General features: G+C 73.1%; 37 protein-coding genes and 1 pseudogene. 23 read left to right on the plus strand and 15 right to left on the minus strand.

Annotated features, from left to right (window positions below; translation table 11 throughout):
• Window positions 1-305: 305 nt before the first annotated feature.
• From AOJ26_RS16835 to AOJ26_RS16845, 3 genes are all read right to left on the minus strand, one after another.
• Window positions 306-974 (minus strand): YceI family protein, encoded by a 669-nt coding sequence (locus tag AOJ26_RS16835; protein WP_053849117.1) that lies wholly within the window; start codon window positions 972-974, stop codon window positions 306-308.
• Between the two features lie 108 nt (window positions 975-1082).
• Window positions 1083-2675 carry a cation acetate symporter gene (locus AOJ26_RS16840; protein ID WP_053849118.1) on the minus strand — a complete coding sequence of 531 codons (1593 nt, stop codon included), beginning with the start codon at window positions 2673-2675 and terminating at the stop codon, window positions 1083-1085.
• Complete coding sequence (locus tag AOJ26_RS16845; protein ID WP_053849119.1) at window positions 2669-3106, minus strand: DUF485 domain-containing protein; 438 nt, start codon at window positions 3104-3106, stop codon at window positions 2669-2671. The genes AOJ26_RS16840 and AOJ26_RS16845 overlap by 7 nt, the downstream gene beginning before the upstream one ends.
• 511 nt (window positions 3107-3617) lie before the next feature.
• On the opposite strand from AOJ26_RS16845, the pseudogene AOJ26_RS16850 reads away from it, so the two are divergent.
• The 6 genes and pseudogenes from AOJ26_RS16850 (at window position 3618) to AOJ26_RS16875 (ending at window position 13872) form a co-directional block, all read left to right on the plus strand.
• A pseudogene (locus tag AOJ26_RS16850) lies at window positions 3618-5157 on the plus strand (acyl-CoA carboxylase subunit beta).
• Between the two features lie 25 nt (window positions 5158-5182).
• Complete coding sequence (locus AOJ26_RS16855; RefSeq protein WP_053849120.1) at window positions 5183-6895, plus strand: fatty acyl-AMP ligase; 1713 nt, start codon at window positions 5183-5185, stop codon at window positions 6893-6895.
• Between the two features lie 5 nt (window positions 6896-6900).
• Window positions 6901-10854 (plus strand): type I polyketide synthase, encoded by a 3954-nt coding sequence (locus AOJ26_RS16860; RefSeq protein ID WP_234358577.1) that lies wholly within the window; start codon window positions 6901-6903, stop codon window positions 10852-10854.
• Between the two features lie 16 nt (window positions 10855-10870).
• Entirely contained in the window at window positions 10871-11794 is a 924-nt protein-coding gene (locus AOJ26_RS16865) for an alpha/beta hydrolase (RefSeq protein WP_053849122.1), read from the plus strand.
• Window positions 11795-11916: 122 nt separating this feature from the next.
• Entirely contained in the window at window positions 11917-13149 is a 1233-nt protein-coding gene (locus tag AOJ26_RS16870; RefSeq protein ID WP_053849123.1) for a PucR family transcriptional regulator, read from the plus strand.
• Window positions 13150-13230: 81 nt separating this feature from the next.
• Window positions 13231-13872: a cutinase family protein gene (locus AOJ26_RS16875; protein ID WP_053849124.1), complete on the plus strand. Its 642-nt coding sequence runs from the start codon at window positions 13231-13233 to the stop codon at window positions 13870-13872.
• 63 nt (window positions 13873-13935) lie between these two features.
• Here the strand turns inward: AOJ26_RS16875 and AOJ26_RS16880 are convergent, their stop codons facing one another.
• Both AOJ26_RS16880 and AOJ26_RS16885 read right to left on the minus strand, forming a co-directional pair.
• Window positions 13936-15648 carry a hypothetical protein gene (locus AOJ26_RS16880; RefSeq protein ID WP_053849125.1) on the minus strand — a complete coding sequence of 571 codons (1713 nt, stop codon included), beginning with the start codon at window positions 15646-15648 and terminating at the stop codon, window positions 13936-13938.
• Window positions 15649-15743: 95 nt separating this feature from the next.
• Window positions 15744-16703: a helix-turn-helix transcriptional regulator gene (locus tag AOJ26_RS16885; protein ID WP_053849126.1), complete on the minus strand. Its 960-nt coding sequence runs from the start codon at window positions 16701-16703 to the stop codon at window positions 15744-15746.
• Window positions 16704-16909: 206 nt separating this feature from the next.
• Between AOJ26_RS16885 and AOJ26_RS16890 the strand changes: the two genes are divergently transcribed.
• Entirely contained in the window at window positions 16910-17281 is a 372-nt protein-coding gene (locus AOJ26_RS16890) for an ANTAR domain-containing protein (RefSeq protein ID WP_053849127.1), read from the plus strand.
• A gap of 207 nt (window positions 17282-17488) precedes the next feature.
• On the plus strand, window positions 17489-18658 hold the full coding sequence (locus tag AOJ26_RS16895; protein WP_053849128.1) for an alanine--tRNA ligase-related protein: 1170 nt from the start codon (window positions 17489-17491) through the stop codon (window positions 18656-18658).
• Between the two features lie 3 nt (window positions 18659-18661).
• Here the strand turns inward: AOJ26_RS16895 and AOJ26_RS16900 are convergent, their stop codons facing one another.
• Both AOJ26_RS16900 and AOJ26_RS16905 read right to left on the minus strand, forming a co-directional pair.
• Window positions 18662-21028: an ABC transporter permease gene (locus AOJ26_RS16900; RefSeq protein WP_053849129.1), complete on the minus strand. Its 2367-nt coding sequence runs from the start codon at window positions 21026-21028 to the stop codon at window positions 18662-18664.
• Window positions 21025-21717, minus strand: coding sequence for an ABC transporter ATP-binding protein (locus AOJ26_RS16905; protein ID WP_053849130.1), 693 nt, complete (start codon window positions 21715-21717; stop codon window positions 21025-21027). The genes AOJ26_RS16900 and AOJ26_RS16905 overlap by 4 nt, the downstream gene beginning before the upstream one ends.
• Window positions 21718-21935: 218 nt before the next feature.
• On the opposite strand from AOJ26_RS16905, the gene AOJ26_RS16910 reads away from it, so the two are divergent.
• Together AOJ26_RS16910 and AOJ26_RS16915 are read left to right on the plus strand one after the other, a co-directional pair.
• Window positions 21936-23234, plus strand: a complete 1299-nt coding sequence (locus tag AOJ26_RS16910; RefSeq protein ID WP_053849131.1) for a sensor histidine kinase — start codon at window positions 21936-21938, stop codon at window positions 23232-23234.
• Complete coding sequence (locus tag AOJ26_RS16915) at window positions 23219-23935, plus strand: response regulator (RefSeq protein WP_053849132.1); 717 nt, start codon at window positions 23219-23221, stop codon at window positions 23933-23935. The genes AOJ26_RS16910 and AOJ26_RS16915 overlap by 16 nt, the downstream gene beginning before the upstream one ends.
• On the opposite strand, the gene AOJ26_RS16920 is transcribed toward AOJ26_RS16915, so the two are convergent.
• Window positions 23932-24384 (minus strand): flavodoxin family protein, encoded by a 453-nt coding sequence (locus tag AOJ26_RS16920; RefSeq protein WP_053849133.1) that lies wholly within the window; start codon window positions 24382-24384, stop codon window positions 23932-23934. The two genes, AOJ26_RS16915 and AOJ26_RS16920, sit on opposite strands and share 4 nt — an antisense overlap.
• A gap of 99 nt (window positions 24385-24483) precedes the next feature.
• On the opposite strand from AOJ26_RS16920, the gene AOJ26_RS16925 reads away from it, so the two are divergent.
• Complete coding sequence (locus AOJ26_RS16925) at window positions 24484-25125, plus strand: class I SAM-dependent methyltransferase (protein ID WP_053849134.1); 642 nt, start codon at window positions 24484-24486, stop codon at window positions 25123-25125.
• Window positions 25126-25177: 52 nt separating this feature from the next.
• On the opposite strand, the gene AOJ26_RS16930 is transcribed toward AOJ26_RS16925, so the two are convergent.
• Complete coding sequence (locus tag AOJ26_RS16930) at window positions 25178-28165, minus strand: glycosyl hydrolase (RefSeq protein ID WP_053849135.1); 2988 nt, start codon at window positions 28163-28165, stop codon at window positions 25178-25180.
• A 90-nt stretch (window positions 28166-28255) separates the two neighbouring features.
• Window positions 28256-30235 carry an AfsR/SARP family transcriptional regulator gene (locus AOJ26_RS16935; protein ID WP_053849136.1) on the minus strand — a complete coding sequence of 660 codons (1980 nt, stop codon included), beginning with the start codon at window positions 30233-30235 and terminating at the stop codon, window positions 28256-28258.
• 123 nt (window positions 30236-30358) lie between these two features.
• Here AOJ26_RS16935 and AOJ26_RS16940 point away from each other — a divergent pair, with 123 nt between their 5' ends.
• Window positions 30359-31243: an alpha/beta fold hydrolase gene (locus AOJ26_RS16940; RefSeq protein ID WP_053849137.1), complete on the plus strand. Its 885-nt coding sequence runs from the start codon at window positions 30359-30361 to the stop codon at window positions 31241-31243.
• A 153-nt stretch (window positions 31244-31396) separates the two neighbouring features.
• Here AOJ26_RS16940 and AOJ26_RS16945 read toward each other — a convergent pair whose 3' ends face one another.
• Complete coding sequence (locus AOJ26_RS16945) at window positions 31397-32014, minus strand: histidine phosphatase family protein (RefSeq protein ID WP_234358578.1); 618 nt, start codon at window positions 32012-32014, stop codon at window positions 31397-31399.
• A gap of 215 nt (window positions 32015-32229) precedes the next feature.
• On the opposite strand from AOJ26_RS16945, the gene AOJ26_RS16950 reads away from it, so the two are divergent.
• Together AOJ26_RS16950 and AOJ26_RS16955 are read left to right on the plus strand one after the other, a co-directional pair.
• Complete coding sequence (locus tag AOJ26_RS16950) at window positions 32230-32448, plus strand: CbtB domain-containing protein (RefSeq protein WP_053849139.1); 219 nt, start codon at window positions 32230-32232, stop codon at window positions 32446-32448.
• A gap of 16 nt (window positions 32449-32464) precedes the next feature.
• Window positions 32465-33208 (plus strand): CbtA family protein, encoded by a 744-nt coding sequence (locus AOJ26_RS16955; RefSeq protein WP_053849140.1) that lies wholly within the window; start codon window positions 32465-32467, stop codon window positions 33206-33208.
• A 196-nt stretch (window positions 33209-33404) separates the two neighbouring features.
• Here the strand turns inward: AOJ26_RS16955 and AOJ26_RS16960 are convergent, their stop codons facing one another.
• The 3 genes from AOJ26_RS16960 to AOJ26_RS16970 form a co-directional block, all read right to left on the minus strand.
• The gene (locus tag AOJ26_RS16960) at window positions 33405-34370 is read right to left on the minus strand and encodes a phosphotransferase family protein (RefSeq protein ID WP_053849141.1); all 966 of its coding nucleotides are present in this window, start codon (window positions 34368-34370) and stop codon (window positions 33405-33407) included.
• Window positions 34371-34469: 99 nt separating this feature from the next.
• On the minus strand, window positions 34470-34706 hold the full coding sequence (locus tag AOJ26_RS16965) for a hypothetical protein (protein WP_053849142.1): 237 nt from the start codon (window positions 34704-34706) through the stop codon (window positions 34470-34472).
• A 250-nt stretch (window positions 34707-34956) separates the two neighbouring features.
• On the minus strand, window positions 34957-36540 hold the full coding sequence (locus AOJ26_RS16970) for a helix-turn-helix domain-containing protein (RefSeq protein ID WP_053849143.1): 1584 nt from the start codon (window positions 36538-36540) through the stop codon (window positions 34957-34959).
• An 890-nt stretch (window positions 36541-37430) separates the two neighbouring features.
• Between AOJ26_RS16970 and AOJ26_RS16975 the strand changes: the two genes are divergently transcribed.
• The 4 genes from AOJ26_RS16975 (at window position 37431) to AOJ26_RS16990 (ending at window position 41502) form a co-directional block, all read left to right on the plus strand.
• Window positions 37431-38051 carry an L-threonylcarbamoyladenylate synthase gene (locus AOJ26_RS16975; RefSeq protein ID WP_053849144.1) on the plus strand — a complete coding sequence of 207 codons (621 nt, stop codon included), beginning with the start codon at window positions 37431-37433 and terminating at the stop codon, window positions 38049-38051.
• Between the two features lie 125 nt (window positions 38052-38176).
• Entirely contained in the window at window positions 38177-38932 is a 756-nt protein-coding gene (locus AOJ26_RS16980) for a dienelactone hydrolase family protein (protein WP_053849145.1), read from the plus strand.
• Between the two features lie 179 nt (window positions 38933-39111).
• Complete coding sequence (locus AOJ26_RS16985; protein ID WP_053849146.1) at window positions 39112-40509, plus strand: DEAD/DEAH box helicase; 1398 nt, start codon at window positions 39112-39114, stop codon at window positions 40507-40509.
• A gap of 177 nt (window positions 40510-40686) precedes the next feature.
• Window positions 40687-41502 (plus strand): SAM-dependent methyltransferase, encoded by an 816-nt coding sequence (locus tag AOJ26_RS16990; RefSeq protein WP_053849147.1) that lies wholly within the window; start codon window positions 40687-40689, stop codon window positions 41500-41502.
• 71 nt (window positions 41503-41573) lie between these two features.
• Here the strand turns inward: AOJ26_RS16990 and AOJ26_RS16995 are convergent, their stop codons facing one another.
• A complete protein-coding gene (locus AOJ26_RS16995; protein WP_053849148.1) occupies window positions 41574-42437 on the minus strand; it encodes a helix-turn-helix transcriptional regulator in 864 nt (287 codons plus the stop codon).
• A gap of 144 nt (window positions 42438-42581) precedes the next feature.
• Between AOJ26_RS16995 and AOJ26_RS17000 the strand changes: the two genes are divergently transcribed.
• The 5 genes from AOJ26_RS17000 to AOJ26_RS17020 all read left to right on the plus strand — a co-directional run.
• On the plus strand, window positions 42582-42797 hold the full coding sequence (locus AOJ26_RS17000; RefSeq protein ID WP_053849149.1) for a 4-oxalocrotonate tautomerase family protein: 216 nt from the start codon (window positions 42582-42584) through the stop codon (window positions 42795-42797).
• Between the two features lie 264 nt (window positions 42798-43061).
• A complete protein-coding gene (locus tag AOJ26_RS17005) occupies window positions 43062-43754 on the plus strand; it encodes a 2-phosphosulfolactate phosphatase (RefSeq protein ID WP_053849150.1) in 693 nt (230 codons plus the stop codon).
• Between the two features lie 67 nt (window positions 43755-43821).
• Complete coding sequence (locus AOJ26_RS17010) at window positions 43822-44592, plus strand: alpha/beta fold hydrolase (protein ID WP_053849151.1); 771 nt, start codon at window positions 43822-43824, stop codon at window positions 44590-44592.
• Window positions 44593-44861: 269 nt separating this feature from the next.
• The gene (locus AOJ26_RS17015) at window positions 44862-45764 is read left to right on the plus strand and encodes an MHYT domain-containing protein (protein ID WP_053849152.1); all 903 of its coding nucleotides are present in this window, start codon (window positions 44862-44864) and stop codon (window positions 45762-45764) included.
• A gap of 115 nt (window positions 45765-45879) precedes the next feature.
• Window positions 45880-46427, plus strand: a 548-nt coding sequence (locus AOJ26_RS17020; RefSeq protein ID WP_199828850.1) for a metallophosphoesterase, incomplete at its 3' end; no start/stop codon positions are given.

Raw genomic sequence — 46427 nt, forward strand, 5'->3', positions numbered from 1 at the left:
GAGTTGTCGCTGCCGGTCGACCAACTGCCCTGGCGCTCCTCGCCGTTCATGCGCGGTCTGCGGTCGCTCCCGGTGCGGTACACGCTCTCGGGCACGACAGACACAGCCCGTGCCCCCGCTCCCGCCGCTGCCCGCCGCAGCCGGGACCGGTCCGGCCGAGGAGGCCGACGCCGTACGGCCGCGTTCCTCCTTGTGGCGTTATCTGGCCGGGCTGGTGCGCGGACGCTGACACCCGGCGGAACAGTGGAGCGGGCCCCGGACTCGGACGAGTCCGGGGCCCGCTCCTCGTGCGCGGCGGGTGCCGGTCAGCCGACCGGAGGGGTGCGGATCGCGGCGATGTCGAACTGGAGGCGTACCTTCTCGCTGACCATGGCGCCGCCCTCGGCGAGCTTCGTGCTGTAGGTCAGGCCCCACTCGGAGCGGTTGATGGTGGTGGTGCCGTCGAAGCCGGCCCGCTGGTAGCCGAACGGGTCGGTGACATGGCCGATGTAGGTGAGTTCCAGGACCACTGGGCGGGTGGTCGCCTTGATGGTGAGGTCGCCGGTCATCCGGTACACGTCCGGACCGACGGGCTCCACGGCCGTGCTGACGAACCGCATGCGCGGGTAGGTCGAGGCGTCCAGGAAGTCCCGTCCCACCAGGTGGCCGTCGCGCTGCTCCACCCCGGTGTCGACGCTGCCGGTGGAGATGATGATCTCCGCCTTCGAACGGGACGGGTCGCGGCCGTCGAAGTACAGGCGGCTCTGGTACTCCGTGAACGCCCCGCGCACGGTAGTCACCATGGCGTGGCGTACGGAGAAGCCGATCCTGCTGTGTGCGGGGTCGATGGCCCATTCCCCGGTCAGGGCCGCCAGTCGCGGGTCGGAGAGGACGGCTGTGGCAGTGGCCGACGACCCGGTGGGGGGCTGGGAATCGTCGGCGGCTTCCGTGCGGTCCGTGCGACGGAACATGGTGCCACGGTTGAACAAGTTCATACATCACCTAATTACTGCACGGGAGTTGTCGCCGCAAGCCGTGCTCCGCTGTCGACGAAATATCCACGTGTTCGCCACACGGTTCCCGGAAAAGTCGGCGGAAATCGGCTAGTCGGCTCCGACGAGGGTGTGCACTTCGAAGTCCTCGTATGTCTCCTTTGCTTCGGGACGGCTGAGTACCGACCCCAGCCAGCCGAGGAGGAAGCCGGCCGGAATGGAGACGATTCCGGGATTCTGCAAGGGAAACCAGGCGAAATCGGCGTCCGGGTAGAGCGAGGCGGGGACGGAGGAGACGACCGGGGAGAAGACGACCAGGAGCACCGAGGTGAGCAGCCCTCCGCACAGGCTCAGCAGTGCGCCCTGCGCGGTGAAGCGGTGCCAGAAGAGGGTGAAGACGAGGGTCGGCAGGAGGGCGGACGCGGCGATGGCGAAGGCGAGGAAGGCGAGGGTCGCGGAGTTGGCGCCCCAGGAGATCAGCGCGAGCAGCATGCCGAGCACGCCGATGACGGCCGCCGCGAGCCGGGCGACGGCCAGTTCCTCCGTCTGTGTGGCCCTGCCCTTGCGGATCACCTCTCCGTAGAGGTCGTGGGCGAGCGAGGAGGCGGCGGCCAGGGTGAGGCCCGCGGCGACCGCGAGGAGGGTGACGAAGGCGAGGCAGGACAGCAGGGCGGTCAGGACGGCGCCGCCGAGTTCGTGGGCCAGCAGCAGGACGGCCGCGTTCCCGGTGCGGTCGTTCTCCGCGATGGTGTCGCCGGTCAGCACCGCGGTGGCGCCGAGGCCGAGGACGCCGGCCGCCAGGCAGACGAAGCTGACCAGGCCCATGGCCCACACCACCGAGGTGCGCAGCACGTCGGCCGACTTCGGGGCGAGCAGGCGCATCATCACGTGCGGGAGGGCGGCGAGGCCGAGGACGATGGCCAACTGGAGGCTGAAGAAGTCGAGTTTGCTGGTGGTGCTGGCTCCGTAGCGCAGTCCGGGTTCCAGGAACCGCGTGCCCTGTCCGCTGTTGTCCGCGGCCGCGGCGAGCAGGTTCTCGAAGTCCCAGTCGAAGCGGTGGAGCACCATCACGACGGCCACGCTGACACCGCAGATGAGCATGACCGCCTTGACGACCTGGATGAAGGTGGCGCCGGGCATGCCTCCGATGGCGGCGTAGACGATGACGACGGTGCCGATGACGACGACGCACAGGGTGCGGGTGGCGGTGCTGGGCTCGCCGGTGAACTGGGTCAACAGGGCAACACTGCCGACGAGTTGGGCCACCAGATAGAGGGTGGCGATGGCCAGCGTGCACAGGGCCAGGGCGAGTCGGACCGGTCGCTGCATGCGGGACAGGCGGAGCGCCAGGGTGTCGCCGAGGGTGAACCTGCCGGTGTTGCGCAGGGGTTCGGCGATCAGCAGCAGGACCATCATCCAGGCGACCGCGGTGCCGCACAGGTAGAGCAGTCCGTCGTAGCCGGTCAGGGCGACCAGTCCGGTGCTGCCGAGGAGGGTGGCGGCCGACAGGTAGTCGCCGCACATGGCCAGCCCGTTGCGCAGCGGGGACATGGCCCGGTTGCCGAGGTAGAACTCCCCGATCTCGTCGCGCTGGGGTGCGGTCAGCAACGCGGTGAACAGGGTCACGACGACCACGGACAGGAAGAGCACGAGCGTCAGCTGGAGGCTGAGGCGGTCCACGACGGAGGCTCCGGTCGTCACCATGGGCGGAACTCCTCCTCACGGGGGGCCGTGCGCGCCTCGAAGGCCGCGCGTTCGCGTTCCGCGCTCGCCTGGTGGCGGACCAGGCCGCGCAGCCCGCGGACCACGGGGGTGACGCGGGTGCGCATGTGCACGAGGTAGCGCCACACGATCACGCCCATCAGCGCGAACTGGCCGAGGCCCAGCGCCAGTCCGACCGTGAGGTGGCCGCTGGCGGGGGTGTTCATCAGGCCGGGCGCGAAGCTGGACAGCAGGACGTACAGCAGGAAACCGCCGACGGCGACAGCCGTGGCCCGCACGCCGAAGCGCCGGTGGCTGCGGCGCAGCGACTGGTAGGCGGGCTGGCGGGACACCGAGGGCCGGTGGGCCGGTCCTGGGCCCGCTTCGAAGGGGCTCGGCGGCCCGCCGAGCCCCGGGGTGGAGTGCCGTGACACATGCACCTTCTTTACTGCCGCGCCGGTCGTCGCTTCGAAGGCACGCCGGAGTCATGCATTGTGCGGACTGTGGGGGAATGGTGAATCTGGAATTCACGCGCTTCGAATTGCGCGCTTGACGACAAGCCTTGTCAGGCGGTCGGGCCGGGGAGTCGGGGGTGGCGACGAGGCCAGGACCGGGATTGTTGCAGCGGCCCCGTTGAACTATCAACCGGGAGGTCGAACCGAATCGGGAAACTGACTCATTCACGTGGTTCGATTCACGCACACGGCTTCTCACGGCCTGCGAAAAGGCGGACCTGAGGAATAGGTCTGCACCTTCCCGCCGGCCAGGTTGTCTCAAATGCAGCGCACCGTGCGTGCCCTCGTCGTGCACGGACCCTTGTCACCGGCGGAGCAAGGCCGGCCTCCCGGGACTCACCTCGCGCAAACAGAACGGCCCGGGGCTCGGCCCGCGCCGGGGGCGCTGCCATATTCGAAGGCCACTTCGGAGGTGGCTGTGACACTAGAGGTGACGACGACACGCCTGCCCGACCGCACCGCCGACCGCGTCCTCGCGCTCGAAGCCCGCCGGGCGCAGGCCGTGGCCGGGAACAGGCCCAGACGACGCGGCAAGTTCGGCGCCCGGGAGCGGATCGACCTGCTGCTGGATTCCGGCTCGTTCACCGAGACCGGTCTGTTCGTGCGGGCCCGGCCCACCGGGGACGGCGCCGACCGCCCGTACGGGGACGGTGTGATCACCGGCTACGGCACGGTCGACGGGCGGCCCGTCTGCGTCTTCTCGCAGGACTCCACGGTCTTCGGCGGCAGCATGGGCGAGGCCTTCGGCGAGAAGACCGTGGCGCTGATGGACCTCGCCCTCAGGACCGGCTGCCCGGTCATCGGCCTCAACGACGGCGGCGGCGCCCGCATCCAGGAGGGCGTCGTCTCGCTCGCCCTCTACGCCGAGCTGGTGCGCCGCAACGTCCAGGCGTCCGGGGTTGTCCCGCAGATCTCCGTCGTCCTCGGCCCGTGCGCCGGCGGGGCCGCCTACTCCCCCGCCATCACCGACTTCACCGTGATGGTGGACGGCGCCTCGCACATGTTCGTCACCGGGCCCGACGTCATCGAGGCGGTCACCGGGGAGCGCACCAGCGCCGAGGAACTGGGCGGCGCCCGCACCAGCAACTCCCTGAGCGGCAACGCCCACTTCCTCGCGGCCGACGAGATCGAGGCCCTGGACACCGTACGGGAGCTGCTGTCGTACCTGCCCGTCAACAACCTGGAGATGCCGCCGCAGTACGCCCCACTGCCGCCCCCCGCCGACGTACCGCTCGACGAGATCGTGCCGGACCGGCTAGGACAGGCCTACGACATGCGGGACATCCTGCGGGCGGTCGTCGACGACGGTGAACTCCTGGAGGTACAGGAGCTGTTCGCGCCGAACATCATCTGTGCGCTGGCCCTCGTCGAGGGCACGTCCGTCGGTGTCGTCGCCAATCAGCCGCTGCACGCGGCCGGGGTGCTGGACATCGACGCCTCCGAGAAGGCCGCGCGGTTCGTGCGGTTCTGCGACGCGTTCGGCATTCCGCTGCTGACCTTCGCCGATGTGCCGGGCTATCTCTCCGGGGTGCGGCAGGAGCAGGCCGGGATCATCCGGCGCGGCGCCAAACTGCTGTACGCGTACGCCGAGGCGACCGTGCCGAAGGTGACGGTGGTGGTGCGCAAGGCGTACGGCGGCGGATACGCGGTGATGGGTTCCAAGCACCTGGGCGCCGACGTCAACCTCGCCTGGCCCACCGCCCGGATCGCGGTGATGGGCGCCGAGGGCGCGGTGGGCGTCCTGCACCGGCGTGAACTGGCCGCCTCCGACGAGCCCGAGGCGTTGCGGGCCCGTCTCGTGGACGCCTACGAGAACACCCACGGAACGCCCTATCCGGCCGCCGAGCGCGGCTACGTCGACGCCGTCATCGCCCCGCGACACCCGTGCCCACATCTGCCGTGCCCTGCGGGCGCTGCGCGGCAAGCGCGCCCCGATGCCGGAACGCCGGCACGGCAACATCCCGCTCTGACCTGCCCCGCGAGGAGACCTGCCCGATGGACATCCGCCGTCCCCCGCTCGCCCCCGCGTTCCGGAGTCTGCCGGAGTACGTGCACCACTGGGCCCGCACCGCCCCGGACCGCCGGGCGTTCACCTTCGTCGACCACCCCGCCCCGCACTCCCGCGGGGTCCACCGCACCCTGACCTGGCGCCGGCTCGACGTGCGCGTACGGGCGGTGGCCGCCCGGCTCGCCGAGGAGGCCGAGCCGGGGGCACGGGTCGCGGTGCTGTGCCCCCAGGGGCTGGAGTACGTCACCGGGTTCCTCGGAGCGCTCGCGGCCGGAATGGTCGCCGTACCGATGTATCCGCCGGGCCTGCCCGGCCACGGTGACCGGCTGGCGGCCGTCCTGTCCGACGCGAGCCCCGCGGTGGTGCTGACGACAAGTCAGGTACAGCAGGAGGCGCGTGACTTGTGCGAGGGCACGACCGCGCGGGTCATCGCCGTGGACGGGGTGCCGGATGCCGCCGCGCGGGAACTCCCGCTCCCCGAAGGGGAGATCGCCTACCTCCAGTACACCTCCGGATCGACGCGCACCCCGGCCGGGGTGGAGATCGGCCACGCCAACGTCGTCGCCAACGCCTGGCAGGCACTGGGCGCTTACGGGGCCGACGTCCAGCAGGTGACCTTCGTGGGCTGGCTGCCGCTCTACCACGACATGGGGCTCGTCCTCAGTGTGGCCGCCCCGGTCGTGCGCGGGCTGCTGTCGGTGCTCATGGACCCGGTCGCCTTCCTGCACGAACCCGCGCGCTGGCTGCGGCTGCTGTCCGCCCACCCGCGGGCGTTGAGCGCGGCGCCCAACTTCGCCTACGACTACTGCGCCTCGACGGTGACCGAGGAGCAGAAGGCGGACCTGCGGCTGGACGGGGTTCTCGCGCTGATCAACGGCAGCGAACCGGTCCGGCCCACCACGGCCGAGCGGTTCCGGGCCGCGTTCGCCGCCCAGGGGCTCGCGGCCACGACGCACTGCCCGTCGTACGGGCTCGCCGAGGCGACCGTCTTCGTCAGCGCCGCCCGGCCCGGGGAACCGGTGCGCCGGTTCGCCCTCGACCGGGACGCGCTCGCCGAGGGCAAGGCGCTGCCCACGCGGCCCGACGATCCCCGCGCCGTGCTGCTGGCGGGCTGCGGGACCCCGGTGGGCCAGGAGGTCTCCGTCGTCGACCCGGTCTCCGGCGACCGGCTGTCCGAGGGCGAGGTCGGCGAGATCCAGGTGCGGGGCCCCAACGTGGGCCGCGGTTACTGGAACCGGGACGAGCAGACCCGGCGCGTCTTCGGCACGGACGGCACGCTGCGCACCGGTGACCTGGGGACGGTCGTGCAGGGGCAGTTGATCGTCACCGGCCGGCTGAAGGACCTCATCGTCGTCGACGGGCGCAACCACTATCCGCAGGACCTGGAGGCCACCGTCCAGGAGACGCACCCGGCGGTACGGCGCGACCGGCTCGCCGCGTTCGGGGTGGCCGGAGCCTCCGGTGAACGGGTGGTCGTGGTGGCCGAGCACGCGCGGACCACGAGCCTCGCGGAGATCGACGTACCTGCTCTGGTACGGGACGTGCGGGCGGCCGTGTCCGGGCGGCACGGCGTGCGGCTCGCCGAGGTGCTGCTCGTCCCGCCGGGGACGGTGCCGCGGACGTCGAGCGGCAAGGTGTCGCGGGCGCTGACACGTGAGCGGTACCTGGCGGGTGCCTACGCGGCGGGCGGCGCCGCGTGAGGGCCGTGGACGCGAACGTGGTGCGCCGGCTGGTCGCGGAGCGTGTCGCCGGGTGGACCGGCACGGCCGTCGCGGACGTCCCGATGGACCGGCCGCTGGCGGACCTCGGCATGTCCTCGCGGGAGGCGGTCGTGCTGGCCGGGGACCTCTCCCGGCTGACGGGGCGGGAGCTGCCGCCCACGCTGCTGTGGGAGGCGCCCACCGGGGAGGCGCTGGTGGAGCATCTGTGCCGTACACCGTCGGAGATCCGACCGCCCGTCCCCGCCACGGCGGCTCCCGCCGCGGAGCCCGTCGCCGTCGTCGGCCTCGGCTGCCGTCTGCCCGGCGGGGTGCACGGCCCCGCGGACTTCTGGCGGCTGCTGACCGACGGGGTGGACGCGATCAGACGGGTCCCGGAGGACCGCTGGCGCGACTTCACCGCCTTCCCGCCCGAGGACGCGCCCCCGTACGGCGGCTACCTCGACGACATCGCCGGGTTCGACGCGGACTTCTTCCGGATCACCCCGCGCGAGGCCGCCGTCATGGACCCGCAGCAGCGCATCCTGCTGGAGGTCGTCCACGAGGCCCTCGCCCACGCCGCCGTCCCGGCCGCCTCCCTGGCGGGCACCGCGACCGGCGTCTTCGTCGGGGTCTCCGCCCCCGAGTACGGCTGCCTCACCGGCGCCGACCCGGCGGCCGTCGACCCCTGGGCCCCGGCGGGCGGTGCGCTGAGCGTGACCGCGGGACGGCTGGCGTACGTGCTGGACACCCGCGGGCCGAGCATGGCCGTGGACACCGCATGCTCCTCCTCTCTGGTCGCCGTGCACCATGCCTGTGTGAGCCTGCGCACCGGCGAGAGCGACACGGCGATCGCCGCGGGCGTCAACCTGCTGCTGTCCCCCGCCGTCTCCGTGGCGTTCCGGCGGGCGGGCGCCCTCGCCCCGGACGGACGGTGCAAACCGTTCGCGCCGGACGCCGACGGCATCGGACGCGGTGAGGGCTGCGCGGCCGTGCTCCTGAAGCGGCTGTCCGACGCCGAACGGGACGGCGACCGCGTGCTCGCCGTCATCCGCGCCACGGCCGTCAACTCCGACGGCCGCTCCAACGGCCTCCTAGCCCCCAACCCGGCCGCCCAGCAGGCCCTGTTGGCCACCGCGTACGCCCGGGCAGGCCTCGCCCCCGCCCAGGTCGACTACGTGGAGGCGCACGGCACCGGCACCCCCCTCGGCGACCCCATCGAGGCGGGCGCACTCGGCGCCGTGCTCGGCGCGGGCCGCGACCCCGACCAGCCGCTGCTCCTCGGCTCCGTGAAGTCGAACCTGGGACACCTGGAGGCCGCCGCGGGCATCGCCGGGCTGGTCAAGACCGTGCTGGCCCTGCACCACGACGTCGTCCCGCCGTCCCTGCACTGTGCCGAGGGCAGCGCACTGGGCGACGAACGGCTGCGTGTGGTCACCGAGGGCGAGCCCTGGCCGCGCTACGGCGGTACGGCCGTCGCCGGGGTCTCCGGGTTCGGGTTCGGCGGCACCAACGCGCACGCCGTGCTGGAGGAATGGCGGCCCGGCGTCCTGCCGCCGCGCCCGGCCGAGGAACCCGGCGCCCGCCTCCACGTCCTGTCCGACGTGGGCGAGGAACGGCTGCGGGACACCGCGGCCCGGCTCGCCGGCCGGCTGCGGACGTCGGCCGCGCACCCGGCCGACGTGGCCCGCACCCTGGCGGGCCGGGCGGGTCGCGGCGGAGTGCGCGCGGCGGTCGTCGCCCGGGACCGGGACGAACTCGCGGACGGGCTGGACGCGTTGGCGCAGGGCCGCCCGCACGGCCGGGTGGTGACCGGTGAGCGCGATCTCGTGGGGCCCGGCCCGGTGTGGGTCTTCTCCGGGTACGGCAGCCAATGGGCCGGGATGGGACGCCGGTTGCTGGCCGAGGAGCCCGCCTTCGCCGCCGCCGTGGAGAAGCTCGACGCGGAGTGCGGACTGTCCCTGTCCGACCGTCTCGCGTCCGGGAGCGGGCTGGACCGGTTGGAGGTGGCCCAGCCGGTGCTGTTCGGACTCCAGGTGGCGCTCGCCGAGCTGTGGCGCTCCTACGGCGTCGAACCCGCCGCCGTCATCGGCCACTCGCTGGGCGAGGTGGCCGCGGCGGTCTGCGCGGGCGCCCTGGACGCCGCGGAGGGCGCCCGGATCGTCTCCGTCAGGGCAGCGCTGCTCGGCCGGCTGAAGGGCGGGGCGATGGCGGTCGTCGACCTCTCCGACGGTGAACTCGACGCGCTGGCGCGGGACTTCCCCGGTGTGCAGGTCGCCGTCCACTCCTCGCCCGGGCAGAAGGTCGTGACCGGCGAGGAACCGGCGGTGGCGCGTCTGGTGCGGTGGCTGGAGGAGCAGGGGCGCACCGCACGGTCCATGCGGGTCGTCGGCGCGGGCCATTCGCCCCAAGTGGAGCCACTGCTCGGCGAGTTGACCGAGGCACTGGCCGACGTCGGCGGCCGGGCGCCCCGGGTGCCCGTGTACTCCACCGTCCTGGACGACCCGCGCGGCGACTGCGTCTTCGACGCCGCCCACTGGGCCGCGAACCTGCGTCGGCCCGTACGGCTGGACCGGGCCGTCGCCGCGGCCGCCGCCGACGGCCACACCGCCTTCGTGGAGATCTCCCCGCACCCGGTCCTGGGCCGGGCCGTCACCGAGAACGCGCCCGGCGCCCTCGCGATCGGCACCCTGCGGCGGGACGCCGACGGATGCGGCGACTTCCTCACGCAGGTGGGCGCCCTGTACTGCGCGGGCATGCCGCTGCCGCTGCCCGCGGGGCGGGTCGTCGACCTGCCCGCACCGCGCTGGAGGCATGTGCGGCACTGGTGGACGGACGGACGGGGCGCCTCACCGGCCCGGACGCCCGCCTCCCCGCAGACGCCGGCCGAGGAGACGCCGGCCGAGGATGTGCCGGCCGGGCAGGACACCTCCGTCGCCGCCCGCCTGTGCCATCACATCGCGGCCGTCACCGGGCACCCCGCCGGCCGGATCACCCCCGCCACCGCGCTGGCCGGTCTCGGGCTGGACTCGCTGATGGCGGTCCGCGTCCGCACCGCCCTGGAGCGGGAGTTCGGCGTCGAACTGCCGCTGCGCGACCTGCTGGGCGCCGCCACGGTCCAGGAGGCGGCCGACCGGATCCGGACCGGCCCGGTGCGCCCGCTGCGCCGCACCGGCACCCGGCCGCCGCTCTTCCTCGTCCACGCGGCCGGCGGAACGACCGACGTCTACCGGGGGCTCGTCGAACGCCTGGGCGACGACCGGCCCGTGTACGGACTCGAACGCCTGGAGGACGCTGCCACGGTGACCGGGAAGGCCCGCCGCTACGCCGAAGCCGTCATGGCCCTGCACCCCGAAGGGCCCTGCCTGCTGGGCGGTTGGTCCTTCGGCGGGTTCGTCGCCCAGGAGACCGCACGGCACCTCACCGCCGCGGGCCGGGACGTGGAGCTCGTGGTCCTCATCGACTCCGTACGGCCCCTGCCCCGGCCCGGCCGCACGCCTGCCGACCGGCTCCGCACCCACTTCGAGGGCTTCGCCCGTCACGTCCAGGACACCTACGGGGTTCCGCTGGACCTGCCGTACGACGACCTCGTCGCCATGGACGACGACGGCGAGCGCATCGACACCGTGCTGGACGTCCTGCGCGCGGCCGCCGACGTACCGCCCGCCGCCCTGGAGCACCAGCGCTCCTCCTACCTGGACCTGAGGATCGGCGAGGCCCACGCGCCGGGCCGCCACGACGGGCCGGTGATCCTGTACCGGGCCACCGAGCCCGCTCCGCACACCGTGCGCGACCCCGCCTACGAGCGCGACGACCCGGCCCTGGGCTGGGACGAGGTGTGCCCGCGCCTGACCGTCGTACCGGTCACGGGACACCATCTGTCGCTGCTCGACCCGCCGCACGTCGACGAGATCGCCGCCCACCTGGGGCGCGAGCTCGCCGCAGGGACCCGCCGAACGTGACCCGAGGAGAGCCGCCATGCACCGACGCACCACCGGAGTGTCCCGACGTACCGTCACCAAGGCCGCGGCCGGCGCCGGCCTGGCCGCCCTGTTCGGCGCCGGGACCGCCTCCGCGCTCGGGTCACGCACCAGGGACGTGTCCGTGCCCTCCGCCGCCCTGGGCCGCAGCGCCCCGGTGCGCCTGATCCTGCCGTCCGGGTTCGACGCGCAGCCCACCCGCACCTACCCGGTGCTGTACCTGCTGCACGGCGCCCACGACGACTACACGTCCTGGACCCGGGAGACGGACATCGAGGCCTTCACCGAGGGCCGGAACCTGATCGTGGCCATGCCCGACGCGGGCCCCACGGGCATCCCCACCGCCTGGCGCGGCGGGCCCGACTACGAGACCTTCCAGCTCAAGGAGGTCCCGGCGCTGCTCGCCCGCGACTACCGGGCCTCCGGAACACGGGTCGTCGCGGGGGTGTCCACCGGCGGCTACGGAGCGATGGCGCACGCGGCCCGCCACCCGGGCACCTTCACCGCCGCGGCCTCCTACAGCGGCATCCTCGACACCATGGCGCCCGGTGTGCCCACCCTCGTGGACGCCATCGTGGCCCGCGAGAACCTGGCGCCCGCGTCCCTGTGGGGCAACCCCTTCCTGAACCTGCTCACCTGGCGCGACTTCAACCCGCGGGACAGAGCGACGGGGCTGCGCGGCACCGCCCTGTACGTCTCCAGCGGCAGCGGGCTCGCGGGCGGCACGGGCGACTGGCTGCCCGAGGCCCTGGAGAGCGCCCTGTGGCCGTCCGCGCACAGCTTCACCGACGCGCTCGCGCTGCTGCGCATCCCGGTCACCACGCACTTCTACGCGGGCGGGGGGCACGACTGGGCCTACTGGAAGCGGGAGTTCACCGCCTCGTGGCCGATGCTCGCCCGTGGGCTGGGGGTGCCGGAGTGAAGTCGCTGCCGTCGGGGCACGGAACGCAACGCGGGGGCCGTCCGTCCAACACGGGACTCACCCCTCGCCCCACGGGCAACAGTCCGCGGGTGAGCCGCTTCCGGGTGAAAGGAGGGTCCGCCTTGGCCACCCCCGTCCCGCACGGTGTTCCGGAGCACCTCGGTGCCGCCCCGGTACCGCCCGATCTCGCCGACCTGCTGCGCTCCCGGCTGGAGGACGTCGCCGACGAGGTCGAGGAGGAGGTCCGCCGGCAGGTGCCCGAGTACGCGCGCCCGGCCGACGGGACCTACCGGGAGAACCTCAGAGCCGGTGTGGTGCAGGCGCTGACCCTGTTCGTCGACCACATCGCCGACCCGCGCGGCCGCGGGGACGCGATCGCGGCGACGTACTACGAACTCGGGCGCGGCGAGGCCCTGGAGGGGCGCAGTCTGGACGCCCTGCAGTGCGCGCTGCGGGTCGGGGGGCTGCACGCCTGGCGGCTGATGGGCCGCACGGCGGAGGAGCTCGGCCTCGACTCCGCGGTTGTCACCACCCTGGGCGAGCTCGCCTTCCGCACGGTGCACGAGGTCGCGGAGGCGGCGGCGGCCGGGTACTCCGAGACCCGCGCGCACAACACCGACGAGCTGGAACGGCGGCGCAGGCGCCTGCTGGGCCTGCTGCTCGACGAGGGGCCGGTCGCCGCGGCGGCGGTGCAGGATCTGGCGCACGGGGCCCGGTGGCCGGTGCCCAGACAGGTCGCGGTCGTCGCGCTCGCGGCCACCCCGGACCAGCGGGAGGAGGACCGGCCGCTGGCCGCCGCGGGGGCGCTGGTGGACATGGAGTCGCGGCCGCCGCGGATGCTGATCCCCGACCCGGACGGCTCCGGGCGTTTCGGCGGGCGGGCCTTCAGCCTCGCACTGCGCGGGAGGCCGGCCGCGATCGGACCCACGGTGCCGCTCGCCGAGGCCGCCCAGTCACTGCGCTGGGCCACCCGGGCGCTGGGGCTGATGGGTCGCGGGATCCTTCCCCGGCAGGGCGTGGTGCGCTGTGCGGACCACCTGTCGACTCTGCTGCTGCACAGCGACGAACCGATGCTCGACCAGCTCCGGGGACGGGTCCTCGCTCCGCTCGACGCGGTGTCGGAGGGGCAGCGGGAGCGGCTGGCCGAGACGCTGCTGGCGTGGCTGCTCAGCGGCAGCAATGTGCCCGACGTCGCCGCCCGCCTCCATGTGCATCCGCAGACCGTGCGTTATCGGCTGCGTCAGCTGGAGAAGGTCTTCGGGGACGCGCTGCACGATCCGGGTTCGCGTCTTGATCTCATTCTGGCACTCACCACCGCACAAAAGGGCGAGGAATTCCTGAATTCCCGTCCATAACACGGAAGACGGCCCAGCGAATACGTTCGGGACATCCTTTCCACAGGCGTTTCAGACGCCCCACCCGCAAAGGATCCCCCCATGCGTATTCGCTTGTGCCTGGCCGCGCTCTCGCTGGTCGGCGGGGCCTCCGTGGTCACCCTCTCGGCACCGCCGGCGGCCGCCGCGGCCTGCGCGGACATCGACGTCGTGGCCGCTCGCGGCACGTTCGAGCCCGGCAGCCTCGGACTGATAGTCGGCGACCCGGTCCTTTCCGCACTCCAGCGGAAAATCAGCGGCCGGAGCCTGAGCAGCTACAGGGTGAACTATCCCGCGGACCTCTCCCCCACGTCGGCCGCGCAGGGCAACGCGGACCTGGTGAACCACGTGAACAGCCAGGCGGCCGCCTGTCCGAACCAGCGCTTCATTCTGGTCGGCTACTCGCAGGGCGCGAACGTCGTCGACAACTCCATCGGCATCAGCAGCGCGGGCGCGGTGGTCGGAAGTCCCATCGTGGCCACCATTCCCGCCGCACTGGAGTCCCGGGTGGCCGCGGTGCTGCTGTTCGGCAATCCGATCCGGGCGATCGGCAAGAGCGTCACCGGCACGTACCAGAGCCGCACCGTCGACTTCTGCGCCAAGGGCGACCCCGTCTGCGAGGCGGGCGGCAACGACACGCTCGCCCACCTCGGCTACACGGCGAACGCCGACGCGGCGGCCACCTTCGCCGCCGGCAGGGTCTGAGCGGAACGACCGTACAGGCGAGGGCCCGGGAGCAACTCCTCCCGGGCCCTCGCCTGTACGGAGTCATCGGGGAGTGCGGGCGAATTCGGTGAGGGCGGCGGACACCGGCTCGGGCCGGCCGTTGTTCTGCACCGGCGCGGCCGTCAGCACGTCGAGGTGCTGGTAGCCGTCCGCGACCACGGGGTGCAGGTCGGCGGGGACCCGGCCGGCGAGCAGTCCGTCGCCGGCGAGGACCGTGAGCGTCGGATTGGCGGTGAGCCCGTCCGGGTGCACGACGAGCCGCTTCACCTGCGGGGACGTGGACAGTTCGAGGTCGGTGACGAGCTTGGTCGGAAAGTACTGCTCGGTGAAGTCCAGCGGTTGCGCGGCCATGCTGCGGGCCAGCTCCTGGATGTCGGTGACCTCCTTGCCCGCGGAGGTGAAGGGCGTTCCGTCGGACGACCTGTACCCGGGGTCGTCCGGATCGCCGACCCGGTCGTAGTTCCGCCAGGTGTAGAGGGGGCCGTGGGGCACGGCCGGGATCGCCTTGTACTCGGTGCCGAAGAGGCCCGGCTGCGAAGAACTCCCGTTGGCCGCGGGGAAGTTCTTGTCGGTGACCGGTCCGCCGTCGAAGAAGCCGACGCTGCTCTGGAGGAAGGCGAGCGGTACGGACTGGTCGTCCATGAGGGCGCCGAGCACGGCTTGGTTGGTGAGCCGGAAGTCCTTCACGCCGGGTGAGCCGGTGAGGAAGGCGGCGGTGTCCTTGGAGAACAGGAAGCGGTTGGTGGCCTCGATGTTGGTGTTGGCGGGCAGATAGGACGGCAGGTCGGCCTCGCCGCCGGGGTCCTGGAGGGCGCCCACGCCCGCGATGGCGAGCAGGGTCATGGTCTCGGGGTTGAGCAGGACGGGTGCGGACAGCGAGCGCGGGAGCACTCCGCTGTCGAGTCCGGCCTGCACGACGCCGTAACCGAGGCCCACGTCGGGCAGGTTGGCGTCGTCCGGGATGCTGCCGCTCAGGTCGCCGAGGGAGGTGGAGACGGTGGTGTCGAGGGCGAACCAGCCGGCGCACTGGTTGTGTCCGGCGTCGGCGGTGGTTGCGGGGTCGCCGTCGAAGTCGGCGGTGGCGAAGTAGCCGGTGACGACTCCGCCGAGGGAGTGGCCGCCGCACAGCACCTTGTCCTTGCGGACGCCCGGGTCGGGCAGTTCGGCGGTGAGCAGGTCGTACTCGTCGCGGACGGTCTGTTCGATGCCGAGCCTCGCCATCCATCCGAGCTTGTCGTTGCCGGCGAACCCGGCGAAGGTGCGGCCCTGGACCTGTTTGCCGCGGTAGTAGTAGTCGACGGCGGTGTGCTGGTCGCCGGAGGCGATGCCGGTGCGGTCCTCCAGGCAGTTGGAGCGCCGGTCCAGGGCCCAGAACTCGATGTGCCGGCCCTGCTCGGCGGCGCGGGCCACGGTGTTGCGGGCGACGCTGTCGAAGGCTCCGGCCCCCTCCAGGATGCCCGGCTGGGCGATCAGGACCCGGTCGGCGGCGGCCGGTGCCGCGGGGCCGTCGGCGGACCGGTAGCGCAGGTACGACAGCCAGTCGCACGCCGCGGGCCGGGCGCCGAAGGACGCGGGCAGCGGGACCTTCACCCGCACCAGGGTCTCGGTGACGCCGCCGCTCGTGGCCACGGCCGTCTCGGTTCTCGCGCTGTCTCCCTGGGCGGTCGGCGACGACACGGTGAACGCCCCGGTGGTCAGCAGCACCGCCAGCGCTGCGGTGCGCCACCTGCTTCCTCTGCTGCGACTCGTGTTCATGCGGGGACCGTAGGGCGGCGCGGACCGCGCCCTCGGGAGTTGCTCACAAGAACGCAGGAGCCGGTGGACGCTTTGTCACCAGCGGCGGAGAGGTCTCAGTCCTCGCGCAGCGTACGGCGCGGTGAGCGGTCGTAGGTCTGCCGGTACAGGGTGGCGAAGCGGCCCGGGTGGTAGAAGCCCCAGCGGGCGGCGATGCCGGTGACCGTGGACCCGTTCTCGGGGTCGGCGGCCGCCAGCTCGTCGTGGGCGTGGGACAGGCGGACCTGGCGGAGGTAGGCGAGCGGGGTGGTGTCCAGGTGCCGGCGGAAGGCGTACTGGAGCGCGCGGACGCTGATGTGGGCCGCCTCCGCGATCTGGACGACCGTGAGGGGCCGGTCTGCGTGGTCGTCGATGTAGGCGAGGGCGCGGCGCAGGGCGGGGGGATGGGCGTCCTGGCGGTCCGGGCCGGTGGGGTCGGTGACCGCGGTGTTGGGGAAGGTGGCCAGGACGGCCGCGGCCAGGTGCTGGGCGGCGGTGGAGGCCACCAGCGGCTGGTCGGCGACCGCGGCGTCCGCCAGGACGTGGTCCTGCACATAGCGGATGGTCGCCCGCAGCCGCTCGCCCGCTGCGGGGGTGATCGGCCGGTGCCCGGTCAGCCGGACCGGTTCCGTGCGCCGGGGGCCGGTGGTGGCCGCGACCTGGCTGAGCAGGTCCGGGTCCAGCATGGTGATGTTGTAGCGGGCCGCGTGGACACGGCCCGCGTAGGACAGTTCCGGCGGGGCGAAGGACACCACGTCGCCGGGGCCGAAGGAGTCCGAGACCCCCTGGTACACGTGGTCCTCGATGGTGCCCTCGTGGACCACGCACAGACAGATCCGGCCCAGCGGGGTGACCGCGTAGCTCATGTCGAAGTCCAGGTCGAGCTCGTCGACGCTGACCGAGTCGATGGCGCTGCGGTGGATCCGGGCCCGGCTGCTGTCCGGGGTGCCGTTGCCGATGCGCATCTTCGCGTAGGCACGGCTGAGGAACTCCTCGGTGCGGTCCAGATCGTCGCTGTCGAACGTCAGCGTCTCCATCGCGGCGGAGGCCTCTCCTTCTCTTGCTCCTCACTCGCACCTACCCGCGAACGTCGCGAAGCTGCGGACCGGTTTCGTTTTCTGTCCTGCCAGGTCACACGGTGTGCGTCCACTGGCTCGTCAGAACCGGTGCGAGCGGGCAGGCTGGACCGGGCGGCGACCGTCGGAGGCGCCGGGCGACAGGGGGAGAGGGCGACAGGGCCGGGATGACGCACCACGAAGAGCTGGCCGCGAAGGTCGAGGAACTGCAGACGGAAGTCGCCCAGCTCCGGCAGGCCCTCGTCTCGCACGCCGTGGTCGACCAGGCCATCGGTGTCGTCGTCGCCCTCAGCGGTCTCCGCCCCGAGCACGGGTGGGAGGTCCTGAAGACCGTCTCCCAGCGCACCAACACCAAACTGCGGGACGTGGCCCGGCACGTCGTGCGCTGGCCCGACGCCGGCAGCCTGCCCGCGGACATCCGCCGGACGCTGCGGGTCGCGCTGCTCGAGGCGCACGCGGCGCACGGGGGCCGGCCCCTGGTGCGGCCGCCGCAGCGGCGCAGGGGCTACGACAGCGCCTTCTCCGGGAAAACCGAGTGACGGGCCGGGACGGCCGTGCGTACCGTTGATCGCATGGAGACCGTCAGCCGTACCTCTGTCGCAGCCGCGCGAGCGACCAGCTCACCGGCTGCCGACGCCTGACCTCCCCCTCTCCCCCGGCGGCCGGAAACGGACCGCCGGTGCCGGACATTCCGTAGCGCTGTTCCCGTGGTCGTTTCCGGTCCCACGAGACCGAAGGACCACGCCATGGACACCGACCGCACCCTGCGCGTCTTCACCGACTTCTACCGCGAACGCGGCCACCACCTGATCACGGGCAGTACGCTGCTGCCCCCGCCCGGCGACCCGGTGCTGTTCACCACCTCCGGCATGCATCCGCTCACCCCGTATCTGGAGGGCCGCCCGCATCCCGGGGGCCGCCGTCTCGTCAATGTGCAGCGCTGTCTGCGGACGACCGATCTCGACGAGGTCGGCGACTCCACGCACCTGACGGTGTTCGAGATGCTCGGCTCGTGGTCGCTCGGCGACTACGGCCACCCGCAGAGCCTGCGCTGGGGGTACGAGCTGCTCCGCGACGGTTTCGGCATCCCCCGCGACCGGCTCCACGCCACGGTGTTCGGCGGTGACGAGCAGGTGGGCCCCGACCTCGGCTCGCTGCGCACCTGGGAGGAGCTGGAGGTCCCCGTGGAGCTCACCGGGGAGGACAACTGGTGGTCCAACGGCCCGGTCGGCCCGTGCGGACCCGACTCGGAGATCTTCGTGTGGACCGGCCGCACCCCGCCCCGGGGGACCCCCACCACCGATCCCCGCTGGGTGGAGATCTGGAACCACGTCGGCATGCGCTACCGGCGCCTCCAGGACGGCTCGCTCCAGCCCCTGGAGCGCCCCGGCATCGACACCGGCATGGGCCTTGAGCGCCTGGTCACCGTCCTCCAGGGCCGGGACTCGGTCTACGAGACCGATCTGTTCGAGCCCTGGACACGGCTGCTGCCGTCCCTGTGGCCGCTCGACGTGCCGTCGCTGCGGCTGGTCTGCGACCACCTGCGCTCCGCCGTCGTCGTGACCGGTGACGGGGTGCGGCCGTCCAACACCGGCCGCGGATACGTCCTGCGCCGCCTGGTGCGCCGGCTGCTCACCACCCTGCGGCGCGACGACCCGTCCCGCACCCTTGCCGACCTGCCGGTCGAGCTCCTCCAGCACACGCTGGACCACTTCCGCACGGACTCGGGGACGGGGCTGGTGCGGGACGTGCTGCTGGAGGAGGAACGCCGGTTCGACAGGCTGCTGGAGCGCGGCCGACGGCTGCTGTCCGGGCCGCGGTACCGGGGGCCGCTGAACGAGGAGGACTACGACTACCTCCACGACACCCACGGACTGCCCCGCGACCTGGTGCTGAGCCTGCGCGGGGAGGGGTGACGGCTATTCCGTGCGCAGCGCCGTCGCCGTCCGGGACCCCGCCGCCCAGACCGCCGGGAGCAGGGCGCCGAGCAGGGCGATGGCGAGTCCGGCCAGGCCCAGCAGGAGCAGTTGCGGGGTGTCGTACACGTCGAGGACGGACCTGGGGAGTTCGGTGCCCGCCGCGTGTCCCATCACCGGGAGCACGAGGCCGTGCAGCGCGTAGCCGGCGGGGACCCCGACGAGCCCGCCGAGCACGCCGATGCCGGCCACCGAGGCGAGGACGAGGCTCACGGTCTGCCGGGGCGACATGCCGAGCGCCTTGAACACGCCCAGGTCGTGGACGCGCTCGCGGGTGTCCAGGACGACGGAGTTGAGGACGCCCAGGCCCGCGACACAGACGAGCATCAGGGTCAGCAGGACGGCCATCGTGTTCAGGATGAACACGAAGTTGTCCTGCCGGGAAGGGGTGTTGGCGCGGGCGTCGGCGCCGAGGGGCTCGACCCGCGCGGCGAGTCCCTCGGCGTACGCGGCCGCGGTGACGCCCGGTTCCACGTCGACGAGGAACACCTGGGGCTTCGCCGCGGGGAAGTCGGCGTTGTCCACCTGGATCTCCAGGGGGTCGTCGTTGGTGTCGAAGGCCTCCCCGACGATCCTCAGGGCGGCCGTCTCCTTTCCGACGGTCACGCGCACGGTGTCGCCGATCTCGGTGCCGGTGTTGTCGAGGAACCGGCCGGGCACCACGACCTGGCCGGCGCCGGTGAGCCAGTGCCCGGAGATCATGGCGTAGCCGCCACGCGTGGAGTCGCCCTGATACAGGCGGGCCCGGACGGTTCCGGACACCCCGGCCACGGTGGCGTCCTGCTGGCCGAGCCCGTAGTAGGAGGCGGTGCCGGCCTGTGCCCCGATTGCGGCGCTCACCTTCGCCGGGTCGGCCGGCTCGGGCTCCGGGGTGCCGGGCGCCGGGACGTGCTCGCCGCCCGCGACGCCCGGACCGCCGGTGAACACGGTGACCGCGGAACGGTCCTCGGGGTCCTGCACCGCGCTGACCTCGTTCAGTGAGGAGGTGAGTCCGACGGCGAAGGTCGCCGCGATCGTGCCGAAGGCCACGGCGAGGAGCATGGCGAGGGCACGGACCGGATGCGCGAAGGGGCCGGCGAGGCCGTAGGTCACCGCTCGGGGCAGCGGCAGCCGGCCCGCGGCGCGGTACGCCCTCCCCCAGAGCGGGTGCCCCCGGCCGCGGCCGGTGCGCGGGGACCTGCCGACGGCGATGGCCTCGACCGTGCGCAGCCGCCCGGCCCGCAGCGCGGGGACGAAGGCGGCGAGCCCGACGACCAGGAGCGCCCCGGCGGGGACCACGACGTCCACCCACCAGGCGACGGACAGGGAGGCGGTGCCGTACGCCTGTTCGGTGTCGTCGAGGAGCGGTACGGCCAGGAGGTTGCCGAGGACGACTCCGAGCGCGATGCCCACGCTCGCCGGAACGAGCGCCTGGGCCACATAGGCACGGACCACTTCGCGCGGCGTGAAGCCGACGGCCTTGAGGATCCCGATCCTGCGCAGGCCGGTGCCGACCGCGCCGCTGATGACGCTGCTGACGATGATCACCGACATGACGATGCCGAGCACCCCGAACGCGACGAGGAACGGGATGGTGGGGGCGGCGCCCTGGTCGGCGGCACGCTTGGTGTCGAGGTAGGACTGGGTGCCGAGGAGCGCTCCGGACGGCACGGCTGCGAGGAGCTTCCTGCGGTCCGCGGCGATCTCGTCCTTCGAGCCCGCTGAGTCGAAGCGGTAGAGCATCTGGCTGCTGACCGGACCGTCCTTCGCGGCGAGTGCCCTCACCTGCGCGGGAGTCGCCCACACGTCGGCGGTCCTGCTGGCCGACGTGGCGAAGCCGACGACGGTGAGCGTGGTACCGGAGGCGGTCAGGGTGTCGCCCACCTTGAAGGCGGGCCCCTGGTAGGCGGAGCCGAGGACGACTTCGCCCGCTTTTCTCGCCCACCGGCCGGCTGTGAGGTCGAGGTCGTCCACGGCGGCCCGCGGGCCGGTGCGGCCGACCAGGGTCATGGCCGGAGGCTGCCGGCCGGCGGAGTCGGTTGCCCGCAGGATCGTGGTGGGGTACGGTCCCGCGCTCGCCGTGACACCGGCCAGCTTCCCGGTGGCCTCGATCCGCGCGGCGCCGGCCTTGACCGGGTCGAACTCGGCGGTGAGGTGGGCGCCGTTCTGCGCGGCGAAGGCGTGGTCGAAGGGCGCGTTCGAGACGACCATGAGGGAACCGGCGACCACGGCCGCCGCCACGGCCATCATCGTGGCGACGGCGACGGCGACGGTCTGCACCCGGCGCCGGGCCACCCCGGCGCGTACGACGCGGACGAGGGGGCCGGTCATCGCACGGCCTCCGTACGGGAATCGAGGGCGACATGGCCGTCGACGAGGTGGACGGTGCGGCTCGCGCAGGCCTCGGCGAGGGTCGGGTCGTGGGTGACGAGCACGATGGTCTGCCCGCCGCGGTGCAGGTCGACGAGGAGCTCCCGGACGTCCTGGCCGGAGGCACTGTCGAGGGCGCCGGTCGGTTCGTCGGCGAGCAGCAGCGCGGGACGGTTCACCAACGCCCTTGCCACGGCGACGCGTTGGCGTTCGCCGCCGGAGAGTCGGCCGGGGTGGGCGCGGGCGTGCTTCTCGATGCCCAGGACCGCCATGAGCTCCTGGGCCCGTGCCTCGGTCCTGCGCCGGGAGGTTCCGGTGAGCTGGGCGGGAAGCCGGATGTTGTCGAGGACGGTGAGGTCGTCCAGGAGGTTGAAGAACTGGAAGACCATGCCGATCCGTTCACGGCGGAACCGGGCCAGGGCGTGCTCGCCGAGCCGGTCGATCCGCTGTCCGGCGACGGTCACGGTGCCCTCGGTCGGCTTGTCGAGGCCCGCGACGAGGTTCAGCAGCGTGGACTTGCCGCTGCCGGAGGGGCCGGTCACGGCGAGGGCCTCGCCCTGGGCGACGGAGAGGTCGAGCGGTCCGAGCGCGGGTGCGCCGGCCTGGTCGTAGCGCTTGGCCACGCCCTTCAGTTCGATCACTGCGGTCATGGGAGGTGCCCGTCCTGTCGGTCGTCGAGTCGTGTCCTTGCCGGCCTGGTGAAGGTAGGGAAGAACGGGCCCCGGGCGCGTCGGCCGCGGCACCGAGACGGGCCCCTCCGTGCGGAGGACCGGCAGGCGGGGTCATCCCTGCGAAGTACGCCCGCCGGAGGGGGCGTTGGTCGCGCGGGCGGACGCGCCGGGACCCCGGGGACGGCGAGAATGGGCGCATGGAGACGGAGTACCTGCGGGGATGGCGTCGGCAGGTGCGTTTCGCGCTGCGGCCGGAGGCGAGGGGCGTCGCGCTGTCACGGCGGTCGGTGTGGTTCGACGTGCTGCTGGCCGTGCTGCTGACGGTGGTCGCGCTGGTGGTGGCGTCGCGCTATCCCGGCGACGGGCCGGTGCGGATGTCGAGGTTCGAGAACGGCGTGCCGGTGCCGCCCGTGCCTCCCGAGATCCCGGGCGCGCGGATCGAGGAACCGGCCGCCGCACCGCCCTGGATCCTGGTGGTGCTGTCGGCACTGCCGCTCGCGGCGCGCCGCCGGTTTCCGCTGACCGTGTTCGCGGTGGTGCTCTGCGCGGGGCTGGCCATCGGTGACGACGCCTCCTGGATCAACGTCCTGACCTGCGTCATCGGCACGTACAGCGCGGTGATGCACAGCCGGCACCGGGTGGGCGCGATGGCCGGGCTCGTCGTCGCCGCCGTCCTCGCCGGGGTGGCCTTCCGGTCGACGCAGCCGGTGCTGCCGGGCTGGTCGAGTCCCGGGGTGGTGCTGCTGGTGGCGGGAGTGCTGGCCAGCGTGGTCCGTCTCGGGCGGCGGCGCCTCGCGGCCAGCCGGGACCGGTTCGCGGCGTTGGAACAGGCTCACGAGGAAGCGACCCGCAGGGCCGTGGAGGAGGAACGGGCCCGGATCGCCGCGGAGTTGCACGACGTCGTGACCCACAATGTGAGCGTGATGGTCATCCAGGCGGGCGCCGCCCGCAAGGTCATGGACGTGGCTCCCGAGCAGTCCAAGGAGGCGCTGCTCGCGGTCGAGGCCGGGGGCCGGGCCGCGATGGCCGAACTCCGGCACGTGATGGGCCTGTTGGCCGCACCGGACACCGGCCGGGCGGACTCCCCCGCCGACGGCCTCGAACCGCAGCCGGGGCTGGGGCGGTTGGACGCCCTGGTCGACCGGGTGCGGGCCGCCGGGACACCGGTCGGCGTGGCGGTCTCGCTGCCCCCGGAGCCGCTGCCGCCCGGTGTGGACCTCACGGCGTACCGGGTGGTCCAGGAGGCGCTGACCAACACCATCAAGCACGCGCCCGGCGCCGAGGCCGTCGTCACCGTCGGCTGGTCCGACGACAGGCTGGAGATCGAGGTCGTGGACACCGGCGGAGTCCGCGACGGGGTACCGGCGGACGGGAACGGCCGCGGGCTGATCGGCCTGCGCGAGCGTCTCGCGGTCTACGGCGGCGAGCTGACGGCGGGTCCGACCCTGGCCGGCGGTTTCCGCATCAGAGCGGAGGTGCCGTGGCGAACGGTGTGAACGACGTGAGCGGCGACCGGCTGCGGGCCGTCATCGCCGACGACCAGGCCCTCGTACGGACCGGGTTCGGGATGATCCTGACCGCGGACGGCATCGACGTGACGGCGGAGGCGGCGGACGGGGCGGAGGCGGTCGCCGCGGTCCGGCGGACCCGCCCCGACGTCGTCCTCATGGACATCCGGATGCCGGGCATGGACGGCATCGAGGCCACCCGGCGCATCCTCGCCGAGGACACCGCGGGCGAGGTCCGCGTGATCATCCTGACCACGTACGACCTCGATCACTACGTCTACGCCGCGCTCACCGCCGGGGCCAGCGGTTTCCTCCTCAAGGACGTCACGCCCGAGCACCTGGTGGCCGCCGTACGGCTGGTGCGGTCGGGGGACGCCCTGCTGGCGCCCACGATCACCCGGCGGCTGATCGAGCGCTTCGCGCAACGGGAGGAGGCGGCCCCCTCGGCCGGTCTGCACCGGGACCTGTCCGGGCTGACCCCGCGCGAGCTGGAGGTGCTGCGGCTGCTGGCGACGGGGCTCAGCAACGCCGAGCTCGCGGAGCGGCTGTTCCTCAGCCCGACGACGGTGAAGACGCACATCGGCCGGATCCTGTCGAAGCTGGACCTGCGCGACCGCGTCCAGGCGGTCGTCCTGGCCTACGAGAGCGGCCTCGTCACTCCGGGCGGCGCCCCGGAGACCGCCCTCTAGGACATCAGCCCGGCCGCGACGGTGGCCCCCAGCTCCCAGCACGCCTCGATGTCGGCCTTGCCCGGCTCGCCGGTGACGGTCACCGGATCGGTCGCACGCCGCCAGCCGAGACCCGTGGTGATCGACTCGATGCCGCGCAGGGCGCCGGTGACGTCGTTGCCGCCGTGCACGTAGGCGCCGAACGGCCGCCCGCGCGTCTCGTCGAGGCACGGGTAGTAGACCTGGTCGAAGAAGTGCTTGAGGGCGCCGGACATGTAGCCGAGGTTGGCCGGGGTGCCGAGCAGGTAGCCGTCCGCCTCCAGCACGTCCGAGGCGGTGGCGGACAGGGCCGCTCGGCGCACCACCCGGACGTCCTCGATCTCCGGTGCCGTGGCGCCGGAGACGACGGCTTCGAACATCGCCTGGCAGTTGGGCGAGGGGGTGTGATGCACGATCAGCAAGGTGGCCACGGTCGAACCCTGCCCTGCCCCGGCTTTCGTCCGCAAGCCGTGCCGTGGCCGGGTGCCGCCGGGCTACGATGCCGAAAACCGCGAGGGGGGAGCGAAGTCGTGGCCGACGGAGGACAGCGGGCAGCAGTGGTCTTCGACGCACTGGGCCTGGAGTACGAGAAGGCGTTCGCCCGTTCCGAGGCCCACCTGGAGTCGTTGGAGTGGCTGCTCGGGAGGCTGGCTCCCGGGAGCCGGGTCCTGGACGTGGGCAGCGGCACCGGCCGGCCCACCGCGTCGACACTGGCCGCGGCGGGCCACGAGGTGCTGGGGGTGGACGTCTCCCCGGTCATGGTCGAGCTCGCCGCGCGGCAGGTGCCCGAGGCCAGCTTCCGCCAGGCCGACATCCGTGAACTGCCGCTGGAACAGGGTGCGTTCGACGCGGTCTGCGTGTACTTCTCGCTGCTCCAGATGACCCGCGCCGAGCAGTCGGAGGTGCTGGGGCGGCTGGCGCGGTCCCTGCGGCCCGGCGGATCCCTGGTCCTCGCGACCGTGCCGGCCGACGTGGAGGACCTGCCGATCGAGTTCATGGGCCAGCCCGTCCGGGCGACCAGCTTCGCCGCCGAGGACGTGGTGGCCGTGGTGCGCGGCGCAGGTCTGACGGTGGAGGCGGAGCGGCTCGTGGAGTTCACCCCGGACCACCCCGAGGGCGCCGCCGAACCGCACCTGTTCCTGTACTGCGCTCTTCCCGGGGGACACGCCTGACTCGTCCCGGCCGGCACGGGACGAGTCGACGCCGGTGTCCTCCGCGGGCCGGTCAGCCCACGGCCACCTGCGCGTACGGCACCAGTCGCACCGGCCCCACGAGACCGTGGTCCTGGCGGGCGACCCCGCCGAACACGGCGGGCTGCTCGACCCTGAGCCGGTTGACGAGCGGGGTCGCCACCTCGACCTCGATGGTGTTGTCACCGCGCCGCAGGCAGGAGCCGAGGTCGACGACGGGGTGGAGCCGGTCGGCCGCGGGCAGCCGCCGCCCGTTGACGCTCACCCGGAACGTGTCGCTGACCTGCCCGAGCTCCAGCACGGCCCCGTGGGACGACGTCCAGTCGGCCGGCAGGGTGACCGTGGTGCGGTAGCGCCCGACGCCCGCCGAGTCGGCCAGCTCGGGGATCTGCGACCAGGGCCTGAGCGTGTCGAGCGCGAGGCTGCGCCGGACGTGCTCGGTGCGGGTGGCGTCCGGGCCCGGGTACCAGTCGTCGACCTCCAATTCCCAGCGGGCCGGGGTGATCGGCGCGGGCACGGCGGGCGTCCTGGTGGTGACGGTGCGGCCCTGGGAGAGGCGGGTGGTCCAGGTACCGGCCGTGCGGGCGCGCACGGTCAGCCCGCGCTCGGTGAACAGCACCGCGTCGGCGTCGGTCGTCTCGGCGTGCGGGCTGCTGCCGTACCGGTCGCCGAACAGACCCGGCCGTCCCAGGGCGACGATCATCGTCTGGCCGGGCTGGAGGGTGACCCGCAGGGTGAAGTCGCCCCCGTCCTCGGTGTAGCGCGCCAGCCGGGTCGCCTCGCCCGTCCACGGATCGAGCAGATACGGCACCGTCCGGCCGCCGCGGGTGCGGCGCAGGGTGACGTCGTGGTCGATCGCGGCCACGGGCGGCTTGACCGTCTCGGCGTGCTTGCCGTTGCACAGGTAGTAGAAGTCCGCGTCGGCGGTGACCCGGTGGGCGTTGAGGAGCGTGGACGAGGTCGCGTGCCGTACGTCGGCGCGCACGCCCAGCCCGGCGAGGGCGTCGCCGATCGCGGCCTTGTCGGTGACCCGGACGACGTGGGGAAGGGCGAGCAGCCGGGCGAGGAGGTCGCGCAGCCGGTCCGTCTCGCCCTGGTCCGGGACGCCGGGGGTGAGGGCCTGGTCGAAGGCGCCGAACAGGACCACGGGCAGCCCCGCCTCGGCGAGGGCGAGGATCTTGCGGGCGTCGTCGACGGCGAGGGTCGGGGTGGAGCCGTAGAAGAAGTCGCCCTCGACGAACAGTGCCTTGTAGGCGGGGCCGTCGGAGGCGAGCCGGCCACCGGAGACGGTGGCGGAGGGCAGGTCGAGGAGGGGGCCGCTGAGGAACTGGTGGCTCCAGCCGAGCGGGACACCGGTCGCCGTGAACCAGGAGGCGCCGATGCCGGTGGCGGTGTAGCCGGTCTGCCGGAACACGGCGACGTCCGCTCGCGCGGTACCGCTCTGGAGCACCTGGTGGACCCGGCCCAGGTAGCCGGAGATGTCCTCGGCGTGCCGCCAGGTGGGCTGGCGCGGGCCCCAGGACTCGCCGTAGCCGGCGGTGCCGTTGTACGGGCTGAAGGCCGCGAAGCCCGGCCAGGCGACCCCGGGGGCGGTGGCGTAGGAGAAGCCGTGCACGACGGTCTGGTTGACGCCGGCCGCGTAGGCGCCGCCCATGGTGCGCAGGAAGCGGTCCCAGGTCGTGCTGTACGCGGAGCCGTTGTAGGCGCCCGCCTCGCAGGACAGGACGGTTCGTCCTGCCATGTCCCGGCCGCCGGCCAGGCAGCGGTAGTCGTCCAGGTTCTTGAAGCCGAGCGATTCGCCCTCGGGGATGTCGAGGATCGCCGCCGAGGCGATGGCGTCCGTCTGGAGACCGTAGGGCTGCGAGCGCAGGGTCATGCCGAGGCCGTGCGCCCAGTTCCGCAGGGCCGTCAGGTGGTTGCGGTTGAACAGGCCGGAGACGGTCTCCCAGAAGTCGTGCCGGATCTGCCGGGTCAGCTGGGCCTCGAAGGCGAAGACCTGGTTGCCGTTGTCCAGGACGAGGGCGGGCAGGTACGGCAGCAGGGGCCGTCCGGTGTGCTTCTCGAAGGCCTCGGGCAGCAGGGGCGTCCAGGTCAGGCCGTCGGTCTCCAGTTCCACGGAGTCCTCGAAGAAGGAGCCGCCCGCGGCCCGCAGCAGGCTCCGCAGGGACGGGGTGAGGATGTGGTCCTGCCAGTAGGAGGTGACCGCCGCGGTGCCCGCGGGGCTGAAGTGGTCGACGGCGTAGGCGGCCGGGACGGAGTGGGGGCCCGACTCGGGCTGCTGGCCGGAGCCGCGCGCCCAGTAGGAGACGATCACCCAGTCGCCGCCCTCGGGGGCCGTCCAGGTCAGCGTGGAGCCGGTGACGGTCGCGGTGAGGTCCTGGACGCTCGCGAGGTCGAGGCCGGTCTCCTTGCGGGTGGAGTTGGCGGGTTCGACCCGGGCGGCCTGCACGGCGAGGAGCCGCTGACCGGTCACCCCTGAGGCCGAGGCGCGGACGGGCGGCGGGACGGGGCCCTGGTAGGTGCTTCCGCCGGTCACCGCGGCGCGGCCGTGGGCGAGTTCCTGGGCGGCGGCCTCGTCGTCGGGCGTGAGACCGGGGACGGCCACCGGCCAGCTCGGGCCGAGGGTGATGTCGACGGTGAGCCCCCGTCTCACCGCGCGGCGCAGCGCGGCCTCGACGCCGTCCCGCCAGGGCCTGCTGCCCCAGCCGTGGTGCGCGGTGTCCAGGACCGACTTGTCCTTGATGCTGTGGTGGACGGCCGCGATCTCCACACCGCCGAAGCCCGCGTCCGCGATCTGGTCGATCTCCCGGGCGACCTCGTCCGGGTCGACGAGACCGTCCGGCCACCACCAGCGGAACCGCGGCCGCACGGACTTCGCAGGAGCGGCGAACCAGTTCACGGTCGTCCCCGAGGCGGCGGCCGGGACCGGCGCTCCGAGCGCCGCGACGGCGCCTGCGGTCAGTCCGGCGGCCAGGACCGCGCGCCGGGATATTCCGCCGCGCTGCGGGATGGCTTCATGCATGGGGTGCCCCAAGGTGCTCTTGAACCATTGCCATTGAATCGTTTCAATCGCTGTGAACGCCCGAACGCTAAGCCGGTGGTTCGACCGAGGTCAAGATGCGTGCACGGTGAAAGCGGCTGCCAGTGTGTCCAGATGGTCCGCCACGGGGCCCGCGGTGAGCAGTCCGCTCGCGGCGCCCGCGAGTTCACCCCGGGCCGGTTCCAGCGCGCTTCGGGCGCGCCGCATCAGCGCACGGTCGCCCACCTGGATCGCCGCTCGGGCGAGCAGGCTCCACAGGGCCTCGTACAGCAGGTCACCGGGCGGCTCGGGAACACCGGCCAACAGGCGTACGGCGTCCCGCTCCTGCCCTTCGGCGAGCAGCAACAGGGGGCGCACGAACGGTTCGTAGGGGCCCCAGTCGGTGTGCGGGTCGGCGGTGACGGGGAGGCCGTGGTGCAGCCGCAGGCACAGCAGGGCCAGGGGCAGCAGTCCGTGTTCCAGGCCGGGCATGCCCGCGCCCGTCAGGGACCGGGCGGCCTCACGGTACGCGGCCTCCCCGCGATGCGGGGGCTCCGTCGCCGCGGTGCGCAGGGCGCGGTACCACGTGGTGAAGACGGCGACCAGGGGCAGTTCGTGGCGTTCGGCGAGCGCGTCGGCGGCGGCCGCGTGCCCGTCGGCGGCCGCGAAGTCGGCGGTGGCGCTGTGGGCCTGCATCCGGATCAGCCGGCCGAGGACCTCGTAGGTGAACAGGCCGTGCCGGGCGGCGACTTCGGCGATCTCCGCGCCGATCCCGTCCCGCCGGGCGGAGAGTCCTGCCCGCTCGAAGGACTGCATGAACAGGCCGTTGAGGGCGAAGACGAGCAGGTTGGCGTCTTCGAGCCGCCGGGCGCCGGCCACGGCCTGGTGGGCCGCCTGGAGGGCGCGCGTCCCCTCGGGGAGGATGCCGCGGGACTCCACCGCCACGGTGGCCAGGAGCCGTGTCCTCGCCGCCTCGTGCGCGCCCGGCGGCAGCAGGCGCAGGGTGCGTTCCGCCGCGCCCACCAGCCGGGCGGCCTGGTCCGGGTCGTCGGAGCGGGTCCAGACGGCGGGCACGTCGTAGACGCCGATGACCCGGGCCGTCAGCTGCGGGTCGCCGAGCTGCTCGGCCGCCGCCACGGCCGCGGCCCGGTGCCGCCGTGCCGCCTCCAGCCCGCCGCCCCCGGTGACGGCGAGGTCGCGCATGAGCACCGCGGTCGACTCAAGCCGGGTGCGGGCCCGCAGGGGCACCATGCTCTCGTACGACGCCGACGCCTCCGCCCAGACCTGTGCGGCCGCACCGGTGGGGCCCGGGTCCAGGTGGCCGGCATGCCGCAGGATGTCCTGTTCGGTGCGGCTCAGCCGGGGGCCCGGCTCCACGCCGAGGTGCTCGCGCAGCAGCTCCCGGGCGCGCCGCAGGACGGACAGGGCGTCCGCCTGGCGGCCCGAGCGGTACAGGGCGACGGCGAGCAGCTGCCAGCCGTCCTCCCGCCAGGGGTGTTCGGCCACGTGCGCGTCGAGGTCCGCGGCCACGTCGGCGGCGGCACCGAGGGCGAGCCGGGCCTCGGCGTGGCGTTCCACGGCGGCCAGCCGGAGCCCGGCGAGCCGGGAGCGCTCCGCCCGGGCCCAGGGCTCCTCGGCGAAGTCGGCGTAGGCGGGGCCGCGCCACAGCTCCAGTGCCTCGGTCAGCCGGGGTGCCGCCTGTGCGGGAGACAGGCCGGCCGCCGCGGCGACGGTGTGCTCGAACCGCCAGGCGTCGACGTGGGCGGGCTCGGTGCGCAGCGCGTAGCCGGGGCCCTCGGTGACGAGGAGTCGGGACGGGGTCCGGCGGGGCCGCTCGGGTTCCAGCGCGCGCCGCAGTCCGGCCACGAAGGTCCGGACGGCGCCGACCGCGTCCGCCGGCGGGTCCCCCGCCCACAGGTCCTCCACCAGGCGGGGCACGGGCACGACCTTGCGGCGGGCGACGAGGAGGCGGGCCAGCACGGCACGGTGCCTCGGGCCCCGGAGGGCGATCGGCTCACCGCTCCCGTCCCAGGCGGCCACGGCCCCCAGGACCCCGAACTCGACCACGCGCACACACCTCAACGTACACGCGTTCATCCGTTGCTCATTCGCTCCCCGGACGCTGGGGGCATCGGCACCACCCGACCCGGACGCGGATGCCGCCCCACCCGCCGTACCACCGAGGAGAACCCCGCCGTGAAGCCCACCATCGCCGGATTCGAGTACCAGCGCGTCTCCGTCGCCGACGACGTGTCCCTTCAGGTGGCCGTGGGAGGGACCGGCACGCCCGTCGTCCTGCTGCACGGCTTCCCGCAGACCCACCTGATGTGGCGCCATGTCGCCGCGGACCTGGCCGCCGACCACACGGTGATCTGCCCCGACCTGCGCGGTTACGGCGACAGCGACAAGCCGCGCGAGGACGGCCCCGACACCTACTCCAAGCGGACCATGGCCGATGACGTCGTCACCCTCGCGCGCGAGCTGGGGCACCCCCGGTTCGCGCTGGCCGGGCACGACCGGGGCGCGCTGGTGGCCTTCCGCGCGGGCCTCGACCACCCGGACGCCGTCTCCCACCTGGCCTGTCTGGACGTCCTGCCGACGCTCGACATGTGGGACGCCCTGCACGGCACGTCGGCCGCGGTCGCCTTCCACCTCTACCTGATGGCCCAGCCGCCCGGTCTTCCCGAGCGGATGATCGCCGCGAGCGCGGACGCGTTCTTCGGGCACTTCCTCGACGTGTGGGCGAACCGGCCCGACGCGATCCCGCCGCGGGTCCGGGCCGAGTACCTGCGCGCCTGCCGCGAGGCGGTGCCGTCGATCGTCGCCGACTACCGCGCCTCCGCGGGCATCGACGTCGAGCACGACCAGGCCGACCGGGCCGCGGGGCACAGGCTGGGCATGCCGGTGACCGTGCTCCAGCAGGACTGGGGCGCCGCGCTCGGTTTCGAGGCCACCGCGCTGTGGGGTGCCTGGGCCGAGGACCTCCACCACACGACCGTCTCCTGCGGCCACTTCATGGCGGAGGAGGCCCCGGCGGACGTGGCGAAGGCCCTGCGGGAACTCGTCCTGCGGCGAGCCTGATCCATCGCCGCCGGCTACCCCTCCCCCGCGTGGTCCGCAGCAGGTACGGCGGGAGAGGGTTTCCCTGAACGTGGACGAGTTCACACCGAGGACGGCTACGGCCAAGCGCGCAGCTTCTTCCCGGAGTTGGTGGACGAGTGCCGGGAGACGACCTCACCGTGGGGGGCGAGGGCTGAGCGGCAGCTCGGCCATCCGGAGGTTCCAGCGCCCGGCGCGGCCGGTGAGTTCCACGGTGGACAGGGGTGGAACGTCGATCCGCCAGAACGCCTGCGGCGGTGCGCCCAGCGCGTGCAGCACTGCGGCCCGCGCCACCGCCTGTTCGACCACCGCGAGCACCCGCCCCGCGTCGGACGGCAGCGCGTCCAGCCAGGCGGCCACCCGGTCGCAGAGCTGCGCCACGCTCTCGCCGCCGTGCGGCACCGCCTGCGGGTCCGCGAGCCAGCCGGCCAGCCCCGCCGCGTCGGCCGCCGCGACCTCGTCGAGGGTGCGGCCGTACCAGGAGCCCATGTCCAGGTCCCGCAGCGCCGGTTGCGGTGTGACGGGTTCCCATCCGAGGGTCCGGGCCGTCTCGGTGCAGCGCCGCGAGGGTGCCGTGCAGTGGGTGGCGGCCCGCGGGAAGGCTCCGGCGAGCGCCCGCACCCGGTGCAGTGCCCGCTCGTCGAGGGGGGCGTCGGCGAAGCGGACGTCGCGTTCCGTGCGGGCGGCGGCGCACAGCAGGGTGAGCCGGACGGTCATGCGGGCCCTTTCGTCGAGTCGCCGGGGGTGGTTCATCGTAGGTGGCGTACGCCATGTTGGCCGAGGCCCGCATTGCCCCTACCATCTGGGACGACAAGGACGACGGCGCCACGGAAGTCCGGTGCAAGCCCGGCACGGTCGCGCCACTGTGTGCCGCCCCTCGGCCGACGAGGTGGCGGTGAGTCAGACCCAACGCCGTCGTCGAGTGCTCCACACGATGCGGGACGCGTTGTTCCCGAGGAGGTCTCGCCATGGCGCAGTCCACTGCCGCCCCCACGCCCACCACCCCTGCCCTCACCCCGTTGCCGGTGCGGGCGCTCGCCCCCTGGGCCGTCTTCTTCGGCGTCCTGATGCTGGTCCTGCTGTACTTCGTCGGCGCCGAGCAGGGCGCCACCGCACTCGTCTCCGGCGAGGGCGTCCACGAGTGGGTGCACGACGCACGCCACCTGCTCGGCTTCCCCTGCCACTGAGGCGGGGACCGTCATCATGAACTCCACAGTCGTACGCGCCCTGTTGGCGCGCGGCATGCTCGCCGGACTCGGTGCCGGCGTCCTGGCCTTCGTCTTCGCCTACCTGGTCGGGGAGGGCCCGGTGGACGCGGCCATCGCCTTCGAGGAGGCGGGCTCCCATGAGCACGGCGAGGAGCTCGTCAGCCGTTCCGTGCAGTCGACGGCCGGACTCGCCACCGGCGTCCTCGTCTTCGGGGTCGCCATCGGCGGCATCATGGCGCTGGCGTTCTGCTTCGCGCTGGGCCGGATCGGCAGATTCGGCGCACGGGCGACGGCGGGGCTCGCGGCGCTCGGCGGGTTCCTCACCGTCTACCTCGTGCCGACCCTCAAGTACCCGGCGAACCCGCCCGCGGTGGGTGACCCGGACAGCATCGACCAGCGCACCGCCCTGTTCGTGCTGATGATCGCGCTCAGCGTGCTCCTCGGGATCGGCGCGGTCCTGCTGGGCCGCAGGCTCGCCCCGGGCTGGGGCAACTGGAACGCCTCCACCGCGGCCGCCGTGGCCTTCGCCGCCGCGGTGGCGGTGGCGATGGTCGTCCTGCCCGCCGGGGACAACACCCCGAAGGGCTTCCCGGCCACCGACCTCTGGGAGTTCCGTCTGGCCTCCCTCGGCGTCCAGGCCGTGCTGTGGGCGGCGTTCGGGCTGCTGTTCGGCTTCCTGGCCGAGCGGGTCCTCGAACCGGGGCGGACCCGGAACGAGGTCTCCGCGCTCGTCGCCTGACGTGAGGGCTTCCGCCGGGGGCGCGCCCGGCGGAGCCCACCACGTGGTCCCACGACGGCCGCGGGACGTCGCGGTGCCGTCATGAGCTGCGGCTGTTCAGCCGGCGGGTGCCGGGCGCCGAAGCCGTGCGCCCACACGGGCCCGGCGTCACCGGTCGCACGGGGGCCCGGTGTCACCGGTCGAACGGGGCCCGGCATCACTTGTCGCGCGGGCCCCGCGTCCTCATGTGCCGGACCGGCACGTCCATCCCGAACCAGGCCTCCGCCAGCCCGTTCAGCGTTCCCTCCTCCGGCGCGCCCAACTCCCGCATGTACCACGGCAGATCGCTGTAGACGTGCAGCAGGGCGTGGGCCATCAGCACGGCGGGGTCGAAGGCGTGGCCGTAGGAGGCGGTGAGGCGGGACATGAGGCGGGCGTCGCCACGGGTGACGAACACGCCGACGCCCACGAAGTCGTAGGCCGCGTCGCCGATCATGGCGGGCTCGAAGTCGAAGAGTCCGGTCAGGCGCCACCCGACGGGGTCGACGAGGAAGTGCTGCCGCATCACCTCGGTGTGCAGCAGGGTCCGCCGCGGAGCGCGCGGCAGGGCCACCGAGTCCAGAAACCCCGGGATCTGTCGCAGCCACGGCTCCCGCAGGCCGTTCCGGCGCTGCTGCTCGGCCGTCTCCTCGCGGCGGTGGTCCAGGAAGGCACCCCAGTCACCGGGTCCGAGGACGTCTTCGAGCGGAGCCGGGTCGAGTGCGTGCAGTGTCGCGAGCACCGTGCCGATCTCGCTGACGAGCCGCTCGCGGTCGTGCCGCGGGACGTGGCCCCAGACCCGGGCGAGGTTCTCGCCGTGGAGCCGGGACATGAGGACGTACCGCCAGCCGTTCTCGTCCTCACCACAGGCGTGGACCGCCGGCGTCGGCACCGGGAGCCGGTTGTGGACGTGTGCGAGCACCCGGCCCTCGGCGACACCGTGCCGCGCGGCCGGGCGCGGAAAGAGCTTGAGAACGAAATCCTCGCCCACTGTGTACACCGGCTGCGAACCGTCGGGGAGCCGGGTCAGCGGGCTGCCGCGCAGGCCGAGGCGGACGCAGAGGTCCTCCACCCCGGGCCGTAGGACCGTGTCCTCGCGGACGACCGCGTTCCACTCTTCGTCGGTGTCCACCAGGGGCAGCATGGTCGGGACCGTAGGGCACCCGCGACCCGGCGGCAACGCGTTTCCGGCACGACGGAAGGGCCGGACACCCGTCTGTCCGGCCCTTCCGCACCTACCGGGTCAGCCGCCGTTCAGGCGGGCGCGCAGGAGCTTCTTGCCGAGCTCGGCACCCTTTCGGCTGTCCGCCTGGGCCTTGCGGAACAGGTCGGCGACCTCCGTGTCCTTGGCGCGCTCCGCGTCCTGGATGTAGCTCTCCAGTCGCAGCGCGTTGCTCAGGCACGCCTCCACATACCAGATCAGGTTGTAGTCCTTGTCCGGCGTGCCGGTCGCGCCGCCGGTCTCCGTGCTGCTGGTCATTCCGGCCTCCTCCAGCGGTAGTCGTTCCGGAGCCGGACGAGTACCCGCCATCCGCAGGTCAGTCCACCCGGGGACGAAAACGCGCCAACGGGTCGGCCCCTTGGGCCTCCGGGCAGCTCGACGGCGGAGAAACGTCACGGGGGGCGCGACCGGTCCCCCGTTCCGGTCGTTCCCCCCGCGGTGCCTCGAACCTACGTGACCTGCGCACCCTTGTGAATCGCGTCGATGCCCGCTGTGCGCGGCACAGGGCTCACCCGTGCACAGGTGCGCCCGAATCGCCAGGATGGCCTGGATCGTCAGGATGATCAGGATGATCCGGATGGCCCTGGTCGTCGCGGGGCAGGTCGGGGTGGGCGAGTTCGCCCGTCGCGAGATGGGCCAGGACGACCTCGTACAGGTCACCGCCGGAGGCGAGCAGCCGGCGTTCGAGGACCGGCTCGGCGCTGCGGACGTGATCGCGCACGGTCTGCGCGTGGACGGCCAGTGTCCGCGCGGCCCGTTCCGCGTTGCCGCCCGCGGCAATCCAGCTCCGCAGGGTGCGGCGCAGGTCGCGGCCGTCGCCGTCCAGTCGCCCCAGCAGCTCCCGTGCCCAGGTCTCCAGCGCGGGTCCGGCCAGTAGGTCGTCCAGACGGGCGCGGGGCTGCCGGGTGCCGCCGTTCTCGTCCTGGCCGTCCGCGAGGCTCACCTGCGTGCTCAGGGCCAGGTGGACGGTCGCGCGCACGGCCAGGTCGGTGAAGTCGGTGCGCAGCAGGGACTCGACGCGTTCCATCCGGGCGCGGACCGTGTTGCGGCTGACACCGAGAACCTTGGCCGCGCTCACAGCCGTGAACTCCAGGCCGAGGCGGGTGGTGGCGAGCAGTTCGGCGCGGGTGTGGTGCGGCAGCGTGTCGAGCGGGCGCAGCAGCCGGGCGGTCCACGCTCGCAGCGCGACGGGGTCCATCAGTCGCTCGGGGCGGTTGCGTTCGGCGTACAGAGCCGCCTTGTCCGGCCGTACGCGTGCCACGGCCAGAGCGCTGACCGCCTGTCCGTAGGCGGTGGCGGTCCGGGCGAGGCTCTGCCGGGCGCTGCCGCCGAGCAGGGTGCCGGGGGTGCGGTCGACCAGTGAGCGCAGGGCCGCGCCTGCCGCGTCCCCGGTGGTCACGATGATCACGTGCCCGTCCATGGCCGGGCAGCGCACCACCAGGGCCCGGTCGCCGGTCAGGCCGAGGCACTCCTCGGCGAGCCGGTCGCGTTCCGCCGCGTCGCCCTCAAGGACGTAGACGCACGCCGTGTCGGTGTCGAGCAGACCCGGCCACAGTCCCGCGGCGACCCGGCGCGCCGAGACGGTGTCCTCGACCATGAGCAACTGGAGTATGGCCAGGCGCAGATCGGACGTGGCCCGCTTCAGGCGCCGCCCGGCCTCGGTCGTCTCGCGGGCGCGCAGCAGGAGTTCGAGGACCTGGACGGTGTGCGTGAGGATGTCGGAGGTGCGCCGGTCGAAGGGTTCCGGGCGGGCCACCGCGAGCACTCCCGCTCCGCCGGACGCCGGGTTCGGGTGCTCCACCCTGACCAGCCGCAGGTGACTTCCCCCTTCCTCGGTGGCCGCCGAGGCGAGGCGTCCGGTGAGGATGCCGGCGACGAGGCTCTCGTCCAGCGGCATCGGGGTTCCGGCGACGAGGGTGCCGCTGTCGTCCTGGAGGACGGCCGTGCCGTGCACGGTCTCCGCGAGCCAGGCGACGACCTTGCGGACGTCCCGTCCCGTGGGCCGCAGATGGTCGAGGAGTTCCCGCGCCCATGCCGGGGTCTGGGCGTCCGCCGCCCGACCGCCACCGCGTCCACCCCCCTGACCTGCCACGTCACCCTTCTCCTCGCCCTGCGCGTCCCCTGACAACACCGCTCGGGACGTTACCTCACGAGCAGCGGAGGGGCGCTTGTCGGTTGCGGTCGGGTGACGGAGGGGGTGGCTGGGTGGCGTTGCGGGGCTGCACGGACCCACGGGGCGGTCGAGGGCTGGCGACGGCTGGCCGGCCAGGCCCGCACCGCTGCGGCTCCGGCACCGACTGCGGCTGCGGCTGCGGCTGCGGCTGCGGCTGCGGCTGCGGCTGCGGCGGGATGGTGCGCGGCCGTGCCGAGGGGTCGCCCGGAGGCGTGCGGCGGGGGGCGTGTCGCTGGACCGCGATCGCGTGCCGCGCGCGTGGCCGATTCGCCGGGCCGCACCAGGCTGAGCCCGCGGAGCCGACTCGCCAAGCCGCCATGGGGTCGAGTGTGAGTCGCCGGCTCCTGGCTGGGTGGCGTTGTGGGGCTGCACGGCCCCACAGGTCGGTCGAGGGCTGGTGACGGCTGGCCAGGTCCGCAGCGCTGCGGCGGGATGGTGCGCGGCCGTGCTGAGGAGTCGCCCGGAGGCGTGCGGCGGGGGCCGTGTCGCTGGACCGCGATCGCGTGCCGCGTGTGTCGCCGATGGCCGATTCACCGAGCCGCGACAAGCCGGAGCCCGCGGAGCCGACTCGCCAAGCCGCCACGGAGTGGCGTGTGAGTCGCCAGCTCGCCGTCACGCGGAGCACGCGTGGCCGTTTCTCCGGGCCACGGTCGCGTGGAGCCTGAGCCTCCCCCCGCCGTCCACGACCTCACCGTGCGGTCACTCGCCGCGGGGACGCATCCCGGGTGGACGCCATGGGGAGCGGCCCCGGCAGTCGACGTCACCCCGGCCTGCGGCACTGCCGTGGGCCGACCGCATAAGCTCGACGGATGGCGAAGTACTTCGACGTGCACCCCGACAACCCGCAGCCCCGCACCATCTCCCAGATCGCCGAGAGCATCCGCTCGGACGCGCTGATCGCGTATCCGACGGACTCCTGCTACGCGCTCGGGTGCCGGCTGGGCAGCCGTGACGGCATCGACCGGATCCGGACCATCCGTCATCTGGACGACCGGCACCACTTCACCCTGGTCTGCCAGGACTTCGCGCAACTCGGACAGTTCGTACGGGTCGACAAGGACGTGTTCCGCGCGATCAAGGCGTCGACGCCCGGCAGTTACACCTTCATCCTCCCGGCGACGAAGGAGGTGCCGCGCATGCTCCAGCACCCGAAGAAGAAGACGGTCGGCGTGCGCATCCCCGACCACGTCGTGACCCAGGCACTGCTCGCCGAGCTCGGGGAACCGCTGCTGTCGAGCACCCTGCTGCTGCCGGACGAGGAGGAGCCGATGACCCAGGGCTGGGAGATCAAGGACCGTCTGGACCATGTGCTGGACGGGGTCGTCGACTCCGGCGACTGCGGCACCGAACCGACGACGGTGATCGACTTCTCCGGCGGCGAGGCGGAGATCGTGCGCTACGGCGCGGGGGACACCAGCCGGTTCGAGTAAAGCGGCGCCCAAGTGGCAGGGGCCGCGACGGGCAAGTGGATGGTACGTGCAACCATGTGCCCCGGCCCGGTCCCGCCGGGCCGGCGACCTGCTCGCCGTCGCACGCGCAGAGAGGCACTCCCCCCATGACCTCCGTACAGGGAACCGCCGTCGACATCCCCACCGAGGACGGTGTCGCCGACGCCTATCTCGCCCACCCGGGCGACGGTGCGCCCCGGCCGGCCGTCCTGCTCTTCCAGGACGCGTTCGGGCTGCGCCCCCACCTCAGGTCGATGGCCGACCGGCTGGCCGGGGCCGGGTACACGGTCCTCGTACCCAACGTCTTCTACCGGCACGGACGCGCGCCGGTCGTCGAGCTGCCCGAGTTCATCGACCCCGACGCGCGGCCGGAGATCTTCGACGCGGTCACTCCGCTCGTGCGGTCCCTGACCCCCGAGCTCGCGATGCGGGACGCCGGGGCGTATCTGCGCTGGCTGGCCGACCGCCCCGAGGCGGCCGACGGTCCCGTAGCCCTCACCGGCTACTGCATGGGCGCACGGCTGTCGCTGCTGACCGCCGGCACCTATCCGGACCGGGTGGCCGCGGCGGCCGGCTTCCACGGCGGACGCCTGGCGACCGACGCTCCGGACAGCCCGCATCTGGTGGCCGGGGACATCACCGCCGAGGTGTACTTCGGTCACGCCGACGACGACCCGTCGCTGCCCCCGGAGCAGATCGAGCGGCTTGCCGCCGTGCTCACCGAGGCCGGGGTCCGCCACCGCTGCGAGGTCTACGACGGCGCCCCGCACGGTTTCACCCAGGCCGACACCGCCTCGTACCACCCCGAGGCCGACGAGCGGCACTGGACGGCACTGCTGGACCTGCTCAAGCGCACGTTCTAGGCGGAGCCCGGTGAGGGTGCTGCGGCTCGACGCGCAAGCGGTGCCGGGGGCGGGACCGAGGCCCCGGGCAAGCCGTCGAGACCAAGCCCTCCATCACTTTGTGTTACCATCTAACCTTTGCGCGCTCATGACTTCCTGCCGGGCCTTCCTCGGTACGTCCCTCTGCGGAAGGCTCTTTCATGAACCACCCCCACCAGCCCGACCAGCCCGACCACCCCGGCCACCACGGCCCGGTGTCCCCCGCCTCCTTCGCCGATCTGGCGCTCCCGGCCGAGGTGCTGCGGACCCTCGCCGAGCACGGGGTGCGCGAGCCGTTCCCGATCCAGGCGGCCACACTGCCCGACGCCCTCGCGGGACGCGACGTCCTGGGGCGCGGGCGCACCGGGTCGGGCAAGACGCTGGCGTTCGGCCTCCCGCTGCTGGTCCGGACGGCCGGGCGGCGCGCGGAGGCGAAGCAGCCCCTGGCACTGGTCCTGGTGCCCACCCGGGAGCTCGCCCAGCAGGTCACCGAGGCGCTGGCACCGTACGCCGAGGCACTCCGGCTACGGATGGCGGCGGTCGTCGGCGGGATGTCGATCGGCCGGCAGATCGCCGCGCTGCGCGAGGGTGCCGAGGTCGTCGTCGCCACCCCCGGCCGGCTGCACGACCTCGTCGAGCGCAAGGCGTGCCGTCTGGGCCGGGTGCGGATCACCGTCCTCGACGAGGCCGACCAGATGTGCGACATGGGCTTCCTGCCGCAGGTCACACAGGTGCTCGACCAGGTGGGGCCCGAGGGCCAGCGGATGCTGTTCTCGGCCACCCTGGACCGTGACGTCGACCACCTGGTCAGCAGCTACCTCCACGACCCCGTCGTCCACTCGGTGGACCCGTCCGCGGGTGCCGTCACGACGATGGACCACCACGTCCTGGTCGTCCACGGCCCCGACCAGTACGCCGTCACCACGGAGATCGCCGCCCGTGACGGCCGTGTGCTGCTGTTCCTGGACACCAAGCACGGTGTCGACCAGCTCACCCGGCACCTGCGGGCCGGCGGGGTGCACGCCGCGGCCCTGCACAGCGGCAAGTCCCAGCCGCAGCGCACCCGCACCCTCGCCCAGTTCAAGGACGGGCAGGTCACCGCCCTGGTCGCCACCAACGTCGCGGCCCGTGGCCTGCACGTCGACGACCTGGACCTCGTGGTCAACGTGGACCCGCCCACCGACGCCAAGGACTATCTGCACCGCGCGGGCCGCACCGCACGGGCGGGAGAGTCCGGCAGGGTCGTCACCCTGGTGCTGTCGGGTCAGCGCCGTGAGACGAGCCGTGTGCTGGCCGAGGCCGGCATCGAGCCGACGGTCACCAAGGTGCGCTCGGGCGAGGCGGAACTGAGCCGGATCACCGGCGCCAGGGCTCCGTCCGGCACCCCGCTCGACGGCGGGCCCGCCGCGTCCCGGCCCAAGAACACCAACGCTCCCTTCCGCGGGCTGGGCACCAGCAAGGACACCTCCCGCGGCACCGGCGGCAGGTCCCGGAAGGCCGGTGAGGCCCGCAAGCTCGCCGAGGCCCGCCGGGCGGCCCAGGTGCGACGCGGCGGCTGAGCACCGCTGCCCGGCGTCGACGGGAGCCGTCCGGGCCGCCCGCCGATCCCCGAACCGGCAACCGGCGGACGGACGAAGGGCGACTCCGGTCCCCGAACCGGCAGGCGGGCAAAGGACGTTGGCGCATAGGTTGTGGCGTGACCGATCGACGCCCCGGCCGAAGGACGGACCCGCCTCATGACCGATCCGGTGACGACGCCCGAACCCACGGAACACCCGGAGATCGACACCTCGGTGCCGCACTCGGCGCGCATCTGGAACTACTGGCTCGGCGGCAGCGACAACTACCCCGTCGACAAGGCGGCCGGCGACGCCTACACCGCCGTCTTCCCCGGCATCGTCACGATCGCCCGCGGCAGCCGCGCCTTCCTGCGCCGCGCGATCACGTATCTGGTCGCCGAGGCGGGCATCCGGCAGTTCCTGGACGTCGGCACCGGCCTTCCTACCGCGCAGAACACCCACGAGGTCGCGCAGCGGCTCGCGCCCGACGCCCGGATCGTCCACGTCGACAACGACCCGATGGTCCTGGCCCACGCCCGCGCCCTGCTCACCTCCACCCCCGAGGGGGCCACCGCCTACCTCGACGCCGACGCGACGGACCCGGACCGGATCCTCGCGGGCGCCGCCCGGACCCTCGACCTGGGCCGGCCGGTCGCGGTCGTCCTCAGCAACCTCCTCGGACACATCGCCGACCACAAGCAGGCCCGCTCGATCGTCACCCACCTGATGGGCGCCGTCCCGCCGGGCAGTCACCTCTGCGTCAACGACGGCTCGCTCGGCGTCGACCCGGTCTTCGAACGGGCCCAGGCCCACTACAACGACAGCGGCGCCGTCCCGTACGTACTGCGCACCGTCGACGAGATCACCCGCTTCTTCGACGGACTGGAACTGGTCGAACCCGGCGTCGTACCGGTCACGCGATGGCGTCCGGACCCCGGTTCGCCCGTCCCCGAGGTCGTCGCCGAGCACGGTGGACTGGCCCGGAAGCCGTAGCGGCGAGCGGCGGTGCCCGGAGCACGCGGCCCGACGCGGAAGGTACCGCGGTCGTGCGCGCACCGCGCTGCCTACCGCAGCGTGTTCTCGTCGTCCGTGGACATGTCCTGGGTGCCGATGACCGAGAGCAGATCCAGTTGGGCGGCGGCCTCGGTGCCGGGCGGGGCGCTGAACCAGAGCAGGCGCTGGCGTCCGTCCTCGCTGAACAGGGTGTGGCAGTCGACCGCGACGACTCCCAGCGCGGGGTGGACGATCCGCTTGTGGTCGACGCGCCGCAGCGCCACGTCGTGGGTGTCCCACAGGGCGCTGAACTCCGGGCTGCGCCGCCGCAGGTCGGCCACCATCGCGGTGACTTCCGTGTCGCGGCCGCGCCGGGCGGCGACGGCCCGGAGGTCGGCGACGAAGGCCCTGGAGTGCTGGGGATGGTCCTCGGCGGGATAGACGCTGCGGGAGGCGGGGTCGGTGAACCACCGGTGGACGAAGCTCCCGGGCATGCCGCGGCGGACGGGGGTGCGGCCGATCAGCGCGGCGCCCAGTTCGTTCTGTACGAGGGTCTCGTGCAGGTCGGTGATGATCTGCGCCGGTGTCGTGGTGAGCCGGTCCAGCAGACCGAGCAGCGCCGGCTGGGCATGGGCGTTCGGTCCCCGGGCCACCGTGGGCACGGGCCGGTCGGCGAGGTGGAACAGGTGGTCGCGCTCGTCGCCGCCCAGACGCAGCGCCCGGGCGAGCGCGGCCAGCACCTGCGCGGAGGGCTGGACGTCCCCTCCGCGTTCGAGTTCGGTGTAGTAGTCCGCCGACAGACCGGCCAGTTGTGCGACCTCCTCGCGCCGCAGGCCAGGGACCCGGCGCCGCGGCCCGGTGGGCAGCCCGACGTCGGAGGGCCGTACGCGATCGCGCCGGGACCTCAGGAACGCGGCGAGCTCGGCAAGGTTCATCCCGCCATCATCACGCGGCACGCGGCGGCGGAGCCAGGGGACGCCGACCCCAGGGTGCGCGCAGCCCTGGCTGTGCCTGCCGCACCGGACGACCGTGGTGTGCGCACCGTTCGCCCACCCCACAGACAGATGGAGCAGCACCCCATGCCGTTCGCGAACTTCAAGGTCCCCGCCGGCACCCTCACCGAGGAGCAGAAGCAGCAGATCGTCACCCGCGCCACCGAGCTCTACGTCGACATCTACGGCGAACGCGCCCGCGCCACCACCCTCGTCCTCGTCGAGGAGGTCACCGACGGCGGCTGGGGCATCGGCGGCCACGTACTCACACTCGCCGAGCTCAACCGGACCGAGGGGAGTTGACCGCTCGACGGTGAGGGGAGCGGTGGCCCGGGGACGCCGGGTCCGCCCACGGCGGAGGTCTGAGCGAGGCCGGCCGCGGTCGGCTCCAGGGTCGTGGCTCTCGGGCGGCGGCGCTCCCGCCTGCGGCCTCGGTGCAAGACGGGCCGCCGCACATGCAGCGGTCCTGCACCGCGTGCGGGCGGGAGCGTCACCAGCGGCTGCCCGGGCCGTCACCTCAGCCATGCAGCGTTCCCCGGCACGGCTGAGCTGCTGCACCATGGACCGATGCGCTCTCATTTCCTCGGGATCCCGGAGTTGACGGGGACTCCCGCCGTCGCCGTCGTCATCGACGTCCTCCGTGCGTTCACGGTGGCCGCCCAGGCTTTCGCCGGTGGCGCCGAGAAGATCGTTCTGGCCCCCTCGGAGGACGAGGCCCTGGAGCTGAAGGCCCGGCAGCCGGGCTGGCTGGCCCTCAAGGACGGTGCGCCCGCGCCCGGGTTCGACGCGTACAACTCCCCGGCCATGCTGGCGGACCACGACCTCGACGGCCGCACCGTCGTGCAGAAGACGACCTCGGGCACGGTCGGCGCCCTGGCGGTGGCCGACGCCGGGCTGCTGCTGTGCGCGAGTTTCGTCGTGGCCGGCGCCACCGCGCGGCTGCTGCGGGAACGCGGAGCGCGGGAGGTGACGTTCGTCGTCACCGGCGAGGAGGGACGGGCCGAGGAGGATCGCGCCTGCGCCGAGTACGTGGCGCGGCGCGTGGAGTCCGACGAGGTGGACGCGGAACCGTATCTCCGTCGTGCGCGGGACTCGCGCTGGGCGGCCTCGCTGGAGCGGGGTGCGCGGGAGGGACTGCCGGGTGTCCATCCGGACGACGTCCGCCTCTGCCTGGAGGCCGACCGGTTTCCGTTCGCCATGGCCGCGGCCCGCGAAGACGCCCTGATGGTGCTGCGGCCGGTGCCCGCCCCACCCGGGTGACACCGCACCGATGACTTCCGCGGCAGCGCCGGGTCTCCCCCGTATACGACTCCGCAGAACGGATGTGATGACCGTGCCGACCAGTTCCGCCCACGCCAAGGTCAACGGCCTGGAGATGTACTACGAGACCCATGGCGCCGCCCCGGACGGGAACCGCCCGCTGGTGCTGCTGCACGGCGGTGGCCTCACCGTCGATCTGACCTTCTCCGCCGTACTGCCCGCCCTGGCCGCCGACCGGCGGGTCGTCGCCCCCGAACTGCAAGGACACGGCCGTACCGCCGACACCGACCGTGCGATGACGGTCCCGGATCTGGCCTCGGACGCGGTGGCGCTGCTCGACGAACTCGGCATCGAGCAGGCCGACTTCCTCGGGTTCAGCCTCGGCGGGCTGACCGCGCTGGAGATCGCGGTGCGGCGTCCGGAGCGCGTCGGACGGCTCGCGCTCGCCGCCACCATGTACACCCAGGAAGGGGTCCACGACGACGTCCGCGTCCCGGACTACAGCTCGCCCCGGCTGCCCAGCCAGGACGACTTCCAGCGGATGGCCGACACCTACGCGGCCGTCGCGCCCCACCCCGAGCACTTCCAGGACTTCCTCTCCAAGGTCTCGGCGGCCGCCCACGCCCCGTTGCCCTGGACCGCCGACGACCTGCGCGGACTGCGGGCGCCCACCCTGCTGCTCCTCGGCGACAGCGACTTCGTACGGGTGGAGCACGCGGCCGAGATGCAACGGCTCATCCCCGACGCGCGGTTGGCCGTCCTGCCGGCCACCACGCACATGGCCCTCATGCAGCGGAGCTCCCTGCTGCTGCCGCTGCTGGGCGAGTTCTTCGCGTGACGTGGGTGCCGGCAGCGGCGCCGGTACCGGCGGCGGACCCCTCCCCGTCGAACGGCATCACCCGTATCGCGGGAATGCTGAAAAAGCTCAACTCTTGCAGAGGCGCGCGGCGCTGGAGACCGCATGGCCGAAACTCGCCGCCATGTGACCAAAGTTCAACAAAGCCCAGCGGGAGTCCGGTGCTTACTTGCGGTAAGGCCTTGCTGAACCGGATCCCGAGCCGTAACCCTTCCTCCACAACCAGCCATGGCTCTGGGGGGAGTTGGCTTATGGAAGGCACGGTCGACGGGTTTCGCTACGGCGCGGTGACCCCGGTCGCCGCCTATCTCATGGCGTGCCTGGGAGGGGCTCTGGGGCTGCGCTGCATCGTGCGCACCCTGCTCAGCACCCAGTCGTGGAAGGCCGGCTGGCTGGCGCTCGGCGCCGCCTCGATCGGCTGCGGCATCTGGACGATGCACTTCATCGCCATGATGGGCTTCCGGGTCGTGGAGACCCGGGTCCGCTACGACGCCGGGCTCACGGTCCTCAGTCTCGCCGTCTCCATCGTCGTCGTGGGCGTCGGCGTCTTCATCGTCGGCTATCGCGGTGCCAGCACCCTCACCCTGTCCTTCGCGGGCGTGATCACCGGGCTCGGCGTGGCGGCCATGCACTACCTCGGCATGGCGGCACTGCACCTCGACGGGACGGTCCGGTACGACGCCGCCGTCGTCGCGCTGTCCGTGGTCATCGCGATCGTCGCCGCGACCGCGGCCCTGTGGGCGGCCGTCACGATCCGGGGCTTCCTGACGAGCCTCGGGGCCAGCCTGATCATGGGCATCGCCGTGACGGGGATGCACTACACGGGCATGTCGGCGGTCAGCGTCCATGTGCACGGCACGACCGGCGGCTCGTGGGCGGGAGACTCGCCCACCTCGCTGCTGCTGCCCATGCTCCTGGGACCGGCGATCTTTCTGCTGCTGGCCGGAGTGGTGGTCATGTTCGACCCCCTCCTGGTGCTCGGCGAGGGCGACTGGAACCGCTCGTCCGCCTCGACTCCGCGCACCGGGGCGTCGTCCGGCTCACTCCCCGACGACCGGGACGACGGGGACGGGAAGGACCAGGACGTCAGGGTGGTCCACGCCCGCGCACCGCAGGATCCGCAATGGGCCGCACCGCACAGCAGGCCGAGGTGAGACCCGTTCCGGACCACCCCCGGAGTGCCCCGCGGACCGGTGACGTCCGGTCGGCGGGGCTGCCGTGGGGCACTCCCCTTCCCGGCCGGTCCTAGATCGTTGTTACGGTGCACCGGTGTCTGACTCCTCACGCGATACCGCCGAAGGCGCCGGCTGGGGCTCCGCCCGACTCGGCGAGTACAGGCGGCTGATGCCGCCCAAGGTCGAGAAGATCTCCTGGCTGGACCCGAAAACGCTGTGGGCGGCCCGCAACGGCGTGGTCGCCTCCTGGTTCGGGGATCCCACCGGCCGTACCCGAAGCCGCTGGGTGGCCCAGCGCGCGGCGGCCGGCGCACCCGCCGACAAGGTGATCCGGCGGGCGGACCCGGACCGGTTCTCGTTCATGGTCATCGGTGACACCGGCGAGGGCGACGACCCTCAGTACGCCGTCGTACCAGGCTTTCTGAGGGTCAGTCAGGACACCCGGTTCGCGGTCGTCGCCAGTGATGTGATCTACCCGGTGGGCAGCGCGGACGACTACGGCACGAAGTTCTTCCGGCCGTACCGGGACTATCCGGCGCCGATCTACGCGATACCCGGCAACCACGACTGGTACGAGGACCTCGGCGCCTTCATGCGCGTCTTCTGCGACGACGCCCCGCCTCTGGGCCCTGTCTCTTATAA

Source organism: Streptomyces sp. NRRL B-24085 (assembly GCF_001282115.1).
GTDB lineage: Bacteria > Actinomycetota > Actinomycetes > Streptomycetales > Streptomycetaceae > Streptomyces.

Coding starts and splice junctions, on each gene's coding strand:
- AOJ26_RS16835 (WP_053849117.1), bottom strand. CDS start 974: ATGAACTTGTTCAACCGTGGCACCATGTTCCGTCGCACGGACCGCACG.
- AOJ26_RS16840 (WP_053849118.1), bottom strand. CDS start 2,675: ATGGTGACGACCGGAGCCTCCGTCGTGGACCGCCTCAGCCTCCAGCTG.
- AOJ26_RS16855 (WP_053849120.1), top strand. CDS start 5,183: ATGGACATCCGCCGTCCCCCGCTCGCCCCCGCGTTCCGGAGTCTGCCG.
- AOJ26_RS16865 (WP_053849122.1), top strand. CDS start 10,871: ATGCACCGACGCACCACCGGAGTGTCCCGACGTACCGTCACCAAGGCC.
- AOJ26_RS16875 (WP_053849124.1), top strand. CDS start 13,231: ATGCGTATTCGCTTGTGCCTGGCCGCGCTCTCGCTGGTCGGCGGGGCC.
- AOJ26_RS16880 (WP_053849125.1), bottom strand. CDS start 15,648: ATGAACACGAGTCGCAGCAGAGGAAGCAGGTGGCGCACCGCAGCGCTG.
- AOJ26_RS16885 (WP_053849126.1), bottom strand. CDS start 16,703: ATGGAGACGCTGACGTTCGACAGCGACGATCTGGACCGCACCGAGGAG.
- AOJ26_RS16890 (WP_053849127.1), top strand. CDS start 16,910: ATGACGCACCACGAAGAGCTGGCCGCGAAGGTCGAGGAACTGCAGACG.
- AOJ26_RS16895 (WP_053849128.1), top strand. CDS start 17,489: ATGGACACCGACCGCACCCTGCGCGTCTTCACCGACTTCTACCGCGAA.
- AOJ26_RS16900 (WP_053849129.1), bottom strand. CDS start 21,028: ATGACCGGCCCCCTCGTCCGCGTCGTACGCGCCGGGGTGGCCCGGCGC.
- AOJ26_RS16905 (WP_053849130.1), bottom strand. CDS start 21,717: ATGACCGCAGTGATCGAACTGAAGGGCGTGGCCAAGCGCTACGACCAG.
- AOJ26_RS16910 (WP_053849131.1), top strand. CDS start 21,936: ATGGAGACGGAGTACCTGCGGGGATGGCGTCGGCAGGTGCGTTTCGCG.
- AOJ26_RS16930 (WP_053849135.1), bottom strand. CDS start 28,165: ATGCATGAAGCCATCCCGCAGCGCGGCGGAATATCCCGGCGCGCGGTC.
- AOJ26_RS16945 (WP_234358578.1), bottom strand. CDS start 32,014: ATGAACCACCCCCGGCGACTCGACGAAAGGGCCCGCATGACCGTCCGG.
- AOJ26_RS16950 (WP_053849139.1), top strand. CDS start 32,230: ATGGCGCAGTCCACTGCCGCCCCCACGCCCACCACCCCTGCCCTCACC.
- AOJ26_RS16955 (WP_053849140.1), top strand. CDS start 32,465: ATGAACTCCACAGTCGTACGCGCCCTGTTGGCGCGCGGCATGCTCGCC.
- AOJ26_RS16960 (WP_053849141.1), bottom strand. CDS start 34,370: ATGCTGCCCCTGGTGGACACCGACGAAGAGTGGAACGCGGTCGTCCGC.
- AOJ26_RS16965 (WP_053849142.1), bottom strand. CDS start 34,706: ATGACCAGCAGCACGGAGACCGGCGGCGCGACCGGCACGCCGGACAAG.
- AOJ26_RS16975 (WP_053849144.1), top strand. CDS start 37,431: ATGGCGAAGTACTTCGACGTGCACCCCGACAACCCGCAGCCCCGCACC.
- AOJ26_RS16980 (WP_053849145.1), top strand. CDS start 38,177: ATGACCTCCGTACAGGGAACCGCCGTCGACATCCCCACCGAGGACGGT.
- AOJ26_RS16985 (WP_053849146.1), top strand. CDS start 39,112: ATGAACCACCCCCACCAGCCCGACCAGCCCGACCACCCCGGCCACCAC.
- AOJ26_RS16990 (WP_053849147.1), top strand. CDS start 40,687: ATGACCGATCCGGTGACGACGCCCGAACCCACGGAACACCCGGAGATC.
- AOJ26_RS16995 (WP_053849148.1), bottom strand. CDS start 42,437: ATGAACCTTGCCGAGCTCGCCGCGTTCCTGAGGTCCCGGCGCGATCGC.
- AOJ26_RS17000 (WP_053849149.1), top strand. CDS start 42,582: ATGCCGTTCGCGAACTTCAAGGTCCCCGCCGGCACCCTCACCGAGGAG.
- AOJ26_RS17005 (WP_053849150.1), top strand. CDS start 43,062: ATGCGCTCTCATTTCCTCGGGATCCCGGAGTTGACGGGGACTCCCGCC.
- AOJ26_RS17010 (WP_053849151.1), top strand. CDS start 43,822: ATGACCGTGCCGACCAGTTCCGCCCACGCCAAGGTCAACGGCCTGGAG.
- AOJ26_RS17015 (WP_053849152.1), top strand. CDS start 44,862: ATGGAAGGCACGGTCGACGGGTTTCGCTACGGCGCGGTGACCCCGGTC.